Annotated in this window: 57 protein-coding genes and 1 tRNA gene (1 of these 58 cut by a window edge); 13 read left to right on the forward strand and 45 right to left on the reverse strand. The window is 43.3% G+C overall.

Going from position 1 to position 57,671, the window contains the following annotated elements; genetic code table 11:
• The 21 genes from A3KS_RS23955 to A3KS_RS0117895 all read right to left on the reverse strand — a co-directional run.
• On the reverse strand, positions 1-538 hold a 538-nt coding region (locus A3KS_RS23955; protein ID WP_207637766.1), incomplete at its 3' end, for a hypothetical protein.
• Positions 539-680: 142 nt separating this feature from the next.
• Positions 681-1,229 carry a BMC domain-containing protein gene (locus A3KS_RS0117795; protein ID WP_026396043.1) on the reverse strand — a complete coding sequence of 183 codons (549 nt, stop codon included), beginning with the start codon at positions 1,227-1,229 and terminating at the stop codon, positions 681-683.
• Positions 1,230-1,290: 61 nt separating this feature from the next.
• Positions 1,291-2,247: a DUF7973 family transport facilitator gene (locus A3KS_RS0117800; RefSeq protein ID WP_026396044.1), complete on the reverse strand. Its 957-nt coding sequence runs from the start codon at positions 2,245-2,247 to the stop codon at positions 1,291-1,293.
• Positions 2,248-2,270: 23 nt separating this feature from the next.
• Complete coding sequence (locus tag A3KS_RS0117805; RefSeq protein ID WP_026396045.1) at positions 2,271-3,596, reverse strand: 4Fe-4S dicluster domain-containing protein; 1,326 nt, start codon at positions 3,594-3,596, stop codon at positions 2,271-2,273.
• Between the two features lie 14 nt (positions 3,597-3,610).
• A complete protein-coding gene (locus tag A3KS_RS0117810; protein WP_026396046.1) occupies positions 3,611-5,020 on the reverse strand; it encodes an aldehyde dehydrogenase family protein in 1,410 nt (469 codons plus the stop codon).
• Positions 5,021-5,056: 36 nt separating this feature from the next.
• Positions 5,057-5,467, reverse strand: a complete 411-nt coding sequence (locus A3KS_RS0117815; RefSeq protein WP_026396047.1) for a GlcG/HbpS family heme-binding protein — start codon at positions 5,465-5,467, stop codon at positions 5,057-5,059.
• A gap of 27 nt (positions 5,468-5,494) precedes the next feature.
• Positions 5,495-6,505, reverse strand: coding sequence for a cob(I)yrinic acid a,c-diamide adenosyltransferase (locus A3KS_RS0117820; RefSeq protein WP_026396048.1), 1,011 nt, complete (start codon positions 6,503-6,505; stop codon positions 5,495-5,497).
• 12 nt (positions 6,506-6,517) lie between these two features.
• The gene (locus A3KS_RS0117825) at positions 6,518-6,796 is read right to left on the reverse strand and encodes a EutN/CcmL family microcompartment protein (RefSeq protein WP_026396049.1); all 279 of its coding nucleotides are present in this window, start codon (positions 6,794-6,796) and stop codon (positions 6,518-6,520) included.
• 16 nt (positions 6,797-6,812) lie between these two features.
• Positions 6,813-7,643, reverse strand: coding sequence for a flavoprotein (locus tag A3KS_RS0117830; RefSeq protein ID WP_035356719.1), 831 nt, complete (start codon positions 7,641-7,643; stop codon positions 6,813-6,815).
• A gap of 33 nt (positions 7,644-7,676) precedes the next feature.
• Positions 7,677-8,501, reverse strand: a complete 825-nt coding sequence (gene eutJ / locus A3KS_RS0117835) for an ethanolamine utilization protein EutJ (protein ID WP_026396051.1) — start codon at positions 8,499-8,501, stop codon at positions 7,677-7,679.
• 4 nt (positions 8,502-8,505) lie between these two features.
• On the reverse strand, positions 8,506-9,159 hold the full coding sequence (pduL, locus tag A3KS_RS0117840; RefSeq protein ID WP_026396052.1) for a phosphate propanoyltransferase: 654 nt from the start codon (positions 9,157-9,159) through the stop codon (positions 8,506-8,508).
• 59 nt (positions 9,160-9,218) lie between these two features.
• On the reverse strand, positions 9,219-9,593 hold the full coding sequence (locus A3KS_RS24170) for a BMC domain-containing protein (RefSeq protein ID WP_035356721.1): 375 nt from the start codon (positions 9,591-9,593) through the stop codon (positions 9,219-9,221).
• 12 nt (positions 9,594-9,605) lie between these two features.
• On the reverse strand, positions 9,606-9,980 hold the full coding sequence (locus tag A3KS_RS0117850) for a glycerol dehydratase reactivase beta/small subunit family protein (RefSeq protein ID WP_026396053.1): 375 nt from the start codon (positions 9,978-9,980) through the stop codon (positions 9,606-9,608).
• A 1-nt stretch (position 9,981) separates the two neighbouring features.
• Positions 9,982-11,796: a diol dehydratase reactivase subunit alpha gene (locus tag A3KS_RS0117855; protein WP_026396054.1), complete on the reverse strand. Its 1,815-nt coding sequence runs from the start codon at positions 11,794-11,796 to the stop codon at positions 9,982-9,984.
• Positions 11,797-11,832: 36 nt separating this feature from the next.
• Entirely contained in the window at positions 11,833-12,336 is a 504-nt protein-coding gene (locus tag A3KS_RS0117860; protein WP_026396055.1) for a diol dehydratase small subunit, read from the reverse strand.
• A 15-nt stretch (positions 12,337-12,351) separates the two neighbouring features.
• Positions 12,352-12,999: a propanediol/glycerol family dehydratase medium subunit gene (locus A3KS_RS0117865; RefSeq protein ID WP_026396056.1), complete on the reverse strand. Its 648-nt coding sequence runs from the start codon at positions 12,997-12,999 to the stop codon at positions 12,352-12,354.
• Between the two features lie 16 nt (positions 13,000-13,015).
• Positions 13,016-14,677, reverse strand: coding sequence for a propanediol/glycerol family dehydratase large subunit (locus A3KS_RS0117870; protein WP_026396057.1), 1,662 nt, complete (start codon positions 14,675-14,677; stop codon positions 13,016-13,018).
• A 44-nt stretch (positions 14,678-14,721) separates the two neighbouring features.
• On the reverse strand, positions 14,722-15,507 hold the full coding sequence (gene pduB / locus A3KS_RS0117875; protein WP_026396058.1) for a propanediol utilization microcompartment protein PduB: 786 nt from the start codon (positions 15,505-15,507) through the stop codon (positions 14,722-14,724).
• Between the two features lie 29 nt (positions 15,508-15,536).
• Entirely contained in the window at positions 15,537-15,812 is a 276-nt protein-coding gene (gene pduA, locus A3KS_RS0117880; RefSeq protein ID WP_014356948.1) for a propanediol utilization microcompartment protein PduA, read from the reverse strand.
• A gap of 293 nt (positions 15,813-16,105) precedes the next feature.
• Positions 16,106-17,224 (reverse strand): response regulator transcription factor, encoded by a 1,119-nt coding sequence (locus tag A3KS_RS0117890; RefSeq protein WP_026396059.1) that lies wholly within the window; start codon positions 17,222-17,224, stop codon positions 16,106-16,108.
• Between the two features lie 2 nt (positions 17,225-17,226).
• Positions 17,227-18,480, reverse strand: a complete 1,254-nt coding sequence (locus A3KS_RS0117895) for a sensor histidine kinase (protein WP_026396060.1) — start codon at positions 18,478-18,480, stop codon at positions 17,227-17,229.
• A gap of 401 nt (positions 18,481-18,881) precedes the next feature.
• Here A3KS_RS0117895 and A3KS_RS0117900 point away from each other — a divergent pair.
• Positions 18,882-18,957, forward strand: a tRNA-Ala gene (locus A3KS_RS0117900).
• Positions 18,958-19,088: 131 nt separating this feature from the next.
• On the opposite strand, the gene A3KS_RS0117905 is transcribed toward A3KS_RS0117900, so the two are convergent.
• Entirely contained in the window at positions 19,089-20,474 is a 1,386-nt protein-coding gene (locus A3KS_RS0117905; RefSeq protein WP_026396061.1) for a tyrosine-type recombinase/integrase, read from the reverse strand.
• Between the two features lie 21 nt (positions 20,475-20,495).
• A complete protein-coding gene (locus A3KS_RS22920; RefSeq protein WP_051355983.1) occupies positions 20,496-20,894 on the reverse strand; it encodes a helix-turn-helix domain-containing protein in 399 nt (132 codons plus the stop codon).
• Between the two features lie 178 nt (positions 20,895-21,072).
• On the opposite strand from A3KS_RS22920, the gene A3KS_RS0117915 reads away from it, so the two are divergent.
• From A3KS_RS0117915 to A3KS_RS22930, 7 genes are all read left to right on the forward strand, one after another.
• Positions 21,073-21,288, forward strand: a complete 216-nt coding sequence (locus A3KS_RS0117915; RefSeq protein WP_035356723.1) for a helix-turn-helix transcriptional regulator — start codon at positions 21,073-21,075, stop codon at positions 21,286-21,288.
• Complete coding sequence (locus A3KS_RS21915) at positions 21,285-21,572, forward strand: helix-turn-helix domain-containing protein (RefSeq protein WP_051355984.1); 288 nt, start codon at positions 21,285-21,287, stop codon at positions 21,570-21,572. The genes A3KS_RS0117915 and A3KS_RS21915 overlap by 4 nt, the downstream gene beginning before the upstream one ends.
• On the forward strand, positions 21,569-24,004 hold the full coding sequence (locus tag A3KS_RS0117925; RefSeq protein ID WP_026396063.1) for a virulence-associated E family protein: 2,436 nt from the start codon (positions 21,569-21,571) through the stop codon (positions 24,002-24,004). Before A3KS_RS21915 ends, A3KS_RS0117925 begins: the two co-directional genes overlap by 4 nt.
• A gap of 295 nt (positions 24,005-24,299) precedes the next feature.
• A complete protein-coding gene (locus A3KS_RS0117930) occupies positions 24,300-24,560 on the forward strand; it encodes a hypothetical protein (RefSeq protein ID WP_026396064.1) in 261 nt (86 codons plus the stop codon).
• The gene (locus A3KS_RS22925; RefSeq protein WP_026396065.1) at positions 24,553-25,182 is read left to right on the forward strand and encodes a hypothetical protein; all 630 of its coding nucleotides are present in this window, start codon (positions 24,553-24,555) and stop codon (positions 25,180-25,182) included. Before A3KS_RS0117930 ends, A3KS_RS22925 begins: the two co-directional genes overlap by 8 nt.
• 41 nt (positions 25,183-25,223) lie before the next feature.
• Positions 25,224-25,640, forward strand: coding sequence for a hypothetical protein (locus A3KS_RS0117940; RefSeq protein ID WP_026396066.1), 417 nt, complete (start codon positions 25,224-25,226; stop codon positions 25,638-25,640).
• A 774-nt stretch (positions 25,641-26,414) separates the two neighbouring features.
• Positions 26,415-27,221, forward strand: a complete 807-nt coding sequence (locus tag A3KS_RS22930; RefSeq protein ID WP_026396067.1) for a sigma-70 family RNA polymerase sigma factor — start codon at positions 26,415-26,417, stop codon at positions 27,219-27,221.
• Positions 27,222-28,269: 1,048 nt separating this feature from the next.
• On the opposite strand, the gene A3KS_RS23670 is transcribed toward A3KS_RS22930, so the two are convergent.
• The 4 genes from A3KS_RS23670 to A3KS_RS0117965 form a co-directional block, all read right to left on the reverse strand.
• Entirely contained in the window at positions 28,270-28,437 is a 168-nt protein-coding gene (locus tag A3KS_RS23670) for a hypothetical protein (protein WP_156913358.1), read from the reverse strand.
• Between the two features lie 4 nt (positions 28,438-28,441).
• Positions 28,442-28,837: a type II toxin-antitoxin system HicB family antitoxin gene (locus A3KS_RS0117955; RefSeq protein WP_026396068.1), complete on the reverse strand. Its 396-nt coding sequence runs from the start codon at positions 28,835-28,837 to the stop codon at positions 28,442-28,444.
• A 44-nt stretch (positions 28,838-28,881) separates the two neighbouring features.
• Positions 28,882-29,055, reverse strand: a complete 174-nt coding sequence (locus A3KS_RS21930) for a type II toxin-antitoxin system HicA family toxin (RefSeq protein ID WP_035356725.1) — start codon at positions 29,053-29,055, stop codon at positions 28,882-28,884.
• A 256-nt stretch (positions 29,056-29,311) separates the two neighbouring features.
• Complete coding sequence (locus tag A3KS_RS0117965; RefSeq protein WP_026396069.1) at positions 29,312-29,524, reverse strand: helix-turn-helix domain-containing protein; 213 nt, start codon at positions 29,522-29,524, stop codon at positions 29,312-29,314.
• 159 nt (positions 29,525-29,683) lie between these two features.
• On the opposite strand from A3KS_RS0117965, the gene A3KS_RS21935 reads away from it, so the two are divergent.
• From A3KS_RS21935 to A3KS_RS22935, 4 genes are all read left to right on the forward strand, one after another.
• Positions 29,684-30,097 (forward strand): hypothetical protein, encoded by a 414-nt coding sequence (locus A3KS_RS21935; RefSeq protein ID WP_051355985.1) that lies wholly within the window; start codon positions 29,684-29,686, stop codon positions 30,095-30,097.
• Positions 30,098-30,147: 50 nt separating this feature from the next.
• The gene (locus A3KS_RS0117975; protein WP_026396070.1) at positions 30,148-30,417 is read left to right on the forward strand and encodes a hypothetical protein; all 270 of its coding nucleotides are present in this window, start codon (positions 30,148-30,150) and stop codon (positions 30,415-30,417) included.
• Entirely contained in the window at positions 30,414-30,683 is a 270-nt protein-coding gene (locus A3KS_RS0117980; RefSeq protein WP_026396071.1) for a hypothetical protein, read from the forward strand. Before A3KS_RS0117975 ends, A3KS_RS0117980 begins: the two co-directional genes overlap by 4 nt.
• Before the next feature lie 911 nt (positions 30,684-31,594).
• Positions 31,595-32,758 (forward strand): GGDEF domain-containing protein, encoded by a 1,164-nt coding sequence (locus A3KS_RS22935; RefSeq protein WP_026396072.1) that lies wholly within the window; start codon positions 31,595-31,597, stop codon positions 32,756-32,758.
• Between the two features lie 29 nt (positions 32,759-32,787).
• Here A3KS_RS22935 and A3KS_RS0117995 read toward each other — a convergent pair whose 3' ends face one another.
• The 9 genes from A3KS_RS0117995 to A3KS_RS0118035 form a co-directional block, all read right to left on the reverse strand.
• Positions 32,788-33,264, reverse strand: a complete 477-nt coding sequence (locus tag A3KS_RS0117995) for a DNA-deoxyinosine glycosylase (protein ID WP_026396073.1) — start codon at positions 33,262-33,264, stop codon at positions 32,788-32,790.
• 110 nt (positions 33,265-33,374) lie between these two features.
• On the reverse strand, positions 33,375-35,042 hold the full coding sequence (locus tag A3KS_RS0118000; RefSeq protein ID WP_051355986.1) for a metallophosphoesterase: 1,668 nt from the start codon (positions 35,040-35,042) through the stop codon (positions 33,375-33,377).
• A 123-nt stretch (positions 35,043-35,165) separates the two neighbouring features.
• Positions 35,166-36,083: an ATP-grasp domain-containing protein gene (locus tag A3KS_RS0118005; RefSeq protein ID WP_026396075.1), complete on the reverse strand. Its 918-nt coding sequence runs from the start codon at positions 36,081-36,083 to the stop codon at positions 35,166-35,168.
• Positions 36,077-37,000, reverse strand: a complete 924-nt coding sequence (locus A3KS_RS0118010; protein WP_026396076.1) for an ATP-grasp domain-containing protein — start codon at positions 36,998-37,000, stop codon at positions 36,077-36,079. The genes A3KS_RS0118005 and A3KS_RS0118010 overlap by 7 nt, the downstream gene beginning before the upstream one ends.
• 16 nt (positions 37,001-37,016) lie before the next feature.
• Positions 37,017-38,789, reverse strand: coding sequence for an ABC transporter ATP-binding protein (locus tag A3KS_RS0118015; RefSeq protein ID WP_026396077.1), 1,773 nt, complete (start codon positions 38,787-38,789; stop codon positions 37,017-37,019).
• Positions 38,786-40,525 carry an ABC transporter ATP-binding protein gene (locus A3KS_RS0118020; protein WP_026396078.1) on the reverse strand — a complete coding sequence of 580 codons (1,740 nt, stop codon included), beginning with the start codon at positions 40,523-40,525 and terminating at the stop codon, positions 38,786-38,788. The genes A3KS_RS0118015 and A3KS_RS0118020 overlap by 4 nt, the downstream gene beginning before the upstream one ends.
• 3 nt (positions 40,526-40,528) lie before the next feature.
• On the reverse strand, positions 40,529-42,205 hold the full coding sequence (locus tag A3KS_RS0118025) for a GH3 auxin-responsive promoter family protein (RefSeq protein ID WP_026396079.1): 1,677 nt from the start codon (positions 42,203-42,205) through the stop codon (positions 40,529-40,531).
• Positions 42,202-43,923 carry a GH3 auxin-responsive promoter family protein gene (locus A3KS_RS0118030; RefSeq protein ID WP_026396080.1) on the reverse strand — a complete coding sequence of 574 codons (1,722 nt, stop codon included), beginning with the start codon at positions 43,921-43,923 and terminating at the stop codon, positions 42,202-42,204. The genes A3KS_RS0118025 and A3KS_RS0118030 overlap by 4 nt, the downstream gene beginning before the upstream one ends.
• Before the next feature lie 10 nt (positions 43,924-43,933).
• Entirely contained in the window at positions 43,934-44,236 is a 303-nt protein-coding gene (locus A3KS_RS0118035) for an STAS domain-containing protein (protein WP_026396081.1), read from the reverse strand.
• Positions 44,237-44,858: 622 nt separating this feature from the next.
• On the opposite strand from A3KS_RS0118035, the gene A3KS_RS22940 reads away from it, so the two are divergent.
• A complete protein-coding gene (locus A3KS_RS22940; protein WP_169727720.1) occupies positions 44,859-47,108 on the forward strand; it encodes an Ig-like domain-containing protein in 2,250 nt (749 codons plus the stop codon).
• A gap of 295 nt (positions 47,109-47,403) precedes the next feature.
• Here the strand turns inward: A3KS_RS22940 and A3KS_RS0118045 are convergent, their stop codons facing one another.
• The 9 genes from A3KS_RS0118045 to A3KS_RS0118085 all read right to left on the reverse strand — a co-directional run.
• The gene (locus A3KS_RS0118045) at positions 47,404-50,832 is read right to left on the reverse strand and encodes a pyruvate carboxylase (RefSeq protein ID WP_026396082.1); all 3,429 of its coding nucleotides are present in this window, start codon (positions 50,830-50,832) and stop codon (positions 47,404-47,406) included.
• Positions 50,833-51,019: 187 nt separating this feature from the next.
• The gene (locus tag A3KS_RS0118050) at positions 51,020-51,349 is read right to left on the reverse strand and encodes a hypothetical protein (protein ID WP_026396083.1); all 330 of its coding nucleotides are present in this window, start codon (positions 51,347-51,349) and stop codon (positions 51,020-51,022) included.
• A 2-nt stretch (positions 51,350-51,351) separates the two neighbouring features.
• Positions 51,352-51,648 (reverse strand): chorismate mutase, encoded by a 297-nt coding sequence (locus A3KS_RS0118055; RefSeq protein ID WP_026396084.1) that lies wholly within the window; start codon positions 51,646-51,648, stop codon positions 51,352-51,354.
• A gap of 11 nt (positions 51,649-51,659) precedes the next feature.
• Positions 51,660-52,739 (reverse strand): chorismate synthase, encoded by a 1,080-nt coding sequence (aroC, locus tag A3KS_RS0118060; RefSeq protein WP_026396085.1) that lies wholly within the window; start codon positions 52,737-52,739, stop codon positions 51,660-51,662.
• Positions 52,717-54,018: a 3-phosphoshikimate 1-carboxyvinyltransferase gene (gene aroA / locus A3KS_RS0118065; protein ID WP_026396086.1), complete on the reverse strand. Its 1,302-nt coding sequence runs from the start codon at positions 54,016-54,018 to the stop codon at positions 52,717-52,719. The genes aroC and aroA overlap by 23 nt, the downstream gene beginning before the upstream one ends.
• A 20-nt stretch (positions 54,019-54,038) precedes the next feature.
• Complete coding sequence (aroB, locus tag A3KS_RS0118070; RefSeq protein ID WP_026396087.1) at positions 54,039-55,106, reverse strand: 3-dehydroquinate synthase; 1,068 nt, start codon at positions 55,104-55,106, stop codon at positions 54,039-54,041.
• Between the two features lie 426 nt (positions 55,107-55,532).
• The gene (locus A3KS_RS0118075) at positions 55,533-56,465 is read right to left on the reverse strand and encodes an ABC transporter permease (RefSeq protein WP_026396088.1); all 933 of its coding nucleotides are present in this window, start codon (positions 56,463-56,465) and stop codon (positions 55,533-55,535) included.
• Entirely contained in the window at positions 56,466-57,530 is a 1,065-nt protein-coding gene (locus A3KS_RS0118080; RefSeq protein WP_026396089.1) for an ABC transporter permease, read from the reverse strand. It lies immediately after the preceding gene.
• A protein-coding gene (locus A3KS_RS0118085; RefSeq protein WP_026396090.1) for an ABC transporter ATP-binding protein crosses the window boundary here: on the reverse strand, positions 57,515-57,671 show its 3' end. The gene runs 1,382 nt beyond the window's last position; only the last 157 of its 1,539 coding nucleotides appear in the window; its start codon lies beyond the right edge, outside the window; it ends in the stop codon at positions 57,515-57,517. Before A3KS_RS0118085 ends, A3KS_RS0118080 begins: the two co-directional genes overlap by 16 nt.

Raw genomic sequence — 57,671 nt, forward strand, 5'->3', positions numbered from 1 at the left:
CTTCTGCTTCTGCCTTCGCTTTAGCTTCTGCTTCTGCCTTCGCTTTAGCTTCTGCTTCTGCCTTCACTTTAGCTTCTGCTTCTGCCTTCGCTTTAGCTTCTGTTTCTGCCTTCGCTTTGGCTTCTGCTTCTGCCTTCGCTTTGGCTTCTGCTTCTGCCTTCGCTTTGGCTTCTGCTTCTGCCTTCGCTTTAGCTTCTGCTTCTTGCTTCGCTTTGGCTTCTGCTTCCTTCTTAGCTTTCGCGTCGGCCTTCGCTTTCGCTTCGGATGCTTTCTTAGCCTTTGCCTGCTCTTCAGCTTTTAACTTAGCTTCCGTATCTATTTGATCCGCTTTTGCTTCGTTCATTTCCTGGGGATTATTGTCATTCAAATCCTCGGCGTTTTCCTCTTTACCCGTGATCACTCTGCCAACCTTTTTTATAAAATCATCCAATTTTCCCACTTCTTCATTCCCCACTTCACTTGAATTAGATGTATCCAAACTACTTTGAATAGCTGTGTCTTTTATTAATTGTGATTTAGGTTTACTTTTTCGAGCCATGACAATCTCCTTTTTAATGACGTATTATCGTTCTATTTTTTATAAATGGCCTTGGAGCACTTATAAAAAATAGAATTTTGATGTATAAAAAACAAATGACCGAAGCCATTTGTCTTTTATACATTTTAATTTTAATCTTATGTTAAAATAGAATTTTTGCAATATCCTTATGCGGAGATGCGATAACCGAATAACTCGTAATGAGATTCGATTCTGCCATCTCTGTCTGTGCCGTTTGAATGGCCATTTTAACAGAAGAAATTTCACCAGTGATCAATACAAAGCCTTTACCACCCAAGCCTCTAGCAATTCGAATTTCAAGGAGTTCTACGTTTGATGCTTTCGCACAAATATCTCCGATCAAAATTGAAGAGATTGCATTAATCGTTTCAACAATACCTAGCGATTTCACATCGCCTATTTCACCAGCACCTAACATGGCTGGTAAAACATCGGGGTGAATATTCGGTATAACGTGAGACTCTAACATATGGATACCACCCACATGTGCCCCATTCTTTATTGACGCCTCGACGGCTCCCACATCTCCAGCGATAATACTAACGTATTTTCCAGGACATAAAGGTGATGCCATCAGCAGCTCAACATTTGCGGATTTCAGCATTTCATCAGTGGATTCTATACCAACTGGAATGCTCTTAAATTCCATAAAACCAACTGCTTTTTTCAAAATACCACTTCTTTCTATACTGTGAATGTTTAATTTTTTACCAAATTACTTAGCGTTATGTTTAAACGAGAATTAGTCCGCCTAAAATAACAAAGTTGATTGTTTGTGTAATAAAGATTGTTACGGCTGGAGGGTCGATGTGGGTATCGCAATGACTGTTAAGAGTTTTTGCAGCCCATTCGCCTACGAAAGCTGTAAACATACCTGTGATTGCTGCACCAATGATAGCAGCAAAAGGATTTAATGTAGCTGAGAATACGATCACTGCAGTTGAACCTGCAGGAAGGACAATGTGATGCCATCCTTCAAAGTATACTCCACACATGATCAGGATCAGAGAAATTGCAGCAATAGAGAAACCAATAACAGGTGTCATTGAGAATAAATAAGCTGCTTCGGCAACGCCATCAACTAATCCTAATGTTCCTAATGTAGCTGCAACGCCACCGATAAGGATACCAATGCTGGCACCGTAAGTAAGAACAAATCCTAAACGGCTTCCTGTTGAGATCCATTCGCGTTTTTCGCCTGCTGGTGTTTTTCCTGTCAGACCAGTTTTACCAAATACTAAACGTACAATAATACCAGAAAGCATTACAGTGAAAGCAACGGTGTCAGTCCAACCCGCAGCGCCTTCTCCAAGAATACCATTAAAGAGAATTGGTCCAACCAGTGGTCCAACGATATATTGAATCAGGAAACCAACCATACCGAAGATACCACCAACGATCAATACCATAGGATCGCCAAATTTAACAAGTGGAGTTACGATATCTTGACCATTTTCAATATGATTTCTTGTCATTGCAAACGCAGCACCGGCTACAGCACCAGCGAAGGCAACATGTGGACCAAACCAGGAACCAAAACTAATAATACCAATTGCTGGAGCACCAAAATCTCCACCCATGATTGCCGCTAAAACGGTTAAACCGGTGAAAACAAAGGCTGTGATCCCGCCCATAAATGTGGCTAAGACGCCACCGCCAAATGCGGCGATTAACATTGTAAAGTCCATAATTATCCCCCTTAAAATATGATTTAGGACTCGATAGTGATTTTTTCACTATCCGCGGCTGAAATCCTACCGCTAATACTAGCAAAAACTTTTGAGCTCAGTTTACCCTCAGGGATATCCCCAATAAGTTGTCCTCGCTCCACATGATCCCCAACGTTTACAACTGCAACTGCAGGAGCACCTATATGTTGTGACAATAATAGGTTGACTTTAGAAAACGCTTTATCCGTTTCAACCATCGGGGCCGGAAGATCATACTTCGTCAGTCCCAATCGTGATACTAAACGGTACACGTTAAACTGTTTGCCTTCTCTGAAGGGTACGGCTGATGTTGGTACATTGTGATGAGGATTTTTTATCCCTTTGCTTCCAAGTTCTCGCTTGAGCATGGTATTGAACTTCCAAGGTTGTAGGTCCATTACACATGCATATTGACATAAGCCACATTCACAGCATAGAAAAGCGTTTGTAGCTTGAGTGGACGTGTCGCAGGTTGAACCATAGGCGGCGATCCGCATTAATTTATGGGGTTCCAGGTTATGACCCAAAGCGTATCTCGGACATAGCTCAGTACAATAGTTACATTGCATACAAGCCATCCCTGCCATTTTCATGGTTTCCTTGATGGACTTCGTTTTAGAAATAATCAATGGATGATTCTTTGCTAATACGATCAGTCCTTTGGTTGTTTTTGTAATCGTTGACTCTAAATCGACGATTTTTCCCATCATTGGTCCGCCGTTGATCACGACAAAATCCTCGATGGTTGTTCCTCCGGCTAATTCCAAAGCTTCGCGAACGGTAATACCCAAAGGTACCTTTGTTGTAAGCTTATTCTTAACCTCACCTGTTAGTGTCAAATATGTATCCATAACAGGTTTATTGTCTACCATTATATCATAAATGTTCAAAAGTGTCTCCACATTTATAACTAATGTACCAACATTTAACGGAATTCCGGCTTCAGGTACAATCCGTCCCGTTGTTTCATAAACAAGAACCTGTTCATCTCCGGCCGGATAGAAATTCTTAAGTAAATGCATTCTAATCTTAGGAAATGCCGCTAATTCTTTGTTTAAGGCTTCAATAGCAGGTGTATATTTCTTTTTGAGGCCAATAATGCCTTCCTTTGCTTGTGTTTGATCCATAACAGCCTGAAGAGCTGTTAACATTTTAACAGCCTCCAGTGCCATTAGCTGTTGATCAACGCGCAATAGTGGTTCGCATTCTGCACCGTTGACAACTACGGTATCAACCGTGCAATTTAATTTGACCTGGGTTGGAAACCCTGCCCCGCCAGCACCAACGATGCCGGCGTTTTGTACCAATTCTACTAAATTTGCGCTCATGAACAACACCTCTATTATTTAATCGTAAATCCTCCTACTAATACACATCTTCTTTTACGAGTAAATGTCTTAGCAGATGTCAGGCCTTCACCGGTCGGACCGGCAATGGTAAAGGTTGTATACCCTTCCCCGCCAACACCGATACCAGCATATGAAGGACCATTTTTGACAAAAATAGTGGTTTGCACTCTTTTTGCCATTTCAGTTAAGTTATTGATATTTGTTGAATGCATGATCGCGGTATGTCGGTTACCATGCTCCAGGGCTACAGCCAGATCAATTCCTTCAGCGATATTTTTTACTCGGACAATTGGAAGGATTGGCATCATCAACTCTTCAACGGCAAAGATATGATCTTTGCTGGTTTCCATAATGATTACCCGAATGGAGTCATCAACATCAATGCCAATTCCTTTGAGAATTACTTTTGCACTTCTACCCACATAATCGCGGCTTAGACGACCACCAGGAATAACAAGTTCTTCTAATTCAGCAATTTTCTTGGCATCTTTGAGTTCATAAGCACCGTTTTTCTTCATGTTGAAGATCAGATAATCCGCAACTTGTTCGACAACAACAACTTCTTTCTCTGCGATACAAGGTAAGTTATTGTCAAAACAACAGCCATCAATAATGTCTTTTCCAGCTTTTTCAATATCAGCAGTTTCATCGACCAATGCTGGGGGATTTCCCGCTCCGGCACCGATGGCTTTTTTACCACTTTGTAAAACTGTTTTAACAACCCCAGGACCACCAGTTGCACATAATAAAGTAATTTTGGGACTGGCAAACATCGTGTTTGCACTGTCAATCGTTGGCTCTGCCGTTGTAACAATCAGGTTTTCCGGGCCGCCAGCTTCTAAAATTGCTTTGTTGAGTAGCTTAACTGTTAAAGCGCTGGTGTTTTTAGCACTTGGATGGGGCGCAAATACGACTGTATTTCCTGCTGCCAGCATTCCAATAGAATTACAGATAACAGTTTCACTGGGATTGGTTGAAGGCGATACCGAACCAATTACACCAAATGGCGATTGTTCAATTAAAGTTAAACCATCATCACCGGTGAATGCTTCAGCCACGAGATCTTCAACTCCTGGCGTTTTAACGGTCGCCAATTCATGTTTTAAGAGTTTATGTTCATAATTTCCCATGCCTGTTTCTTCAACAGCCATTTGGCAGATCATTTCCATATTCTCTTTTTTGAGCATTTCAGCTCGCATAGCAGCAATCAATTTACTTCTGTACGCTAAAGACTCTCTCATAAACGTTTTTTGAGCGGTAAAGGCGGCATCAATGGCATTTTCCATATCATTGAAAACACCCAGCTCACCATCTTTTAGAGGCTTTCCGCCTGCATCTGCACAATCAATTTCTGCCATTACTTTTTTTACAATATATTCTATACCTGTGGTATCTATATTCATACGAGGTACCTCCTGGATCGTGTTAATTTTTTTGTCTTATTTTAGAGCGTCTAGTCCAGCTTGAGCAACAGTCATGTCTTCTGCAACACTACCACCACTTACTCCGATACCGCCGATGATTTTATCCCCTTCAAAAATAGGGAAGCCACCGCCAAATACAACCATTCTTCCCTTATCGCAGCTTGCGATTCCGAAAAGTTGTCCTGATTCTTTGGCAAGATCAGCTGCCTGATCGGTACCCATTTTAAGAGCAACTGCAGTATAAGCCTTATTCGTTGCAATATCCATACTAGCTAATAAAGAATCTTCCATCCGGTTAAATAATACGGTGTTTCCGCTGGCGTCGCAAATTACAATAACCATCGGTACATCGATTTCGATTGCTTTTGCAGCAGCCGCTTCTGCCATTTTCTTTGCCATATCTAATAATTTTCCAGTAGTCGTCATTTTTCTTCCTCCTGATTAATTAGTATTTTATAAAACAGCTAAAGCACTCTTCGCAATAATCATATCTTCATCCACACTTCCGCCGCTGACGCCAATTCCACCAATTATTTCACCATTATGTTTTAATGGATAACCCCCTCCAAAAACGACCATGCGACCATTATTGGTCCATTGCAGGCCATAAAGTGAGCCATCTTCTTTTACCACATTGGCGACTTTATCAGTGGACATTTTCAATGCATTGGCAGTATATGCCTTATTCACTGAAATATCGATACTGACCATCAACGCATCTTCCATGCGTTCAAAGTAGGCTAGATTCCCGCCTGAGTCGACAACCGAAAAAACAATTGGAACATTGATTTCTTCTGCTTTGACTCTGGCTGCGGCAGCCATTTTTTTTGCTAAAGTGAGTAAAGAATAGTCCTTTTCACAAGCTTCTCCATCAACAATGCCCGCTTGCGCAGTTTCTAACAGATTCAGCTTTTCTTTTACGCGGTCAACAATTTCTTTAACGACACCATTAAACTCTACTGTCCGCGCCAAAACAAAAAGGGTATCAGACAATCGATTAACGAATTTTACTAATTCTGGTCGACTTTCTTCATTTTCGCGATTATATTTTACAATCAATCGCTCCCCTCGTCTTACAACTGTACGCGCAACATGGAGTGCTGCTGATGCCGGACTGGCACCTGGGATAATGAATGCCTTCTGGGGACCAATAATTGCTAAATACTGTTCCATCGTACATTCCATATAGTCCACATCGGCCTGGGAAATTCTGTCTGCCAGCATTGCTTTGCCTTTATCATCACTGGCAAGTTCTGCACCTAAAACAAAAATCCGTTTCTGTAAATAGTGTAATATCTCTTTAATATCTTTATCTTCGCAAAGTGAATACGCTAAACCAATGGCCGAATTTGCTTCGTCCATGGTTCCATATGCATCAACACGGATATTATCCTTCGGTGTCCGACTGGATCCAAAAAGACCAGTCTCACCTTTGTCCCCTCCTCGGGTATACACATTTGGCATTATATCACCTCACTAAACAATTTGGATTTCATCAATGATACCGACAATGGTCATATCAATTGGTGCCATTTTATCACCATAAACATACCGGGCATTACTGCCGGATGTAACAATGACTGTTTCACCAATCCCTGCTCCCACTGAGTCCACGGCAATTGCTGTAGAAGAACTTGAATATTTCTCAAATTCGCCGTATTCATCAATTTTTTTAATGATCAACAGTTTACATCCCACAAGATTAGGATCTTTTTGGGTTGATACTACGTTTCCGACTACTTTTGCTAACTGCATATATTCACCACCCTTATTAAATCCTGATAATCTGGAGCCCAAATTCCTTTGCGGCATCCGCAGCATAGCCTGTTAAAATTGATCCAGCTGGTATCTTAATTACATTTGATCCCCGGGCTTTTAAAATATCGACCCGTGAGATAACATTCTTATCAATCACGCACTCACTATTTTTGACTGCTAAGATCTGCTTAACCACTGGTTCTTTTTCGACTGGCGTCGCTGTCTTTTCAACGATTAAATCATTAGCTTCTGTGGGGGTTCCACCAACACAAGTAGCATATAAGTCTTTGCCACTTACTAATTTCATACCAAAATCTCGCAGTGTTTCAATGTTGTTGTTCAACATTTCCCGATATTTCGGCGACGATTTTCCCATCCCCAGTGATGCTCGTTGGGGATCATCCGGATCACAGGCATTAACTGCTGCAACCACCGGTGTACCGGCCATAAATCCGTGATTGACCAGGGACAACAAGACTGTGTCTGTTATACCCACAGCCAGTTTGGCTGCTGTATTCACGCTCATGGTGGCAATCACAAACATGTCTGCCGATCCGTACAGCTCTTTTTGGCTTTTGATGTTGCCACTGTGATAAATCACGTCAAGATTCAATTCTTTTTGAATAGCAGCAGGATTTAACACCTTCATGCCATCATCAGAAAGAACAACTTTTAATTGCCAACCATCTTTTTGTAATTTCAACAGTGAATCCATCGACTCTTTAAAACCAATCGTAGCTCCTGTAAAGAAAACAACTGCTTTTTTAGGTTGATTTTTTATTCGCCTGACAACCTCGTCAACGATTTTTTGGATAAGTATATCCAACAATCCATTTTCGAGCATTTTCTCCATGTCCAAATTCTATCACCACATTTCTTACCTTTGACAATTAAAGGCGATCCCTAAGGGTGTTACCAATAATGGTTCTACTGGTTTAATGGTTTTGATGCCTGTTTCGTCTTCAAATATTTTTTCAAAATCGTCAAAGACACAAGCCCCACCAACCACATAAATAACATCAACGTCGTACCCGACAACAAAGCGATTGACGATGGACGCCATCTTCTGTACGACGGGTTTGATAATTGGAAATATCTTTTTCTGTGATTCGTTCTTTTTAAGTTCCTCTGCTTCTTCAAAGCTTATATGATGAAAACCTGCCAGTACCAGACTCATGTGCGTCCCTCCGGTCGCTTCATCGGCTGTGAAAATAACTTCACCATCTTTGAGAATACTGATTCCGGTAGTTCCGCCCCCAACATCGACCACCGCGCCATTTTGAATACCAAGAACGGTTGCTGCTGCGGTGGGTTCATCAACGACATTTGTTACCACAAAGTCGGCTGAGTCAACCACGTTGGAGATAATCTTTGTATTCCCCGCCAAGATACCGGGAGGAATGGCTGTGGCCGCCTTGGCATATGTTAAGTCAACGCCCAGGATTCCCTCAACCTCACCTTTAAGTTTTCGTACGATTTGACTCGCTCCGAGATAGTCTACGACAATTCCATCGCGAACAACAGACGCGCCTTGAGTAGCTCCAGCAATGGGACGATTGTTTTCATCCACCACTGCGATGACAATATTTGCAGTACCGAGATCCACACCAACTTTCAGCTCACCAGTGTAAGCATTGGCCTTTTTCCCGCGAATTAATTCTGCAAATTCCAATATTGCGTCGTTACCAGATTTCCAATCCATCATTTCACCTGTTTGGGATTATTTTTAGATAATCATCATTATTAAGTCCTGCCGCATTCGCTTCGTCCGTATCCAAATGCATTTCATAATCAAATTTGTCGGATACCCGGGCTAACACATTACAGAAAATAGTTTTTCGAACGCCGCTGGTTTCAACACAAACCCAGTCTTTATCTTTAATTCCCAGTTTTTCAGCTACATCAGTTGGCATGTGAATATGTCTCAATGCGACAATCACGCCTTGATTAAGGGTAACCGAACCACATGGTCCTTCAAGGGTAATTCCGGGGGTGCCATCAAGTTTCCCTGATTCACAAACTGGGGCTTTAATCCCCAGGGTTCTGGCATCTGTTAAAGATATTTCGATTTGACTTTCCGGTCTGGCTGGTCCTAAAATTCGAACCTTGTCAAAACTTCCTTTGGGTCCAATCACTTTAACCGATTCTTTTGCTGCATATTGTCCTGGCTGTTTCAAGTCTTTCATGTTGGTCAGTTCATAACCTTTGCCAAAAAGTGTTTCAATATCTTCCTGGGAAAGATGGATATGTTTATTGGAGATGCCCAAAACAACGCGATTTGGACTATCTTTTTCGCTGATCAATTTCTTAACGGTATTGATTACGATTTGTTCAATAACTTTTTTTTCGTCTGCATTCATTTTAACACCTTTTCTTCAAAAGATCATTTCTGTCCGAATCATTCAGCAGCTCTCAGAAATTATTCCTCTGTGATTTCTACTGCTGTTTCTTCATTTTCTTCTGTAGTGACAACTTCAGCTTTTGGTTCGACGGTTGGTGTATAACCCACTGTTTGATTGTTATAAATTAATTTTTCAATTCCTTCACTGGGTCTGGCGATCACTTTGGTTCCCCAAACGCCTCGGCCTTTAGCACAAGCCGCCGTAGCCGCTTCAACCGCCGCCTTAACTGCGCCAATATCGCCCGCCACTTTGATGGTCGACATACCGTCGCCTTTACACGCTTCATAGCCAATCAGTCTGACATTTGCTGACTTGACTGCCGCATCGGCAGCTTCAATCGCTGTGGCCAACCCAATAGCTTCTATTAGGCCAATGGCCTCTCCTCTATTCAAATTAACCCCTCCTTACGACAGCTCCGTATTATCTAGATTCTTAAATGGCATTCTTTTTACCAGTCGTGCGGCATTGCTTCCGATTGCGCGTAGCGTTGCCTCGTCGCTGTATGATGGAATTTTAAAAATTGGATGGTCCTCTTTTAATTTAATATAATGGAGTACCACTTCATTTTCAGTAATTCCGATTCCAACGCCAAGATGGGATAGTTCCGCCCCTCTGAAAGCAAGCTCCACCGGATTGGTTTCATCCAGCTCTTCGATGGAAAAAGGTACGCCTTCTTCTTCGATTCCATGTAATACTTCGTCAACGACCTTTTGATATGTAATATTTTTGCCATGAACAACTTTAATTTCTGGTTTTGGAGCATCGAAATCCATCCGCATCTTATTCACCTTCTTCGTAAGCAAGTACGAGACCGGTGGCTACTGCGTTACGTGGACCCTCAACCCCTCTAATATTCGCCCGTCCTGAAACGATACTGTACTTGGATAGGGCATCTGTTACTAATTGAGGAATCTCAAAATCTAGGGCTGATCCTCCAACTAAGGTAACAAATTCAATATCCCTGACGTTTCCGGTAGGGCTGACTCGTTCTAATGAACGAATGGCATTTACAACAAATACTTTTGTTTTCGCTTCTCGACGTACTGCTCGAATACGTTCCAGTGAGTAGTTACCCGGCATGGGCATCATTCCATTCGGTGTCAAAATGACAACCCGTGCAAAAGTTCTGGGATCAAGTGGCTTGTCAAAAAATTGAACGGTTCCATCTTCATGACGAATATGGAATAAACTTTCAACCTTTGCCAGCGGATATTTTTTAATATCTTCCGCCAGAGCCATGTTGTCATACCCTAACTCCGATGCGATGAGCAGCGTAACCATATTTCCGGCACCTGCTAAATGGATGGACTTGATTTCACCTGCCCTGTTAATAATTGCTGCATCTGTCGATCCTGCACCCATATCGATAATTGCTAAAGGCATATTGCTTCCCGGTGTTGTTAATGCGCCACGGATGGCCATATCGGCTTCCACTCCGCCCACTTCAACTTTTACACCCAGTTCAGCTTCCAATTCGTGGGCAATCATATTCATCTGTAATTTATCGGCCTTTACCATGGCCGCAATGCCAACGGCATTTTCCATGGAAAACTCTTCCGCGACCCCACCTTTGACAGTTTGTGGTACGAAAGTATCGACGGCTAATAAATCCTGAATTTTAATTGCACTTGGTAGTTGATCTGTCAGGTTCGACATGACTTGTCTGACCTTTTCAAGCATTCCACCGGCATTGGTGCCAGCTTCTCCTCTGATATCTTCTACAGGAGCTACGGAACGTATTGCATCCATAATTTTTTCAGCACCATCATCGACATTAACCTGAGCTTTTTTGTTAGCGCCCTGAATAATGATTTGGCCAGCCGGGATTTTTCTTTCTTTGACATCCCCTGCCGGCGTTTTGATAACAACTGCTGAACGATTTCCGATGAGCGCTCGTGATACAGGTACGACCTGCTTGGTCTCGTCGGATGTTAAATCAAATACGGTTGCAATACCGTATGGGTTTGATAGCTGTTCGACTACCGAACCTGGCGCGGCAACCTCAATGGCAGCACGCATGTTTCTTGGCACCTTTTCAATTAGTGAAACTTCATCAACAATCGGAATTTTTTTGACAAGTCGGTTATTAATTAAAACGCCATCATCACGTTGGACAATGGCACCATTAATAAATATGCCGTTATTAACAGCATGGTTAATAATACGAGAGGAATCTTCAAAATCCACTTCTCTTGGGATAACAACGATAACTGACTCGCCCTTATCACAATTACTAACTTCTCTTATGTCTACGGTCACTCCCACACCGATCCCCAATCCCCCTGGTGTAGAGGGATTGTGACCGATCATGGTTGATTCCGTAATAATTGTTTCCGTAATTGTTTCCATTGCTACATCCCCAATAACGGGAGCAGCTTCATTGATCCGGATTAAATCAACATTTTCTACGGTTAAACCAGCTTTTTCAAGGGCTTGTTTGAGAGAGGCGAAAACTCCATGAATATTTTGACGTGTTCCCTTCATCCCAGTGGTATCAACAATACCACTACAGAGAAATTCAGGCTTTCCGTCGACATATCGGGCAAGAGCTGTTTCAGTACTTGCATTTCCAATATCTATTCCTGCAATAATCATATGTTAGTCCTCCCAACATTTCCTATTCTGCTAATTCTATAAGAATTCTTTTGATCTTTTTCGGTTGTAATATACTTCAGCAGCTTCTGCTACTAAAGAAGCAGAAATTGGAGCATTATACTGGTTTTTAAGTTCAGAAGCAATCGCCAATAATTCGTCTTTAGTTGATTTGTATGGACGAAGGGCATTGTAGATTTCTAATAAACGAGCATCTGGAACAGCAATCAGTTCAGCAGCTCTTCTTAGGTTTCTGGCAAATGCATCACGTTTTACAGATTCAGCAACTTGAGCTTGCAGTTCAAGGGTTTCTGGTCTGATACGTAAGTCTTCTGGTGTTAATTGGCCAGCTAATAATTTATCTAAGGTTAATTCTTTGTAAGCTTTTCCGGTAGCAGAGAAGATCAGTTCTGGTCTTTTATCTCCGATTGGATAATCAGCTTTCGTAACGGTTCCGCAAGCTGCTGGAGCTGGAGCTGCAGCGGTACTCATAGAACTCATAACTTGTTTAACGATTTGTTCCAACATTTGTTCTTGTGTCATTCTGGTCACCTCCACTTATACAAACGAAACTTGTTGTTCGACGGCTTTTTTACCGGCTTCAACATGTTCAGTTTCTTTAATATGTAATAAGGCTGCCTTTGCCTGGTAAGCTGGACGAGCCATTTGGTCGTTTCTTACTGGAACGGGTGCTGGGCTTTCGCCTTTAGCATATTTAGCAGCGTTTTTCCCAATCATTCGATATGTTTCTAAATCGATCAATGGTGCTTGAGAAAATAATTCTAAGTTACTTAACTGTGGTAAATCTTTTTGGTGAATTAATGAAGTACCTTTTGACTGTAAGCCAATACCGATACCAGATCCAGACAATTTAGCAGCAGTATGACCGCATACAGCAACGTCAGAACTTCTGTAAATTTTGATAACTCGGGCTTTTAAGCCTTCTTCTTCGATACCAGCGATAATTTCTTTAAGAACTTTATCGTGAGGAATTCCAGTGATTGTGACAGTTTGAGATTCTGCAAAAGCAGGAGCTAAACCGATCAGAACTTCATCACTTGCCATTCCTTGTTTTGCTTCTCCGATTGGAGAAAGTTTAACAGCGCCGGCAGCAGTAGCAGCTGGTGCAGAAGCTGGCGCAGCGCCAGTCATTTCTTTTAAGACATCTTCAATAATGCTTTTTAACATTTGTTCGTTTATAGCCATTTTTTTACACCCCTTCCTATATGCTTGCTGGGTCAACAGCCCATGGAATATCTTGGATTTGTGCCCATCTTTCATCACTGATTACATAACCAGTTTTTACTCCATGATAGGTATTTGGATAGTTAACTGCTGAAATACATTCCCATGTAGAGCTTAATTTAGAAGCAGTGTGTAAGTAGTCACCAGCACATTTCTGTAACTGAATGTTAAAGATCGATTCAGCAACATCTCTCATGCCGCCTCGGTCTAAAGCTTTAATAAAGTCAACTGCTGTTGCGCCACGACCCATTAAATCTTCAACAGATTTTAAGTCAGCAACAACATCACGGTCAGGCATATCTTGTGATCCACGAGCATAAGTAGCAGCTTCAACTTCAGCATCGGTGATTTCAGTCAAGCCTAATTCTCTGAATAAGATCTGCATTGCGCGAGCGCCTTTAGCACGAGCAGCAACAACTGTATCTTCATCAGCAGGTTGTAAACCGGCATCGATTTTTAAGTCACGTTGGATTACATTCCAATCATCATAATCATCTGCATCCCAGTTAGAGCCTGCAAACATATTATCATAGTTAGGTGTAGCAGAGTAACCAGAACAGATGTAATCAGTTCCTGGTACCATTTGCATTAATGAACGAGCAACTCGTCGTAAGTCAGAGTGAGTAAAGGTCTGGTCATTAGAAGAAGCACACTCTAAATCGAGGCATGCTGCTAATAAGTTTTCAGCCAATACTTCTCGGATACCGCCTGGTACACCAGCTGGAACACCGATACAAGAAACTGAACCATTCTGGCTTCCTTGTACGCCGGCACCCTTAGTGATGTATAAGCATCGAGCTTCAAGATAAAGCATTGATTTGCCTTCTGCATAACCCATTTGTACTTCTGATCCAGAACCAGATGTAAAACGCATTTTCAAACCACGGGAAGCGTAGCTTGATGCTAAGAAAGCTTTAGAGTATGGAGTATCATCACCATCCATGAAAACTGGTTCTGTACCATATACAGAAATAGTTTCAGCATAAGCGGTGTAACCTTTCATACCAAGGTCAAGTTCGGTAGCTTCTTCAACAGCACATTGTGTTAAGATACCAGGACGACCAACATTTGCACCAACCATGATGGCAAGAGCATTAAATGGTGCGTAACGGCCGATACCTACTGTTGTTTCCATTTCATCAAATCCACGGATAGCAGCTTCTGCAGCATCAGCAGCGATTTGAACCATGTTATCTTTTACGTTAGTAACATGACATTGGTTAGAAGGCATTAAACGAGCTCGCATTTTACTTTGAGCCATCATCATTTCTAATACGGTCATGTGACCAAGTACTTCTGTTATTTTAGCAGGAGTGATCGAGGTAGTAATATCTACAACGATATCTCTTGGTACATTAATATCAACAAGCATATTAGCAATTTTCAAAGAATCCATTGCCATATATTCTTGGGCTTTTTCTAAACGAATTGCGTAGTTCGCGATGAAAGTATCAAGCATATCAAATTCAGCTCGTTTTTTTCCATCAAGTTCTACAACTACACCATTTTCAACAACCAGGCTTGGTGTTGGATCCTGAGGGCTGTTCATTGCAATTAGACCAACTTCTGGCCATTCTTTAACGAAACCATCCTTTTTGACTGGACGAGCTGCTAAAGCTTCAAATCGTTTTGACTTCATAGTCATTATTCCTCCTTCTTTCTTAGAAAACTAACAACAGCTACTTAAATATAAGGAGTTGTTACAGGTGGGCAAGGACCGCCAAGAGCTTCTAAAGCTTGTTTACCAACTTCTCTAGCAGCGTATACGGCTTGACGAACTGCACCAGCGTCTCCAGAAATGAAGATCATTGATTCATTCGAGTATTTGGTTCCGCCATTATCTGGTGAAGCATAACCACAAAGTTCTACGTTAGCAGCTTTTAAAGCAGCATCTGACATTAATACGCCGATACCAGCTGGAGCACCAACAATGATTGCGAAAGCTTTCCCGATTGGAGCACCTAAAGTCATATTACAAGCGAAGCTTGCGCGGGCAGTGTATTGGAATTCCAAGTGACCTGCAGCATTTGCATATACATCTCCGAAGGTTCTGTTTAAGTCATTAAGAGCAACTTCAACAGCACGTTTAGCATCAGATACATCTTCAGCACCAAAGATAATTAAAGAACCATGACCTGCGCCACCTTCAGTATCTCTTGCTAACTCACAAGAAACAACTTCGCAATTAGTAGCTTTTACAGCTTCATCAGCAGCGAAAATCTGAGGACCAGCACCAGTTCTAGCGGAAAGAATACCGATAGATCTGTATTTAGGATCAATTTTCATAGCTTCATGTAAAGTTCTGTCCACGTTTGCAATAACGAAACCAATTGTGTTACCAACTGCTGTTCCTACAAATTCGGTCAATCCGCATACACCTGTTGCAGCGGCAACTGAGCCAGTTTCTTCAACTTCACTCATTTTTTTCATAACTTCTTCCATCAACTTGTTCATTAAATCATCTTTCATTAATTTACACCTCCGTAATTATTAAAATATTATAGACTTGGTAAAATTTTCTCCACATCACCGTGTGGTCTTGGGATTACGTGTACTGAAACAACTTGTCCAACTTTGTCAGCTGCTGCAGCACCTGCATCAACTGCAGCTTTAACTGCTCCAACATCACCACGAACCATTACAGTTACTAATCCAGAACCGATTTTTTCGTAGCCCATTAATGATACATTTGCTGATTTAACCATCGCATCTGCTGCTTCAATAGCGGCAACCAGACCTTTAGTTTCAATCATGCCTAAAGCTTCGTTTGTCATAAGCTCTATCCTCCTTAATTTCAAGATTTTGTTACTGAACTACCTATATTTTAATTCAAAGGCTATGATAATTACTTGTGCTATTCTTATAAAATTATTGTAACTTTCTTTGAATCACCTTGAAAACCTTTTACTACCGCGGTTTTTTGTCTCTGTACACAAAAACATAGTGGAATATTTTGTCTAATCCCTGTACTTTAAAGTCGCATTTGTTTATTACTCCATATAAAAAGAACAGGTCCACCATCAGGTTTTCCTGTTCCATTATTTTACTCTTTTATTTGATTTTTGTATCAGGATACTTCCCGATGTTTTTCAGAATACTTTTCTTCTTTTGAATGGGCATTTCCTAATTGTTCCTCTTCCTCAAGAGCGATACCACGCCGCTCTTTCCGATACTCGGTCGGGGTCATTCCAGTACTCTTTTTAAATACCTTGCTGAAATAATTCGGTTCATGGTAAGAAAGATCCAAAGCAATATTGATAATCGGAACATCGGTATTGGCCAGCATATCCTTGGCAATTTCAATTTTACGTTCCGTCAGGTAGGTTACAAAATTGACACCGGTTTCCTTTTTGAAGATCTTACTTAGATAGTAAGAACTCATATTGGCATATTCCCCAACCTGATCAAGGGAGATATCCTTATAGCAGTTTCGGTCAATATAATTCAAAATATCTTCGATATTGTTCTTTCGGGTTTCTTTATTGTCAAGCATCCGGTCAAAGACCTTGTCAATAGTTTTCATGATTTCTATCTTTAAATCATAGCGATTTTTATAGCCGTTGACAAACTGCATGTTATTGCTTGAACAAAGCGGACTATTCAGCTCATAACCACACATGTCCTGAGTAACAATATTGAGTTCTTCCATGAAGTGCTTAATTTCTGCCTGAACCGACATAATATCATAGGTATGGTAATCATAAATCATATCCAGATAACTGATCAGGGCTGTTCTGGCATCACTGTATTTTTTCTGGATAATGGCAAAAATAACTTCATTCATCTTTTCATCGAATCGTTCTTTAGCATTATTCTTCAATGAAGCAATGCTTTGATTGATTGAATCCATAAGTTGTTGGGGGCGGATCGGTTTCAAGAGAAAATCATCAACTCGCGCTTTGATGGCCTGATGGGCAAAATCAAATTCATTAAATGCCGTGATTAAAATGACCTTCTTTTCATGATCTTCTTTTTTGATCATCTTTAAAACATCAATGCCATTAATTTCCGGTATATTGATGTCCAATAGGATAATATCGGGATTTAACCGACGGATTTCTTCAATAGCCACCAGTCCCGAAGATGCTTCGCCCACAACTTCAATGTTTTCGCCATGTTGACTAAGAATGAGTTTAATCGCTTCAATCTCTAAGTGTTCGTCTTCAACAATAAACAGTTTATACATGATTATAATCCCCTCCCAGCTAGAGACTTACGAGGTATTTTTATAGTGATTTCAGTGCCCTTTTCAAGCTCACTTTTTATTTCAACCCCATAATCAACGCCGTAGTAATACATAAGCCGCTTGTTTGCGTTATTAATTCCAATTCCCGTATTCTTTTCTCGGCCATCTGCTTCGTAGGTCCCATCCAGAATTTTATGGATACGATCATCCGGAATCCCCTTGCCATCATCAACAATCTTGAGAATCGCAATTTCTTTAAGAATGTCCGCTGTTATGCGAACCGCACCACCCTTGGCATTTGGTTCAATCGCATGGATAATGGCGTTCTCCACAAAGGGTTGAATGGTCATAAACGGACATAAGATATCTTCTGCCATCTCATCCACTTCCACCGAATAATTCAGTCGATTTCCCAGGCGCATTTTTTGAATCGATAAATAATTCTGTACATGTTCCATTTCTTCTTTTAGCGTCACCACATTGTTCTTTTCTTTTTTAAGGGTATAGCGCATCATATCCGAAAATGCATAAATCATTTCCTGGGTTTTATCCGCCCCTTCCAGCAAGGCCAAGCGGCCAATCGTGTTTAAAACATTAAACAGGAAATGCGGATTAATCTGAGCCTGCAAAGCTTTTAAATCTGCTTCTTTTAATGAAGCCTCAACCTCACTTCGCAGTTTAACCTCTTCCATCAATTCCAGGTTTTTATTGTGCAGTTCCTCCTGGATAATGTGAATCATCTGTTTTTCCACCAGATAATTGGCAATCGTATAGAGCAGATCTGCTGCTGCTCTGACCTGAGTTAATGTTGTTTTTAGCGTTTTGTCATACAAATCCGTAATTTCAGGGTTTTTCGAAAAATCCGTCAATTCATGGCTGGTACCAAAAGGCAGGCGTTTCATTTCTTCTTCATCGATTTTTACCTGTCCGGCCATAATGGCACCCAGGTAATTTCCCTTTACCATGATTGGAACCGCAAGGTCTACCAGTCCCCCATGACAAATGTAAATCGATGGTTTTCCGGATCGTGCCGATTCAATGCCGCCATGGGCATCGGACTGAAAACAGCAATCCCGATTGTTGCTTTCTTTCCTGACACAGGTACAGTATTCCGAAAAATTACTGTATTCCGTAATTGGATTGCCTTTGTAATCAACCGTAACCGCGGCAAGTCCGGTGGCATCTGAAAAAGAATCCTGGATTCTTTGCAGTACCTCTACGTCAATAATGTCAGTAATCTTTAGTAAGACTCTCATAAAACAACCCCTTTAGACAATAATCCCATAATTTTCATTTTACATCGATTTCCATTGAGTAATATTATAACACAAACAGGAAATTTTTGGCATTTTTTTTACTGTTTTAGAATATTTTGCTTTGCATCAGTATTATATTGCTTCGTATTTTTATATTTATTGGTATTTTAGACAAATCAGATATTTTCTTGACTCCAGGTATTTAACCGATTCCGTATTTTATAGGTTGCAAGCAATAAATCTATTTTTTCTTGTTCCTGATCATTCAATCAGTACTTTTCCCCTCATGTTATCCCCAAAAATAAATAAATCTATTTTTTCTCATCTTTTTTTAAAAAAACACTTGCAAATGAAAGGCCCCTCCATTATACTATAAAAGTGTCCTGAAAGCAGTATCATCTGGGGGTGTGGCGAAGTTGGGATCGCGTCTGACTGGCAGTCAGAAGGCCAGGGGTTCGAGTCCCCTCATCTCCACCAATTAAAAACGCATAAGAGAGCCGTTGAGGTTCTCTTTTTTTATGCCTGAGGGTTGGGAGAGGTCAAAAAACCCCTAGTCTGGCGACTATTTGGCGACTATTCTTAAAATAATTAAAGCCCAATAACAAAAGTTACTGAGCTTTACGGGCTTTTGTGACCAGAATATGATCAAGGGAATCACTGGCCTTTGCATCGGCCGAATTAATCACATGGGCATATATATTGCCAGTTGTGGATAAATTAGAATGTCCCAGCCGTGAGGATACCGTTTTGAGATCCACGCCGCTGGCAATGAGTATAGAGGCGTTTGTGTGCCGCAGCGAATGCAGATGCACTGGCTTTAGCCCATGCCGGTCTGTGAATTTCTTCAAATAACCACCGATGGTGTCCAGGCTCATGGGTTCCCCGCTCCACCGGGTAAAGATAAAATCCTGATCTTGCCACCGATCACCCACCTTAAGGCGCTCTTCCAGTTGCCATACCTTATAGGCCTTAAACAGATCAAAAACGAAATCAGGCAGCTTAATGCTTCTTCTTGATTTAAAGGTTTTAGTTTCCCCTTCAAACAGCCCCACACCGGCAATGTATTTTAAAGCCCTCTTCACAGTGATGATCTTATCATCGAAATCAATGTCCGACCATTTTAGGCCGCCGATCTCCCCACGCCGTAAACCACTGAATATTAGAAGGTTAAGAGCCAGTTTATATTTTATAGGTTCCTCTTCCAGTAGCTCCAGAAATGCCAGGGCTTCCTTATCATCCATATAGGCCGGTTCTTTGCGGTCTGATTTTGGTAACTCTACCCGTTTTTCTATGGGGTTAAAGGGTATCACACCCCACTTAACAGCAGTATTCATGATGTTATTCAATAATTTGTGGTAGTGCAGCACTGTTTCATTTGAGACTTCCCTTTGTGGGTTGGTAGACAGGAAGAGGGTATCAAAATCTTTGCCAATGGCATCAGCCACCTTACAGGCTATTTCATGGGTTGTGTTACCGCCTTTTTTTAATCGTCGCAGAGCATCGTCATTGATCCCAGCTTTATCTGAAATGTCCTTTTGTTTCATACTGGCCACGGTTGCCAGATATTCCGGCGTTACCGTGAATTTTCCCCCACCCCTTACACCGGTACTACCTTTGATCTTTGCATAAAAGTCTTGGATGTGTTTAGGTGTGATCTGGCCCATTTTAATATGTCCCAGCTCTTCAATTATTTTAAGCGATTCATTTTGATAGCCCCTGACCGTTACCGGGGAGAGGTTCTTATTGCCCACATAGTTTTTAAACCAGATTTCAATAAAATCAATGAGCTTAATGTTACTATCCATGACATAGCCCAGATTGCATTTTTCTTCAAACTCATGGGCGATCTTATCCAGTTCTTTTTTCAATTTGGCCGGGCTTAAATCCTCTGGAGGGTTATAGGTCATGTAATATCTGATTTTCTTATTATTGACATCATAACCGCCAGAAACAGTAATCTTATAAGAGTTGCCTCTTTTTTGTATGTTGGCCATGGGGTTACCTCCTTTACAAAGTCAACTTTCCCTTATCACTTTTATTTTAGATATGAATGTTTCGGCCTCATCAACATAATCAAGTAATGCTTCTTCATAAAGCTCTAATTTCCGTTCTTGACTTATCCGTGTTTCACCCTTTTTAGAAAATGTGATGTGAATATCGTCAAATTCAAACGGCATTATTATCGAATAATCATTTAATATTTTGTGAAAACTATCTCTAAATGAACATTCTATTAAAAATTCCGGTTTGACGCCCAGCTTTAAGGCCAAAAGGATTAGTTTGTTTGGCGGGGGCGTTATTTCACCGCTTTCATAGCTTTGGTACGTTCTTGAGTTTATTTCAAGACTTTCAGAAATTTGTTTTTGAGTTATACCTTTTTCTACTCTTGCTTTTTTAATTACATCTCCAAGCATCGTATCACCTCGTATTCTTTTCTTAACTTTATCACGGAAACACTATAACAGTCAATAACAAAATGAATAACATAAACCGTATTGACACCCTTTATAATTCGTGTTATATTAAAAATACGAATTGTATAATGCGTATTCACGTTTTTTAAACAACTTTAATATGGGAGGTATTTAGATTATGAAAAAGGATGAGCAAATCTTAATCGATGCAAAGACGGCTCAAACGTATTTAGGTGTCGGAAGAACAATGTTTTATGAGCTTGCAAAAGAAGAGGATTTTCCAACAGTCAAAATAGGAAATAGATTATTTTTTGTGAAAGACAAATTGCAAGATTGGGCCGTTAATCGCATTGGTTGTAATAGCACCCAATCAAGAAAAGAGGTGAAAAAATGAACATCCCAAAAATGCGAACAGTTCCAGAGGCATCGGCCGAATTAAAGGCCCTGGATGAACACACAGCATTAACCCAATGTGCCATAAGACGGCTGGTATTGGATGGCAAAATCAAGAGCGTAAAAGCTGGTCGTAAACACCTGATTAATTTTGATGATCTATTGGCGTATCTGCTTAACCCCTTCCATGAAGAAACACCGGAAGAGGAAGCCCCAGCCGCCGTTACCCATATCAGCACCGATCGGATGACAGAATATAAAAAAAACATAGGGTTAATTAAATGATCAATGATAAGAAGCTAAAGATATCCACAGCAGGAAGCAGAAAAGCAACAACATGGATCACCCAGGAGCTCTATTGGTCTGAATTTGTGGAGAAAATCAGAAACCCGGTCAAAAGCGCGGAAACCCTGCAACAATATCTTGGTTATAGCAAAGGGGTCCAGGATGATCTTAAAGATGTTGGGGGCTTTGTTGGCGGCCAATTGGCCAACAATCGGCGCAAGAATGAAAATGTTATCGGTCGTGATCTGATCACGTTGGATATGGATAACATCCCCTCTGAAGGCACCACCGGCATTTTGCAATGTCTTGGATCACAAACCTTTGCTTACGCCGTGTATTCGACCAGGAAGCATGAGCCAGTCAAGCCAAGGCTTAGGATCATAATACCTCTTGATCAGACTTGTTCGGCTGATGAATATGAGCCAATAGCCCGAAAGCTGGCCAGTATTCTAGGAATAGCATTTTGTGACCCAACAACTTTTGAAGCGTCCAGGTTGATGTACTGGCCGTCATGCTGCTCTGACAGTCAATATGTGTTCAATTTTGCGGATAAGCCGTTTGTCAATAAAGATGGTGTCCTTGGTTTGTATGCCGATTGGAAAGATGTATCTCAGTGGCCAGTGGTTCCCAGTGAAACAAAACTCCGGGAAGGAAAAGCGAAAAAACAGGAAGATCCGACCACTAAAAAAGGTGTTGTGGGTGCTTTTTGCAAAGTATATAACGTGGAAACAGCGATAGCAACCTTTTTACCTGATATGTACACGCAAACAGATTTTGCGGACCGTTACACATTTACTGAAGGTTCTACCACAGGCGGGGCGATCATCTACGAGGGCGGAAATTTCATTTTCTCACATCATGCAACGGACCCATGCAGCGGGAAGCTGGTTAACGCCTTTGATCTGGTTAGGCTGCATAAGTTCGGGGATCTCGACAACGAGGCGGCCCCCGGGACACCAACAAATAGATTACCAAGTTTTACGGCGATGCGACAATTTGCAGCAGCTGATCAAGCGGTAGTCGAGTTATTAAACCGGGAACGATATGAACAGGCGCAACAAGATTTTTCAGAGGTAAACATTGGCGTCACCGCTGATGATGCTGATATTGATGAATTTTCTAAAAGACTTCAGGTTGATTCATACGGTAACCGTGCTAAAACAATCGATAATGTACTTGTTGTTCTAGGATTTGACCCCCGGGTAAAAGATCGATTTTTCTTTGATGAATTGGATAACTGTGTGGTTATTACTGATTATATGCCCTGGGATGATAAAGAGACCTGCATAAAACCACCGCGTCGATGGGATGATGATTCCGGGCTTAGATGGTATCTTGAAAAATATTATGGGATTAAAGGCGGGAACTTCATTGATCATGGTTTTGAAATGGCTTGCTTAAAGAATCGAAAAAATAAGATTAAGGACTATTTAACCAGTTTACAGTGGGACGGCGTAAAACGACTGGACACGCTTCTTATTGATTATTTCGGGGCCGAGGACAATATTTACACCCGGGCAGTTATACGAAAAAGTCTGGCGGCGGCAGTAGCCAGAACGATGTACCCCGGTACAAAATTTGATTGTATGCTTGTTCTGGGTGGCCCCCAGGGGATTGGTAAGAGCACCTTCTTTCAAAAGCTTGGTAAAGGTGATTGGTATTCAGACAACTTACAGACCTTTGAAGGTAAAGAAGCTTGTGAATCAATTCAGGGATTTTTGCTGGTGGAGATCGGTGAGTTATCAGCACTGAATAGGTCCGAAATCAATGCCGTTAAGCTGTTCTTAAGCCGTACGGAAGACATTTATCGGGAGCCCTACGGCCGCCGGACAAAAAAATATCCAAGGCGCTGTGTGCTCTTTGGGACAACCAACGACAGCGAATATTTAAAAGACCCGACCGGTAACCGGCGATTCTGGCCGGTGGATCTGGGAATAACCTCTTCAACAAAGAATGTGTTCAAGGATCTTGATGGTGAGGTTGATCAAATATGGGCAGAGGCTTATGTGGCCTGGCAGCTTGGGGAGTCTTTATATCTGTCTGGAGACGTTGAAGCGATGTCTAAGATGGCCCAGGAAGATCATAAGGAGAGCAATCCAAAAGAAGGTATGATCATTGAGTTTCTAAGCCGGAAGGTGCCGGTGAACTGGAATAAATTAAACCTAAATGAGCGACGAATGTTTTTGGCGAATGATCAAATGCAAAGCGGGTGTGAGTTGGTCGAAAGAGACCGTGTGTGCGCCGCAGAGCTTTACTGCGAATGTTTTGGTGGTGACCCCAAGTACATGAAACGACAGGATTCGATAGAGATTAACAGCATTTTGCGGGGAATTAACGGATTGGTTAAGTATAAAACACCACGTCGTTTTGGGGATGCCTATGGAAAGCAAAAAGGCTTCCACATTGAAAAGATGCCTACCTTGGAAGAATAAAGGGCGGCTACCGCTGACTACTAAAAAACAGACTTGGCCTACTATCAAAGTCGTCGCTAATTTGGTATAAAAAAGCCATCTATGCCTATTACCTACCTTGTCTACTATTATATATATAATATATAAATATAGAAAGAATAGAGAGAATAGAGAGAATAGGAGAGTAAAGCGCCGCCCCTAATCCCTCTAATGCCATTGCTATATAGGAGAGAAGGTTCCCGAGGTTCCTTCGTAGACAGAATGGAAAACAGTGATATTTAAGAAGAACCATTATAAAAAAAATATAGGAGTTAGAATGAGTCAGAATAAAGCAATTAATAATTTAGAAGAAGCCGAAAAAGAATTGTATTATTGGAACTGCCTAATCCGTAGTATGGAAGCAAAATTAGAACGGATTGAGCCACAAAGCTTTGAGTTTGAAGCATTGATGGAACAGCTTTTTACTGCCCGGGATTCTAGAAGAAAGGCCGCAAGTACGGTTTCACAACACCGATATTTTGAAGCCTGTAGAGATTTTTCAACATACTGTGAAAAAGCGGGTGACAACAATGTTTAAATTAATCAAAGGAACAAAGCGTCCACCGCTGGACTATGAAAGGATCTATCTTGACGGGATTATTAGATGTACCGCAGACGAGGACCTCTTAATGGAAAATGTCAGGAAAATGATCTTTTATACCGTGAAATATTTTACAGTTGTGGACATCGACAACTACACTCGTGATCAACTGGAAAGATTACATACACTCAGTTGTCAAATGACAGAGGTAATGGCGACCATCACCCCCGCCGATCTGATGACCATTTTTCCAATCAAAAAGACCTATGATGGTGAGCGTTATCAGATGAAGGACTACTTTTCCGCAATGGAAGCCGTCAATGCCCGTGGCCTACATGAACCATTTAAAACGGCCGACAATGCCCGGGCGCTGTTATGGGAGTATTGGAACATGGATATCATGCTTTATCAGGTTAAGCTTATGAGCGTTATCAGCGCCTTTAACCAATTTGAAACCGGGGAATCATTGCTTGAGCGATGGATCAGGGAAAAGGATATTGATTTACCGGTACACAGAAAATACACCGATCAGAATGGGAGATCTTTCATTCTTGATAAAAACGGCCGTTCTTCTCCCCTGGTAAAAAGCAACCCAAAACATTTAAAGCTGGTTCAGTAATATTTTCTTCAAAAACAAACAATCAACTTAAAGGTGATCACATGGATAAAAGAAGAGGCGCACCTCTGGGAAATAAAAACTCTGTTGGCCACGGTGCGCCGCCAGGCAATAAGAATGCTGCAGGGCATGGCGCACCCACTGGAAATAGTAACGCATTAAAAACGGGCGTTCATGAGCACATTGATCCTGAAACATTACCCTATGATGAAAAGTGCCTCTTCAATAATTTGATCAAGCTATACCAGGATCAGAAACCTGCAGAGGTCGTTTTCAAGTATATCCGGGCCATGTGCGTAAGGAAAGTAACCCGGATAAAACCGGATGGCAGCAAAACGGTTATACCGATCCCCTACAATACTATGCTGAAATACATGTTTAATAATCCGCTGGCTTATGCTCACATTGTTCTGTGGAAGAGATACCCGTGGGTGTTTATGGTACCAGATGAAGAGGGTTAAAATGTTGACATTTGTTAACCCGGTGAGGTTATATAGACACCTGAGATATAACTTAGCAAAACTCAACATCCTGCCATTTCTGAGGCCTTAAAAAAGAAACCATCTGGAGATTTTAGAGGCCCTAAAGGCCAGTTATCAATAACCGAGTCATTACGGGATCTGTGGGGGTTGATATGAGCCCGAAACTTTAGAAATGTTATAGGTAGTATCTGCTATTTCTACCGCCATAAAAAAGAGCTATCTATACTAAAAAATACTAAAGTTTTGCAAAAGTATCCGGCACTTTCGGCGCCCCTAAAAAGGGCAAAGACTTGTCAAAACTTGATATTTAAAATCAAATACTTGGTTTTACTTGGATTACTACATTTTACTGCTTTTGAATTAATGTTATCCTAACATTTCTAACACCCTAAAAAAGGGAAAAGAACCTAACAAAACTTAACATTTGAAATTATATAGTCAGATTTGTCAGTCCCTAAAAAGGGGCAAGGTATAGACAAGGTATCCTTCATTATCTGAGTCCCTAAAAAAGGCTTCTAAATGTTTAGAAATGTCAAGGTTGCACACTTTTGGTTTCAAGGTTGCGCCCTAATATTTGAAAAAGAACCCTCATAAAACCTCAAATCAGATGTTGGAAAATGTAAGTGCACTGATATATTCTCTACCAGTCCAAATAAAAAAACCGCCTAATACGACAATTAAGCGGTCATCTCCGTTGGACTCCAAAGAATACTGTTATTCAGATTATATCATAATCATTTTGGAGGTACAACCGTGACTAATGAAGAACTCGTAAAAGCCTATCAAGATGGCGATAAGGAAGCCATGAATGATATTGTGGTCAATAATAAAGGTCTGGTAAATATGGTCGTTAATTCTTATTACAACAGTCTTGAATCATCCTTCCTTGACCGGGATGATCTTGAACAGATCGGATATATGGGATTAATGGAAGCGGCGAAGCATTTCGACCCTTTCATGGGGTTTAAATTCTCATCTTATGCCAGCAAGGCGATCATGGGTTATATTTCCAGAGGTTTGAGGGTTTCTACCCCTTGGGAGAAAAGAAGCGACACCAGCGGGGCTATGGCACGGGTGATCAGTGCTGACAGCTACTTACCCGGATCGGAAAGCATGACCTATATGGAAACGATTGAGGACCCAGACGCTCAGAACGATTTCCACAACATGATATGTGCCATGGATCAGGAAATACTTCACAGAGATCTGTTTGAGGTGTTGAATCGTGTTTTCAATCTTGATGACAGGCCCCGAAACGCCATTATTTTAAAGTACGGCCTGACAGGTCGACCGCATACATTTAAAGAGATTGGTGATGCTTATGGTACAGATGCCAGTTGTGCCAATCAATGGGTAAGAGCTGGGATCAGGCGTATAAGAAGCTCAAGTGCCGGTCACGCATTGAAACGGAAATACCTGGTCGAGTATAACCTGTCAACGGGGCGGGAAAGATTATCAAGGCTTGAATATAAAGACCCGGCTTATTATGTATGGGAAAGAATGCAGATGGAAAAGATGCTGGTCGTTAATCCTAATAACGGCTACATCACTATTCGATAGGGTCGTATACCCCCCACCTGCTTCTATGTGTTAATGGACCGCCATTCATTGGCTTGGGTTTCCTCTTCCGACTATGCGAACTTTGCGAAAGTTTTTTGCCATCAAATCAAGCGGTCACTTTATCTGAAAAATCAGATAAAGTCTTTTTTCCAATGTTTAAAAAAATTGTATGACAAAAATGTGAAACCAACTATCCGGAAAATCTGACAGTTCAAACTTTCGTTCAAAAATGAGCGAAAGTACCAGGGGCGATTAGGGACCGAAAAAACGGAAACCAATACTTAATTCCACAATTGGAATAAACACCAGCGTAAAATTGCGCCAATCTGGTAGTCGAAAATTCGACCGCCAAATGTCACAGCTGAATTTTCCGCTGTACCGGGTGTGCTTAAAATTGAGTAGTTACACCAGGACACGGATATTTTACCGACTCCACGGCTTGCCCTTAAAGTTCAGGGGTATCAGGGCGGAATTTTTGGTTATGATATGCACACACTGTTATTGCCACAAAATAACCCTCTGACAGCCTCTTACAGCCGTTTTTATATGGTGGTGCTTATGTTTGTACCTATGGAGTTATTGCCGGTAGGTAGCTAAACACGATGTACCCCGGATTAAGGCACACCAATTATAAAAAATGGTCTGGTACAGGTTATACCGTACCTGAAGATGTCCGCAATTTTACGGAGAGGTATCCGTAAGTTGGGGATACCCTCTTTTCAAGGTCTTACTAAGTTGGAAACCCCTTCGGGGGCCGGGGATCTGGCACCGACACGAATGACGGTAGCAAGTTACCAGCAAGTTAAATTAATCCCTCATATCTCGTTCCGCAATTTTGAGGAGCGAAACCGGATGTCAAAATCATTGACAGCTGAATTGTCAAGATTATTGACTTTACAGGCTTAGGCCGGATGTGCAGATCATGCATATCTGAAAAGTGCATAGTGTGCATTTTAGAACAGCACCCCACGGTGGACAATTTTGTCCGTCGTTTTGGGCTCAAATTTGAGCAAATAAAAAAGCCTAGGCGCTGGCCCGGGCTTATGTGTTAATCGGTTGTTTTTATGAGTTCCCCGTCTTCATCTACTTCATTAAATCCACCACCGTAATAATAACCTTTACTCTCAATGAAATCTATGAACTCGTCCCAAAACTGATAAATATCGACATTGTCATTTACTTCTACGATACCGGAAATCTTCATGTATCGGCTCATTGGCTTATCTGTTGGAAACGTGCAGCTTTTCCATAAGGGCATCCTGTAACACCCTGGAGAAATTGACGTTGCTCTTTTCGGCTTCAACATTCAGCCAATATGGAATCGTGCAATTTTTTCTGACTGCCCGGTCATCCAGCTTTTTCCGGTATGCTGTAAAATCCACATCAACCAGCGTAATGATATCATCATCAAACTCTTTTTCTGCTTTTACCGTTCCGGGTTTTGGTAACGGTTTTCCGTCATCCTCAAATGTAATACCCATCAGTTCAATGGCATCTCTGGCCATGAACATGGCATCGGCAACATCTTCACCTTGTGTGTTGATCTCAAAATCAGGAATGGTAACAAAATATCCATCATCTGTTTTTGAGATAACAACGGGATATGCAATTCTCATCGTTCTACCTCCTTGATAATCGGTTGCGGGACTGACAAGGGCTTTTATTTCAGCCCCCGCCGTTTAATGATCAACTTTGCTAGCCGTTCATTGATATCTGGATGTCTCGGCACTGGTTCATCATTGGTGCCATTGGTATAGATGTCATGATCCGCACCATGCCGCTTTAAATACCATCCGTTCTTTTCGAGAAGCTTAATTAAAATTCGTCGTTTCATCTGTCCCCTCCACTAATTATATTATACGCATTCAATGCGCATTTGTCAAGAGGTTTAATTGATGCTGCTTAATTAATTTCATGGGTTTATGACATTTACGACATTTACGACACGATCCAGAAAGTAAAAAAGAAGAGGTCTTTGTTGTTTGTTCCTCTTCTTACTGGCCCATAAAGATGTGCCGAATTTTCGACCGACCTATTGGGGCTCTGGTTCCTCTTCCAGGTATTCCATGATATCGCCCGGCTGGCATTGGTTAAAGCTTTTCCCCTGTATCCTCCATAATTAATTCAATATTCACCGTGCAACCCAAAGCCTTGGCGATATCTTTGAGCTCGTCTTCTTTGAAGTTATCACGTTTAAACTTCCCACTTATATTTTGTGGTGATTGCCCTATTTTTTCAGCAAGATCATTAAGTGACATATTTCTTTTCAGCATTGCGATTTTTATCTTTTCGGTCATACCCATTTAAAACACCTCCTTTCATTTAATATTATACTATAAAGTGAATTTAATCAATATTTATTTATATATTTAATTTTAAAGTTAAATAACTCTTGACATTTTTAACTTTTAAGTTTATAATTTAATTATAGAGTTAATGAAACATTGAAGGGAGCCACCACCATGTATAACCTATCAGAAATCGTCAGAGCCGCCAACAAACTGGCCACCACCGGATTAACCAAAAGCCAGGCATTCAAAAGAGCCTGGGAACTGGCTAAAGGTAAAACCCTTGTTGTTAAAGGCGTCACCCAGGGGAAGCGTCAAAAAGCCATTGACCACATGAAACATTATGATCCATCCGAAATCACCATCAGTCTTGAAAGAAACACCACCGCATACTTTGAAGCCGATGCCGTTGAAGTAGTCGCCACGATCCACGGCAATTCCTACTGTGTTGGATATCTGGCCTCTTCGGTTGCTGAATGGTTATCAAAGGTCATGGACTTTGGAACGGCCCTTAGAGGGGCATTGAAACAAATCGTCGGCGGTAATGGTTTTTATTATGGGTTGCGGATCAACGCAAAGATTGCATAAGAAGAGGTTTAACCACCTCTTCCAGAATAATTTCTTAAGGAGAAAGTAAAATGAAAGTAACTTTAACCTGGGATCAGTACAGACAGCTTGAATCAACGGTAACAGATATAACCCTGAAGTTGGAACGGGCGGCGTGTGTGATTCAAGATCTGACAGAAAACTATTTTGGTAGAACAGTCACCCGTGATGATTTATGGAAACTGGAAGCCGGTTTTCATGAACATCGGACTAAAGCGGATATTGTTTTTGATTATATCGCCGATTCACAAAAGCTTGTTGATCAGGCAGAGAAGCTATTAACCGGCGGTGACGTGCTATGAGTGAAGTTAAAGTAGTGATGAGTGACTTAGATCGACAGGATCTTATTGGTCATTTGAAAGATGATGTTGAAAAAGTCGTGTTATTGGGTAGTGATATCACCTGTGAATATCTGCCGATGTGCGGTGATCCCAGGGATTTGCCGGATAATGAAAAAACCAAATTTATGAGAGATCTTCTCTGGCAATACCACCGATATTCGATAACCATGGAATTACTCATGGAGCAGGTCTTTAAAATCAGAGATAAGGTCGATCAGCTCCAATAAAAAAGGACTCGTCAAAATTGAGGAGTCCACCCAGGCGGCGAGGGTCTACCAAACCTGCTGGCACAGGTTCTTTGCCGCCTGATATATAAATTTACATATACCGGGACGCATGATATCCAGGCCACCTCCCCAGGTGGTCTTTCTTTATGCCCCTAGGAGCTGATTTTGGACAATAACAGGGGGTTTAGCTTGTATGATTATGTGTGGAGAATTGACGCCGTTAAAATGGGCTTTAAAGGGCTAAAAGCAATAAAGCCCTGAGTTAAAATATTAATTTCAAATTATCTGTAATAGTTATACCTATAAATGGCTTTACAGAGGGAATATAAAACCCATATGTTGGCGACTGTTTGGCGACTATTTTAAATTTTAGTGTATTTTTTAGTTGTTATTCATGATCATTTATTAAAAGGTAAAACGCTAATATCGCATATTATCGGCATTTATTGAGTTAATGAAAGTTCATTGATTTTCACTTGTCTTACTGGCAGTCAGAAGGCCAGGGGTTCGAGTCCCCTCATCTCCACCAATTAAAAACGCATAAGAGAGCCGTTGAGGTTCTCTTTTTTTTATGCCTGAGGGTTGGTTGGGAGAGGTCAAAAACCCCTAGTCTGGTGCTTATTTGATGTTTATTTTTAAAAAAACTAAAGCCCAATAACAAAAGTTACTGAGCTTTACGGGCTTTTGTTACCAGGACATGGTCAGTCTTTTGATTCTCTAAGAACTTATGAGAAATATTTTGGCGAACTTCAAGTTATTCACTTTATATACCTGATCTTTCCGTTCATAATTCGTATTTATTTCCATTGTGAGTGTAAAATATTCAGTCATTGCACATATTTCATTTCTAATCATCAACGATTTCTGCTAAAATGAACATTAAAAAGATGTTGTTCACATGAAGGAGTCCAATGAAATCTCTGCATTCGGTTATTCAATCACTCAATCCCTATTCTGCTTATGATAAAGCGCAAACCGCAATCTTGCGAAAAACCCTGATGTGCGATAATATCAAGCGTTTAAAGATTATTGGGGTGATCGGCTCAGCGGTTAATCTGCTTTTACTTGTGTTATATTTTTTGAAAGATGGCTTTGAAGGACTAACCACCATCGAGGCCACATTACGAATCGCCTGGATTCTGGCCAGTATTATTTACATCTCCGGGGTTGGTAGCCCTCATTTTCCCGACACTGTGAAGAAAAGACAGTTTATTTTTTTCTATGGTGCCACTGGCCTCTGTCTGCTCTTTGCCAGTTTGATTACGGCCGTGTTATCCGTGGAACAGGGTTCCACCTTTCTCTATCTCATTAATGTATTGCTAATCGGCAGTTTTTTATACCTCTCACTACTGGAAATGATAGGTATTATCGCCCCTAGTTTTCTGGTTCTTGTCATTTCCATTATTTTTGCCCCCAGTTCGATCCTGATGACACAGGGTAATTTTATCAATGTGATTGCCAGCACGGCTTTCGCCGTTGTGATTGCCCAGACAATATTAATATCAAAATTAAAGCAGCTCTCCAGTACCCAGACAATCCTTGATCAGAAAAAAGAACTGGAATATCTCATCGATCTGGATGGACTGACCCGGATTCCCAACCGTCGCAAGCTGGAAAGCTATTATCTGAATCATCCTGATGCCCCATTCGCGCTGCTGATGGTCGATATTGATTATTTTAAGAACTATAATGACACCTACGGCCATTTACAGGGGGATCAATGTCTGATCCAGGTTGCCCAGTGTCTGCCGCACTATCCATTTGAAGGACTGACTACCCGGTACGGTGGCGAGGAATTTGTCACTATTGTCATACGCGACGATCTGACTGATACCGCAACCCTGGTTGAGGACATTCGCGCATCAATCGAAGCTATGCAAATCAGGCATGACGCCTCTGCTTTTGGGGTTGTCACTGTCAGCATCGGCTATGTTATCCACGCAACTGACCACCCCCCTTTAGAAAAGAACAGCGATCCCGTCGACAGCCTTGAAAGTTTCATCTTAAAGGCTGATCAGGCCTTGTATCAGGCCAAGGAAAACGGCCGCAACCAAATAAAACTTTATCAGGAATAAACTGCCTGTAATGAGCCCACCAGTCAGATTTATAAACGTATTTCTTCGCCCCAGTGTGCTACCAGTTTTTCCAACGAACAGCTGGCATTGGCAGGACTGGTAGATGGCAATTTTATGATTTCCTTGTTGGTTTCCTGATAACAATAGCGATTATACAATTCATATGCCTTACCGCCATTGGCATAAATGGTTTTGATAGCGGACTTATTCAATAATGCCCGGATATCATTCGGCACCACATTTTTAATGGAACTGTCGCTTGAGCCATTGATATCACAGGAATAGATAACATCCCAGACCGCGATATGATTTTCTGACAGCATCGTCTTTTGTTCTTCAATAGTACCAGGAGTTGGCCAGCCTGCCAGGGCACTGATGACTTTCCAGAATCTATTTTGAGGATGCTGATAGTAAAAACCGCTTGCTCTGGATTTTACCGACGGGAATGTCCCCAGGATCAGAATTTTTGATTTCTCATCATATACTGGTTCAAATGTATGGATCATCGACGTTTTTTCTCCCTTCGTTTCTCATCTAATATCATAAAGATTTAATCTTAAAACACCCGTGAATTTTGCCTCAGCAAGATTCACGGGTGTTTTGATTTTTCAGCTCCTTAAATCCGAATTGCCTGAGCCTCCGTCCATTGGGTAATGGTCTGATCCGGTGAATATTGATACAGATTAACGGTTTCAATGGCCGCACCAGCTTTGGGAGGGGTGATCACCACAAAGGTTCGGGTGGGGTAACCCTGGGCATTGTCAATCCAGGTTCCACTGTTGGCGTAAATGGTTTTTTGACTGTCGCGATTGGTCATGGCAATGACATCCGCCACATGGGTATGACCAAAAATAACAATCCGTTTGGAAACATCCAGATCAAAAAACTGCGTTTGCGCCTGACAATCGGTAAAAGCCGGCACTGCCGCCCGGGTGATCGCTTCGCTGACGGGGATTTTAACGGTTACGCCGTTGATGGTCTGACGCTCCTCCCAGGTATCCTGGATATTGTGGTATAGGGTCGCACTGATGAGACCGGTTTCTTTGTCTTGTTGAGGGATACAGTCATTAATGGAATAATTCTCGGTAAATCCATCAATATTGGTTTTTAAAACCTTGTCATCAAAGCTTTCCTTGACCGGCAATACCGATAAAATGGCTTTCCAGGTTTGATAATATAAATAGGCGTTAAATTGACTGGGGTCTTCTTTGTTGGGTATCATTTCCGGGAAGACATTATCCGACTGGGGGTGTCCCTCAATCACGCAGGTGGTGGCAATGCGGGTAAAGAAATAACCCGGTGGTAAAATAGTGGTCTCATCGTTGGTGATCGCCCGGTTTGAAATCGGATCGGGGGTACAGAAAAAATTGTACTTGTGGCCATGCTCAATGACAATTTCTGAATTGGGACCAGTGACATAGGTGCCCAGCCCCTGCAGTTCTGCTCTGGCCTGACTGATGCCCGGAAAAATCCGGGCCACATCGGCCTCAGTCAGCAATAAATCATGGTTCCCGGGAACATAGGTTACCTTGATTTCCCCAGCTTTGATAATGGCATTAAAGCCGTCGATGATGGCCTGATTATTGGCCGCCACCTGATCAAAGAACGCTGCTTTGGAATCCGGCATCTGATAATCCATCGGCAAAAACCATTCATCCAGCAAGTCGCCACCGATGACCAGTTCTTTGACATTGGGTGACTTTTTGACCTGAGCCAGGAAGTCAACCAGTGCCTGTTTGTTTTTTTCCAGCTCGGCAAAAGCCGAATCGACGCCCAGATGAAAATCGCTGGCTACAATAATTTGGGTTCGTTCTTCGTTCAATTCCGGGTTGCCAGATAAATCAAAGTCAATATTCGTGGCAAAATAGCCGACATAGTCACACCCCAGCGATGCTTTGTTTTTTGAGGATAAGGTGCTTTTGATGATAAGTTTGTATTCTTGCCCCTGGGCAAATCGGGTGATGTCCTTGTTATTGATACGGATGGATTTTGGATCATTGAGATCAATTTTTACCGCACAGGCTTCTTCGACCGGATCTCCGGCGCTATCAATGCGATACAGCTTCACCGCCTCAGTGATGGTAGCCGGCTCCAGCTCCTCACTGAATTTAAGCACAATAGTTTGAATCTTGTCATTTACTGGCGGGTTATCCAGCTCATCAGACATTAATACATTAGACTCGATGGTCATCTCTTTTGAGCCATCCTGGATTGATGTATAGGCTCCCAGAATCGAACTGGCCATCTTTAAACAGGCAAGGCTGAAATATTTCGTGGTTTTCATAATCATAACTCCTCGATAATTTATTTTAGGACGCGATCTTCGACAATACTGCCAATCTTATCATTTTAAAAAACAGTCAGAACTAACCCAGGGGTGCACTGACTGTTTCCAGTTATTTCCACATTATTTTTGCTTTCGTTTCTGAGCCTCTGCCATAATATTTTTTAGCGTCAGCAACAGCGGATTGCTCTGGCTGTTACTGAGGGCATCCTTGGAATAGGTCAATCCGGTCATCGAATTGGCTTCGCAGATATAATAAGTGTCGTTTTCGCCAAACAGAAAATCGATACTGCCAAAGTAGATATCCAGCACCGCGGCAGCTTGTTCGGCAATTTCCACCACCGCATCCGGTGGCGTAATAAACTGTAGATCGCCGCCCTGAGAAAGGTTGGATTTAAAGTTGTCGCCATTGTCGCGGATATAAGCGGTTGAAAATTTTCCACCGCTTAGCATAATCCGCATATCCCGGCCTTTCGAGGCGGCGATACACTCCTGAATCAGGATATGGTCATCAAAATTCATGGCGGCATAAATATCCAGAATATTCTCCAGTTCTTTTTCGGTTTTGATCTGGACCACGCCTTTGCCCTTACTGCCGTGCATCACCTTGACCACACAGGGCAGCCCCAGTTCACTGGCAATAAAAGAAGGTTTTGTTTTTGGGGTCATCAGCACCGTTTTAGGGAATAAAAAGCCCTGCTTGGCGGCTCCCAGTTTTTGAAAGGTCAACAGTTTGTCGGCAGTGTTGTTCAGACTTTCAGAACTATTGACACAAAGCACATCCAGGGATTCCAGCATTTTGACAACGGCCTTGCTATGATAGTTGTTACCGCCGAAAAAGGCTGACAGCGAAAAGTCCGGCACCTCTACCGCTTCACCACCGATAAAACAATGCTGGCTGTCGCCCGGTTCACACATCACCTGGACCTCACTGACGTCCACGGTTCGGATGTTGACACCCATCTTTTCAATCAGCGCAATAATCGTCTGGATCGACGGTTCTGCCAGAGTTTCATGATTAACTAATAGCCAGCCTAGCATGTTTGGCCACCTTCTCTCAATCGTTTTTTCCAGAGCGGTTCCGGTCGGTCCTTGACCTGTTTCATTAAATCCGCAAACATCACTTTGATGTCAAAGGCCACTCCCGGCATCGCATTGGCTTCACATAAATAGAAGGTATCATTTTCACCAAACAGAAAATCGACGCTGCCCATATTGATTTTAAGCAGCTGGGCCACCTTTTCAGCGGCCTCAATCACCGATGCCGGTGGGGTATATTCGACGATATGACCGCCCTTGGCCAGATTGGAACGAAAGCTCTTTTCATTCTGACGGATAAATGATTTGACAAACTTTCCATTGGCCAGAATCATCCGCAGATCGCGACCAGAAGATGCTTTGATACACTCCTGAATAATAATTTCATCGCCGATTTCACTGGCGGTACTCATACTGATCAGGTTATCCAGTTCTTTTTCATTATTAACCAGCACCACCCCCTTACCTTTGCTACCATGCATGACCTTCATCACCACGGGGTAGTCAAACAGTTTGCTGACAAAGGATGCTTCGGTATACTCGGTGACGAGCAGGGTTTTAGGAAAGCAAACCGCTTCAATCGACTCGGCCACCAACTGAAAGGTCAACAGCTTGTCGTCCACATTTTTGATGGCATCATATGAATTGATGCACAACACGCCCAATGATTCCAGCATTCGCAGCGCCGCCGAGGTATGGTAGTTTTTTTCCGTAAAGAAGGCTGCCACCACATAATCCGGCACCTCCATAATTTCGTCGCCCACATAAAGTTTTCCGTCAAAGTCATGGTCACAGACCACATGGATCTGCAGCGGATCAACCACCATCAGATCGACATGGAGCTCTTCCACCACCTTCATAATTTTCACAATCGAAGGATCTTCCATTTTTCCGGGATTTCTTAATAACCAACCTTTCATTTTAACCTCCTGAATTTTAATTATCTGATGCACTTAAATATAAATTGGCGTATAAACCACCCAGCTTCATCAGCTCGGCGTGACTGCCGACCTCTTTAATGTCACCTTCCATCATAAAAATAATCTTATCGGCATTTTTAATGGTAAAGAGCCGATGGGCAATAATAAAGGTGGTTCGTCCTTTCATCATCGCCTCCATCGCCTGGGTGATCAAAATTTCGGTTCGGGTATCCACCGACGAGGTTGCCTCATCCAGTATTAATACCTTGGGATCGGCAATAATCGTTCGGGCAATGGCCAGAAGCTGACATTCCCCCTCGGACAGGGTGGTAAAATCGCCACCGATCCGGGTCTCATAGCCCAGGGGCAGTTTTTTGATAAATTCGTCGCACTGGGCTTTTTTGGCCGCCGCGATAACATCTTCCCGGGTTGCCCCGCTTTTGCCATAAGCAATATTTTCTTCAATGGTGCCATCAAAAAGCCAGGTATCCTGAAGCACCATGCCAAAGGCAGATCTCAAGTTGTGTCGGGTCAGCTCTTTGACATCCAAGCCTTCCAGTAAGATATTGCCGTGATTGATTTCATAAAAGCGCATCAGCAGATTGACCAGGGTTGTCTTGCCAGCGCCACTGGGTCCTACCACTGCCAGGATTTCTCCCGGTTCGGCTTTTAGGGACACATCATGGAATAAGGTCCGTTCGGGAATATAGCCGAACTCAACGTTATTAAATTCAATGCTGCCTTTAGCATTGGCAACATCCAGAACTGCGGTACCGACATCTGCCTGTTCCTCTTCCCGATCCAGAAATTCAAAAATTCGTTCCGCTGCTGCCGCACCGGACTGGATAAAGTTCAAATTATTGGAAATCAGGGCGGTGGGGCTGGCAATATTATTGGCATAGATCAGAAATGCCTGAATTCCCCCGATGGTCAGGGTCCCGGTAATGACAAAAATCCCCCCCACCACACAGATGCCGATATAGGCCAGGTTATTGATCAACTTCATCAGCGGTGCACTGAGTCCCGAATAAAACCGCGAACTTAGATAAGATTTAAAAAACCGCTGATTGATATCATCAAATTTTTGTGCTGATTTTGCTTCATGATTAAAAGACTTCACAATTAAGTGGCCATCATAGACTTCTTCAATCAGTCCATTTAAGGCCCCCAGTTCCTGTTGCTGTCTTCTGAACAGCACCTGGGTCTTTTTGGTAATCAGTTTCATCACGAAATAAGACAACGGAATGGCAATAAAGAAGATCAGGCTCAATTGAACATTTAACACCAGCATCATCACAATAATCCCGATAATACTGGTGGCCTGAACCAGGATCTGGGTCAGATTGCTTTCCAGCGCTCCGGAAAGGGTGGTGGCATCATTGGTGACCCGGGAAAGGAGATCGCCGCGTTCACTCTGATCCAACACATTCAGCGTCAATTTATTCAGTTTTTCCTGAATATCTGCCCGCAGTCGCTTAATCGCCAGTTGCGACAGATAGGTGGTGCGCATGGTGGCGTAATAGGCAAACCCGGCGCTTAAGATATAAAGCGCAGCCAGGATAATCAGTTGCTGTCCAATATAGGAAATATCAATATCCGTATTTTTTGAAATACTGTCGGCAATACTATCGGTCACATCCTTGGTCACAACCGGCGCAAAAATCGCAAAAATGGTACTGGCAATCAAAGCCAGGGCCACAAAAAAGATAACATGTTTTTTATCCTTTAAATAATGACTCAGCCGCTTACCGATGGCACCAAAGCTGTATTTTCTTTTTTTTGCTTTCACAGTGATTCCTCCTTCCCATCGCTATAGGATTGGGATTTCAGAATTTCCTGATAAACCCGGCAATCTTCGATCAATTCCTCGTGTTTACCCTGGCCGACAATGGCACCATTGTCGAGCACTAGAATGCGATCGGCATGTTTAATGGTGCTGATCCGCTGGGCGACAATTAACACCGTTTTATCCCCAAATTTTTCGCGAATGGCTTTTCGAACCAGCGAGTCAGTTTTAAAATCCAAGGCTGAAAAGCAATCGTCAAAGATCGTGATCGGCGCTTTTTTGACCGCCGCTCGAGCGATCGAAAGACGCTGACGCTGGCCCCCAGAAAGATCCTTACCGCCCTGGGAAATGGTGCTACTAAGTTGCCCTTCCCGTTCATTGACAAAGTCAAGAGCCTGGGCAATCGCCAGGGCTTCAGTTACTTCTGCTTCAGTCGCCTGATCATTCCCGACCCGGATATTTTCCAGTACCGTGCCGCTGAATAACACCGATTCCTGGGGCACGTAGGCGATGATACTTCTTAAATCATGCTGGGTGCAATCCCGGATGTCAATGCCATCAATGACAACGGCACCAGCACTAACCTCATAAAGTCGCAAAATCAAATTGACCAGGGTTGTTTTCCCGGAGCCGGTGGCACCAACAATGGCGGTGATTTTTCCCGGCTCGGCAACAAAATTCAAGCGGTCCAGAACATTGATTTCGGCACCAGTATAACCAAAAGAGACATCTTTAAACTCAATTCGTCCGGTAATGTTTTCCAGAGTAGCAGGGTTTTCCTGATCCTGAATCGAGAATTCACAGTCCAGCACCTCTTTAACCCGGGCAGCCGAAACCGCCGCCTGGGGATAGGCCATTAATAAGGCCGAAACCAGGCCCAGGGCTGACATAAACATCAATACATATTGGATAAAGACCATCAGACCGCCCAGGCTGACGATTTGCTGTTGAACTTCTTCGGCCCCTAACCACAGAATAATCACCATCGTCAGATTCATCATCAACTGCATCAACGGCGCAAAAAAAGCTACTGCATAGTTTGCTTTGACGGCGGCTTGCATGCCTTCCTGGTTGGCCTTGCCAAATTTCTCGGTTTCATAATCCTGCCGGTTAAAAGCCCGGATCGCCCGTACCCCAGTGAGTTTTTCTTTCATCAGCAGGTTCAGCCGATCGACTTTTTGCTGCATCACCTTAAATAAGGGCATACTTCTGGCAGTGGTCAAGCCGATGATAATCGTCGTAATCAGAAAAGACCCCAACAACAACAACGTCAGGGTGACGTTTTCGCGAAACGCCATCACCAAAGCGCCAACTCCCGTGATCGGAACCAGTAGCAGTGACCGTAAGCCATTGATGACCACAATCTGCATCTGAGTGGCATCGGTGGTGGAGCGGGTCAGTAGGGTAGCTGCCCCAAATTGATTAAAATCAGTCTGAGAAAAATCTTTTACTTTGTCAAAGACATCGGCCCGGATCCGACTGGTAAAGGAAGCGGTGACATAGGCCGAATAGTAACTCGAAGCTACCATACAGACTGCCGCCACTAGCGAAACCCCCAGCATCATCGCGCCACTTTTTAGGATATAGGGGGTATCTCCCTGGGCGACCCCATTTTCAATAATATCCCCCATCATCGTGGGCAGATAAAGCTGGGCTGCTGCCTGGCTGAGGACAAATACAAATACCAGAATCATCTGGAGCCGGTAATCTTTTAAGTACCGGATAAGTAAACTGACCATCGGCTACTCCTTATCCACTAAGGCAAAGAAAAAGTTCTCTTTGACCAGCGTGTCAATCACCCGGACCGGTTTTAGCTGATTCGCGGAAATCCCCCGCATGATCATCAGATCACGATAGAGGGCATAGGTTTCTTCCTGAACAAAGGAAATCTCCGAGGGACTCAAAACGCCACTTTTTACCTTGGAGCCAATCGATGGATTAGCCTTGCCCAACTTTTCTTCCATAATTAGGCGATACGCATCATACCGTTCTTTGGGCAACGGTTTTTCTAATTCAATAAAGATCACATAACGACCCGGCGATACAGCCACATCGGCATAGACCGAATAATCCACCAGCTCGCAGTCGGTGGCTTTGGCAAATTCCTTAACCGCCCAGGAAATGCATTCTTCGGTGGTCTTTTCACCAGCGATGCTAACCATCTGATTGAGCCGGTAGACAAATTTGATCTTGGGACAGTTTTTATACCAACCGACCACCCGCACCACATCTTTGATCCGATAGCGGTAAAAGCCCGAGGTGTTGGTTAACACAATTTCATAATCCTTGCCGGTTTCCAGCTGTTCCATGGTCAGGGTTTCTTCCGAGTCTTCCTGATCAGCCGGAATAAACTCATAAAAGGCCGAGTCCGGAATCAGCACGAATTCCTGGGTTTCCATTTCATTGCAGATCGCCATGATTGACTCAGATGCTGCATAAATACTGAAGTAAATGGGAATGTCCCCCAGATAATGACGCATTTTATCAGTATAAACTGAAAACCCCCCACTGCCGATGGCATGAACAAAAGCCAGCTCGGGCCAGATTCGGGGAATGATCGGCGTCTCAAAACCTTTTTCAAATTCTTTTCTTAACTCTGCCGCCCGTTTGGGGTTCGGCTTAATCTGGGTCAGCAATTGGGCTTTAACGTTATCGGGTATTTTTATATCCGGATCGATGGTGCCTTTTTCGATATCATTCACAAGCAATTCCCAGTTTGTTTCCATGTATTTCATCAAGTCAGAAATACCGGTCATAAAGGCTGACACAATATAGGACAGATTTCGATCCATCAGCGCAAAGCGAAGGTGTGCATACTTGGTATCCATTATTTCGGTCGGAAAAACAATTTCCTTGGGCGAGGTGAACATCAGAAACAAAAGGTTTTTGATACTATAAACACCCCGCCCGGAAATAGACCCGGCAAACAAACCATTGGGCAGCGTTTCAAATTTGACTTCCATCAGATTTAGGCCGCGACCCCGTTTCCACTTTTTCCCCAGTGCCCGAGCAATGATGGCAAAACTGAACTGGGTGGCATACTCCCGATAAAGTTTAACGGTTTGCTCCGAAACCGGGATCTTCTTGGGATTATCCACACTTCCCGAGGTTAGCGCATAATGAACAATGGGATCCTTGGTCAGCAGATCTGTTTCACCAGCTATCATCCGTTCGATATAGGGGGCATAGTCATCATAAATCGAAAAGGGAACCATTTTTTTATAATCTTCAATGGTGGTAATCTGATCAAAATGGTAACGCTTTCCATATTCAGTATCGGCATTTTTTTTCAGCATGTCCAGCATCAGCTGTTTATTGATTTCTGGGGCATTTTCTGTTAAATAATCAAAATTTTCTATTTTTTTGTAACCCTTCTTAATATTAAGGGAATAGACCATCTGGGGGATTAATTTTATCATTTTTCGCCTTCCTTTGCCCAATGAATAATATTGCTTTTGTCCGGGTATTCTTTTACAATGGTCGGGAGCTTCGTCTGGTTAACATTTTTCCCCGGCATAATGGCTCGGGTGAACAGTGAGTCCCGGTAGCCGTCCTTCATCACCAGCACCTCCGGTGCTGCCAATATATTATCATTGCGTAATTTTTGATAATTCCGATTATCAACCATCAGATTTTTGTCCAGTGCCGTTTTGAACAACTCACTATCAAGTGTTGCTGAACAAGGTTCCAGTATAAATACCAGTTTTCGCTGATTGGCATCCAATAAAATCTGGAAAAAGCGAATTTCCTGGTTTTGTTGGGCGGACACCCTTTGAATGGATCCTTCAATCTCATAGATCATCAACTTCAAATTCTCGATGTCAAGGCGTTCAGATTCTTTACACACAAAAACGACTCTGGGAACCTGATTATTGATATCTGAGACATAGACAATATCCTTCATATTATAGCGATACAGTCCGGAATAGGAGGTGATAATCAGCTCGTAATAGCCTCCTTTTATTAATTCATGGGCCAGAACCGTTTCATTGTTTTTAGCTCCCACTGGCAAAAATTCAAAAAAATAACCAAAAAGAGCGAGCAATCCGGCTGGATCCTGGGCTTTATCTGGTATATTGAACTTTCCTTCACTGGCACCGTAGCCCCATTCTAAAAACTTCACCGTCTGAGGTAGATTTTTTTTAATATCAGCGACAATTTTTGCCGCACTGGCAGACATCCAACAGGACACAACCGAAAACTCCGGCCAGATCTCCGCCACATCGAGGCTTTTATTTTTCGCCAGAATTATTTTTAATTCTGCTGCCCGATCCGGGTTTGGCTGTAATTTTGACACCAGTTTTTCCCGTAGCACTTCATTTAAACTGATCTTTTTAGATATCTCACCGGTGCTGATATCTTCCAGCAAATCGGCCGCAGAGGCATTCATTTTTTTCAGCAAGATATTAAAGTGGGCAATATTACTGCAGACCACCCCAACCAGATTTTTTTCTTCCAATGCGTAACGAATCGTTAAATAATCGGTTGCTTCGTTACTCAGGTCTTTAGCCATCATCATTTCTGGTGGCAGCACCATTTTTTTCAGCATCTCGACCGGCATATCTTTAGCCGCCTGACCAGAAGCTGAGCCAATCGGGATGCCTCCTTCTGTCTTTCCATATTCTGAAGGATTGGCAATCGCCAGCACTTTTTTTCCCGGAACCATAACTTCCGGCGCCAGCATTAACAACAGGATCGCCCGAATCTGAGAAACCAGACCCTTGACCAGTTCGCCGTTTCTACTTTCCGGCAGCAGCTTGGGAACCCCGGTGGAGCCGCTGGTGGCAATAAAACTGGCGGCCGGTCCGTCAAAAAAGATATCCGCAGTCCCGCCTTTTAATCGGTCAATTTCTGCCTCCACCTGGGAATAGTCTGAAAAAGGCACCTTTTTTCTAAACGCATCGACAGTATCTATCTCAGCAAAACCAAATTTCTTACCAAACTCAGTATTTTGAGCAGATTTTAAAATATCCTGAAGCACACGCAGTTGTGTGACCTCAGGAGTATTTTCTGTTATGTAAAAGCTTTTGATTAATTTTTCATTGGGCATGTCCTTTAATAATTCAGGAATACTCTTGCCATCGTTGCCCGCAAAGATGGCACTGGAAAGCTCCTCCGGGATTCTATCTTTTTCCATTTTATCACCCTTATTCGATGGTTAAAATATCTGAAAACCCTGTCATATCAAACACTTCCTGGATCTCTGGTTTGACATTTTTAATCACCAGACTGCCATTGAGTGCTTTGGATTTCTTTTGAATCAGGAGTAAAACTCTTAATCCGGCACTGCTGACAAAATCCAGTCTATCAAAATCCAGGATCATGTTAAATCCTTCTTTGCTGTAATATGCTTCCATTTCTTTTTGAAATTCGGGAGAGGTGTTGGTGTCCATCCGACCTTCCAGTTCAACCACAAATATTTCGCCGTCTTGTTTTACATCAATTTTCATTTTAGTACCCTTTCTTTCTTTCGGATTAAAAAACGTAATCGTTAATTTTCATTCAGATCTGCATGAAATCCGCGAGCGTGCTGAATTTCAGCAGCGAAAACAAAAATAAGTCAACCATGTCATCGTCATACCATGCCCAGCTACTTTTTTTGTTATTTTTAATAGATAAAAGATTTCTTGCTTTGAATTTTAATTGATCATACCACAATAATTTGCCATGCGCAATTATAAAAGCGTTCAAAATGTAAACTTGTATTTAAATACAAAGTTGCTGCATGATCAAAAACTGTTTGTCGACTGTCTTAATAGGAAGACTTATGATGAGCTTGTCCGCCTTCTTGAGCCACGTAAATATTTTCGATACTTACTTTTCTTTTTATTTACAAATCAAATTTTCTTTTTACATCTTCGTTACAATCTATTTACATTAAGAATAATTTATGTTAGAATTACTACACTTAGAACAAATCTGAGTACCTATAATCACGATAAAAAAAATAAAATATACAAAAAGGGAAGGAATGTCATGAAAAAGAACTCTATTATTTCCATTATTATTATCCTACTTATCCTCCTTACCGCCATTTTGTTTGTTCGCGGCTGCAGTCAAGAAGGCAGTCAAATGAAAAATTATACCGTGGCGGGTACCTACACCGAAACAGCAACCTATCAAAGCGGGGAGATCCGGGTTTCCGGTGTCAACATTGAAAATGCTACCTTTACCGGTAACCTGACCGTTGTTGACGCGGTTGTCGACGGCGATATCCGGTTAACCAACTCCGCTGTTCAAGGAGAATTACTGGTAAAAGGAGGTGGCACCATTTATCTTGATGGCGGTTCCTACCAGAATATTACCCTTGAGAAGCAAGGAGTGAAAATTGTTTTGCTTGGCGAAGCAACGGTTGAAACCCTCACCACCAGAGTCGCGGCCAACATCGTGGTTGACAATCAAAGTAAGGTTAAAACCCTGAATGTCGACAAAGCGGCCAGCCGAACGGCCATCACGACCCAGGAAAATGGCACCATTGAAAACATCCAATCCCGTGGAGTCAGCGACATCGTCCTGAACACCCCGGCCAAACTGATTGGCTTTGGTACCAATGCCGGTGGCTCAACCCTTGTGACCAATGCAGTGGTTGAAAAAATTGTGGCTGAATCTAAAATAGCTCTCACTCTTAACGCCAATGTTGGATCCGTCTTGTTAACTGCGACTGGCGAAGGAACCAGCATCATCCTCGCCAACAATGCCGTCATCGCATCTCTGGCTACTGAAACCCGGGTCGAAATTACCGGTGAAGGCAGTGTCACCAGCGCTACCACCAACGATGTCTTGAACATTACCGGTACCATTACTCCGGATGTGATTTATATTACCACCAAACCAGTTGTCAGTGATCCCAATGGCGGTTTGATGGTCTCGACCAATACCAGCCGACCAACTGAAATCAATGCTGGGAGCAGCAGCTCCTGGTATTCAGAATCCAGCAGTTCCGGTTCAATTATTAATTCAAAATATGATGTGCCACCACTTAGCCCAGTGGATCCTGTTAATCCGCCATCACCACCATCACCGCCAACCCCACCTAGCCCACCGATTAATATTTCGGTAGAGGCGATTCAGGTAACACCGGTTGAAGCGGATGTGATTATGGGCAATACCTTAAAACTAAACACCGTTATTTTCCCGGCCAATGCCACCAATCAAACGATCATCTGGGAATCTTCCAATAACAATGTTGCCACGGTTACCAATGGGGTAGTCACACCAGTTGCCAATGGCGAGACAACAATCACCGCCCGGACTCAGGACGGCAATAAAACGGATACCAGCAAAATTACGGTTAAAACAAATATTGGTGCGGTCACCATGATCAATACCATCAACGCCGTTAATAACGGCATTTCCGAAACGATTGCTTACGACAGCAGCTACGCCTTGCCAGTTGTGGTGATTGTTCAAGGTCATGGCAGTGAAATCTTCCCCTGTTCCGTTAATTGGACCCCCAATACGGTCGATACCAAAAAGGTCGGTGAAACAACCTATACTGGAACCCTGGTGATGCCGGCTGGCTATGTCAACCTGAATAATATCCAGGCCACCATTGCTCTCACCGTTTTGGCCCAACCGGTGATAACCGCCAGTTCCGAGCTGTCATCCCAGCGTCTTTATTTAAATGAAGATCCGGCTCCCGTCTTTGTAGAGGCCAATGTAACTGAGGATAAAACCTTAACCTATCAATGGTCTTTCCGGACTGGTGATGTGGAAACTCCCCTACCGGAGGTAACCGGCCCAATTTATGACCCACCAGTCTCAACAACCCCGGGTACCGTCTATTATAGCTGCTTGATCTCTTCGGAAAATGCTGAGCCCGTAACCGTGTTAGCCGGTACTGTTGTAACCAGCGCTGAACCGGTTGTTTTACCGGAATCATCCAATCCCGTTGCCCCTACTGATGAAGTCAGCCCGGCTGATCCCATCACTTCAACCGATTTGTCGGAAATGCCAACCATCAATGCACAACCGACCAGCATTTCACAACTGACCGGGGTGGCTCTGGCTACCAGTTTGGCTCAGGCCACCCGGACTGCCCAAGCTGCTCTTGGTACCCCTAAAGCGGATGCTACCACAGCTTCTTTCACAGTGGATGCCAGTATCAGTGACGGCGGTGAACTCTCCTACCAGTGGTTCGAAAGCACCGATGCTGTTAATGCCGATGGCAAGCCAATTGACGGCGCCACCGATAAAACCTTTGAAGCCGATGTTTCTGGTCCCGCTGGTACCACCTACTACTATGTCGAAATCACCAATACCAAAGCGGGCTGCCTGCCGGTAACCGCCGTCAGTGTCCCGGTTTCGCTCACCGTCGTCTAACCAATTAAGAAAAATAAAAAAAGAAGTGGTCACCTTTATTAGATGATCACTTCTTTTAATTTTGGATCAAGTAGTACCGACAATTGTTACATCATGATGTACGCATCAGAGCGGACACGGCAGTGCCTGTCCGATTCTGCGCGCAGGCAACGAGCCAATCATAAGCTTGCTTGTAGTTGGCGACTGCCCGCGACCAATGCGAAAGGAGCAAAGCGGATTTCGCATGGTGCGGCGAACAACAGATTAACAATTGGTCGGTACGGCAGTTGAGAGCTAATCTAAAAGCTGCTAAAGCTTATTCCATTTCGACGATCAGCTCGCCGGATTGGACACTTTGTCCGTCAGATACGTAAATCCGTTTGACCTTGCCATCTTCACTGGCAACCATTTCGGTTTCCATTTTCATGGCTTCAACAATAACCAGGGCCTGATTTTTTTTCACTTCTTCCCCTTCATTAACCAGTACTTTCAGAACGGTTCCGGGAATACCTGATCCGATCTGCTTGGGATTTTTGGGGTCAGCCTTCAACATCGTAACCTTCTGCTTAGCTGAGAGACTGCGTTTATCTTCAACATGGATCTCCCGACGGAAACCATCAACTTCGAACATCAGTGGACACATGCCCTCATCGTTGGGCAATCCGATGCTGACCAATTTGATGATAAAGCGTTTTCCCTTGGAGACTTCCACGTCAATAACTTCTCCAACCTTGAGACCATAGAAGAAGGCATGGCTTTCCATCCGCATGAAATCGCCGTATTCCTGAATAAATTCAACATACTCTTTCATAACCTTAGGATATAGGGCAACACTTAAGGCTTCCCGATCACTCAGTTCACAACCGAATTCTTCTTTAAAATCTTTTTTAATTTTATCAAAATCTTCATCCGGCAACAATATCCCCGGACGAACGGTGATCGGTTCGATCCCCTTTAAGACAATTTTTTGAAGTTCAGGATCAAATCCGCCTTCCGGTTGGCCAATCATTCCCTTGTAGAAATCGACCACCGAGTCCGGATAAGATAATTCTTTTCCTTTAGTTTTTATATTATCCACAGTCAAATCATTTTGAACCATAAAGATGGCCAGATCGCCAACTGTTTTTGATGACGGCGTTACTTTAACAATATCACCCAGCATCAGGTTGGCTTCCATGTATTTCTCTTTGACTTCTCTAAATTTATGTCCTAAACCAAAGCTTTCCACCTGGGCTCGCAGATTTGAATATTGTCCGCCTGGTATTTCCAGCTTGTAAATCTCAGTCGATCCGGATTTCATTTCTGATTCAAATTTACTATAAACCTGACGGGTGGTACCCCAATAATCCGATAGAATCTGTAATTCATCTTCATTTAAACCAGTGTCCCGGGGGGTATTCTTAAGCGCGGCTACAATCGAATTAAGGGCCGGTTGCGAGGTTAATCCGCTGATGCCGTTCAATGCTGCATCGGCAATATCAGCCCCAGCCATTTGACCGAAGAGCACGGTTGCAACCCCATTACCGGTGGTATCATGGGTATGCAGATGGATTGGCATACTGACTTCCTGTTTTAAGGCTTCAATCAGCTTATAGGCGGCTCCCGGTTTTAATAAACCAGACATATCTTTGATCGCCAGAATATGAGCTCCGGTTTTTTCGATTTCCCGGGCCATTCTCAGGTAGTAATCCAGATTATATTTAGTTCGCGATGTGTCTAAAATATCGCCGGTATAACAGATGCTGACTTCGGCAATCTTATCAGTTTTTAATACCTCATCAATAGAAATCTTCATCCCTTCCATCCAGTTCAGAGAGTCAAATATACGGAAAATGTCAATCCCGCTTTTGGCCGCTTCCTGAACGAAGGCCCGAATCACGTTATCCGGATAGTTTTTGTAACCGACGGCATTGGCGCCCCGTAGCAGCATCTGGAATAAAATATTGGGCACCCGTTTGCGCAGCTCATCCAGTCGTCGCCAGGGCGATTCTTTTAAGAACCGGTAGGAAACATCAAAGGTTGCTCCCCCCCACATTTCAAGGGCAAAGAGATCCGGTGCCAGCGCTGCTGTTTCCCGGGCAATCTTAATCATATCGCGACTTCTGACCCGGGTGGCTGAGATCGATTGATGGGCATCCCGGAAGGTTGTATCAACCAGCAGTAGTTTCTCCTGATCTTTGATCCATTTTACCAGACCGTCAGGTCCCCGTTCGTCCAATATCTGTTTGCTGCCCCGGAATTCGGTATCCACTGGAATAGTAGGGATATAGGGTTCATCAAAATCCGGTTTGTTTCCAAATGTTTCATTAACAATGATGTTGCCAAAATACTTGAGGACGTTGGAGGCTTCACTTTTCTGATCTTCGATTTCGAACAGTTCGGGGTGATCATCAATGAATTTGGTGTCACATTTTCCGCCAATAAAGGTAGGATGCTGAAGCACATTGATAAGAAAATCCTTATTGGTCTGGACGCCTTCAATTTTCATTTCTTTCAGAGCACGCAGCGCTTTACGGCGAGCATCTTCAAAATTTCTGGAAAAAGAAGTACTTTTGACCAACAGGCTGTCATAGTAGGGTGTAATTTCGGCACCGGTAAACCCATTGCCGCCATCAAGACGAATCCCAAAGCCGCTACCGGTTCGATAAACATCCAACCGTCCGGTGTCTGGCATAAAATGGTTTTTGGGGTCTTCGGTGGTGATTCGACACTGGATCGCCGATCCTCGGGTTTCAACCGACTCTTGACTGGGGATCCCGATTTCGACCGAATCTAACGGTAAGCCCTGGGCAATCAAAATCTGGGACTGAACCAGATCGATGCCGGTAACCAGCTCGGTGACGGTGTGCTCCACCTGAATTCGGGGGTTCATTTCAATAAAATAGTGATCGCCCTTTTTATCAACCAAAAACTCGATCGTTCCGGCATTCCGGTAATTGACTTCTTTAGCCAGTTTGATGGCATCTTTACAGATCGCCTGGCGCTGTTCGTCATTAATGCTTAAAGATGGCGTAAATTCGACAATTTTCTGGTGACGTCGCTGGATCGAGCAGTCCCGCTCAAAGAGATGAACGACATTGCCATGGTTGTCTCCCAGAATCTGTACTTCAATATGTTTGGGCTCTTCCAGATATTTTTCGACAAAAATAGTGCCATCGCCAAAGGCTTTCGTTGCTTCACTGGTTGCTGAATGGAATTCTTTTAAAAGATCCTTTTCTTCCCGGACAATTCGCATGCCCCGGCCACCGCCGCCAGCGGCTGCTTTTAAAATAATCGGATAGCCGGCTTTTTGGGCAAACTCCAGGGCTTCAGAATCCGAAGTGATCGGTTTTTCAACTCCGGGAATGGTGGGGACATTGACACTCTTGGCAACAATTTTCGACTGGATCTTATCGCCCATTTTCTCCATCATTTCGTGGGTTGGTCCGATAAAGACAATCCCTTCTTCTTCACAGCGTTTTGCAAAAAGTGGGTTTTCGGCAAGAAAACCATAACCGGGATGAATGGCGTCAACCTCTTTTTTCTTGGCCAGAGTAATGATCTTGTCCATATCCAGATAGGCTTCCACCGGACCACTGGTGCCGGTGATCAGATAAGACTCGTCGGCCTTGGTTCTAAAAAGAGACAGCTTATCTTCTTGTGCATAAATTGCCACGGTATGAATCCCCAGCTCCTGACAAGCCCGGATTATCCGGATGGCAATTTCTCCGCGATTTGCGATTAGTACTTTATTAAACTTCTTCATCTTTCCTTCTACTTTCTCGTATGCATTTTTATGCATCCTAATTCTCATCTGCAAAAAATTAATTGTAGCTATTATATAAAATTGTACGGAATTATTAAAGCTATTTTTTCAGGAATATTAAATTATTTTTTTCTGCCGCTGATTCGGATTCAATTCAGCTTGATTTTACTCTTAAATCGATTTTTCGTCACTTCTGCTTAATGTTTTCTTTAGTTAACTTTTCAGTTGTAATGCGGCTACGATATTTCATGACCACAGCAACACCGGTCTTTTTTGCCCCCCGGACAATTTTTTTGGGGGCGCGTTTACGAGGGGCCGACTTGAATCGAGTTTCATCTATTTCTTTTTCTCTGGCTTTTTCGATCCGTTCATTTTCCAGACGTTGAAACCCATACCGTCTTTCGGTCTCATCTTCCATTTTCTGATTGTCGGAATAGAGGGTCCCGGAGAGCCGTCTGACGATAAAATAGCCCGGAATCACGATAACCAGCACAATAATAAGCATTCCGATATCCATATCTATTTGCCTCTTTCGCCCATTTCTTTTTTGTCAATCCAGTCTTTCTGATACTCCTTACTGGAGACCAGAATCTCCTGTAGAAAGCGTTCATACTCTTTGGTATAGTTCTTATTTTGCAGCTGGATCAGGTTCTTCTGCAACATTTTTTCTTCCCGGTTTTGATCGAATATATTACCGTTATTACTGAATTTATATTCAGCAACAGCCTGGATACAATCCATTCGCTGCTCAAATAGAACCCGCATCTGAGCATCAATCTCATCTATTTTATTCCTGATTTCATCTAATGATTTCAATCGCGACCTCCTTAAAGTAAAAAATCTGCCATACAGATGGCGATGGCGGCTTCGACCACAGGAAAGGCTCTGACGACGATACAGGGATCATGACGACCCTGTATCGTCAGGGTCGCATCTTTTCTTTCGCTCAGATTAATGGTCTGTTGTTCTTTGCCAATGGAAGGCGTCGGTTTAAAGGCCACCTGAAAAACAATGGGCATCCCGTTGGAAATACCACCGTTGATACCGCCATTATAATTAGTAGCTGTTTCAATCTGCCCGTCATTCATTCTCAGGGCATCGTTGGCTTGGGAACCGCGCAGGCTGACCACTTCAAAACCAGCCCCAAAGGTCACACCTTTTACTGCCGGTATCGAAAACAACAAAGCGGATAAGCGGCTTTCAATGGATTCGAAAAAAGGATTGCCAACTCCCGGTTCCAGACCGGTGATAAAACCTTCGACCAAACCGCCGATTGAGTCTTCATCTGCCACTGCCGCAATGATGGCCTGTTTCATGGCATCTTCAAGATTGGCATGATAAAGAGGAAAGGCGGGATTTTCAAAGCCCTTGATCAAAGTTTTATAAACCCGCCAATCACGAATCGGTTCATCTTTGACATCACCAATCGAGACAATCCGACTGCCAATTCCCAGCTCTGGTCTGATCGCGGTCAGGATCTCTTTGGCGATGGCTCCGGCAAAAACCAGCGGTGCCGTCAGCCGGCCGGAAAAGTGGCCACCGCCCCGGTAGTCCTGAAAGCCGCCATATCGGGCGTTGGCGGCATAGTCAGCATGGCCCGGTCGCATCAGATCTTTGGTTTTGGCATAATCGCCGGAACGGGTATTTTCATTGCGAATCAGCCCAGCTAGCGGTGCGCCGGTGGTTTTGCCATTGAAAATGCCACTGAGGACTTCAATTTGATCCCCTTCTTTGCGGGGCGTCGCCAGGGGATTTCCCCGGGCAGCCCGGCGGTTCAGTTCATGCTGAACCCGTTCCAGATCGATGTCGATTCCTGATGGGAGTCCATCAATGACCGCGCCAATGCCATGGCCATGGGATTCACCAAAAATCGACACTTTAAATTTATTTCCCCATGTCGAGCCCAATCCACTCACCTCCCATTGCTGTGAAATCTTCCCAAAAATGCGGGTAAGATTTATTGACGGCTTCAGCACCGTCCAGGATAACCTTGCCGTCGGCACAAATCGATGCGATCGCCACAGCCATCGCAATCCGATGATCATTATGGCTCTCGACATGACCTCCAGTGAAGCCATCAACCCCATGAATCACCAGTCCATCGGCGGTTTCTTCAATATTACCGCCCAGTTTGTTGAGTACATCGGCAGTGGCCATCAACCGGTCGGATTCTTTAAAGCGCAGCCGCTCACCATTGACAATCGTGGTAACACCTTTACTCAGACTGCCAACCACTCCTAAAATCGGAACCAGATCCGGGCACTGGGATACATCAATGACGGTTCCCTGAGTTTGCGATTTCTTGACAATCAGTCTGTCTGCTTGAACACTGATCTCGCCACCCATTTCTTTTAATATGTCAACAATGACCTTATCACCTTGGTGCGACGCATTGTTTAAATCTCGACAGTCCATCATTTCACCGATGGTACCTGCGACCAGCCAGAATGCTCCCTGGGAAAAATCGCCTTCGACCCGATAGTTGCCAGGAGTGTAGGCCTGATTGCCCGTGATCAGAAAACGTTGATCATTGTCATTGACGATCTCAATCCCAAAATGCTTTAAAACGTCCAGGGTGATGTCAATATAGGGTTTAGACTCCAGCTTTGAAGTCAGTTCAATCACCGAATCTCCGGCAAGCAGTGGCAAGGCAAACATCAGCCCGGTAATAAACTGGGAACTGACGCCGCCATCAATCTTATAGACGCCAGGAGTCAGAGAGCCTTCCATCACCAGGGGTAAATCCTGGTTTTTTTCTAAATGTTCATATTTAATTGCTTTTTCGGCAAATATTTCATAATACGGCTTCATCGGGCGGGTAACCAGACGCCCTTTTCCGGTAATCACCGCCCGTTTCGGCTGGAGCAGCACAATCGGGACAATAAACCGCAGGGTTGATCCCGACTCATTGCACTGAATCGTCTCTGTCGCCAACGCCAGCGGATCACAGCCCTGAATAGTGAGCGTAAAACGCCCGTTTTGCTCTTCCTGATAAGCAATGCTGGCCCCCAATGCTGTCATCGCATCACAGGTCGCAATCATATCCAGGGACATCAGCACATTTGAAATCACGCTCTCGCCCTTAGCCAGCCCCGCCGAAATAATCGCCCGGTGACTCACACTCTTCGAAGGCGGTATTTCCAAACTGCCCGTTAATATCTTAGGTGTAATCTCTATCGTTCTCATTTTCTTCCTCTTAATTTCTATTATCTAAACAGTTCGATGGCCTGGGGTTTCTGGATCTTAACAATCTGAGCCTTGCCGATTTTTTCCAGGGCACAGATGTAAAGGGAGTCATTCTCAAATTTCTTGTCCGTAAACAGTATTTCCTGAACCTTGTCCAACGGCATTTTCGGCAACTCCGTGGGCAATCCGTAATTCTCCAGGATCTCGATAATATTGGTGTAGGTGTCCTTCTGGCTGATCCCCTCGGCGACGGTTTTTTTGGTGATCTGAGCCATGCCAATAGCCACCGCTTCACCATGCGAATATTTTTTAAATTTAAAATACGTTTCCACCACATGACCGATGGTGTGACCAAAATTCAAGATCCGCCGCAAGCCCTGCTCATGTTCGTCGGTTTGAACCACATCCCGCTTGATCTGACAGCATTTGGCAATGATATCTTCCATATCTTCGACCAGATCCTCATAATAAGCATAACCCATTAGCTTCACAAACAGCGGTGCACTACTAATACAGCCGTATTTGATAACCTCGGCCATGCCATCAACCATATAATGATCTTCCAGGGTTTCCAGGAATAAGGGATCAATGATGACAGCCTTGGGCTGATGGAAAGCCCCGACCAGATTCTTCCCATAATCCATATCAATTCCGACTTTTCCGCCCACACTGCTGTCAACCTGAGCCAATAGTGATGTCGGCACCTGGATCAGATCGATGCCGCGGAGATAGGTCGCGGCACAATAACCGCCCAAATCGCCAACCACACCGCCACCCAGGGTCAGAATGGCGTCACTGCGGGTAATATTGCACTTAATCAATTCGTTATAAATCTCCGCCGTTTGGGCCAAACACTTACTCCCCTCCCCCGGCGGAATGACAATGCTGTAAACCTTGGGACCAGCCTGGCGGACCTGACGTTCGACCTCGCTTAAATATTCTTTGGCCACATTTTTATCGGTGATAATGACCACCTTATGATACTGGGAAAAGAGCGCTTTCATTTGGGACAACCGCCCTTTAATACCTTTTTCAATAATAATGGGGTACTGATGTGTATTCTCTGTTTTGCAAATTAATTCCTTCATTTTCTCGGCTCCTTTAAAATCTTAACGTCTATTATATCATAGTTTTTTCAATTTAAAACCATAAAGCACTTTCCCACCCTTAAAATAGTTTGAGTATTGTCTACACCTGTCTTTCAAACAAAGACAGATTAATTTATAAAAGAACCGCCTTAAATAAGACGGTCTGAAGTTGTCGATAAACTACCGTACCGACCAATTGTTAATCTGTTGTTCGCCGCGCCATCCGAAATTCGCTTTGCTCCTTTCGCATTGGTCGCGGGCAGTCGCCAACTACAAGCAAGCTTGTGATTGGCTCGTTGCCTGCGCGCAGAATCGGACAGGCGCTGCCGTGTCCGCTCCGATGCGTACAACATGATGTAACAATTGTCGGTACTGGGTTATCTTTTTTGATAGTCTGGAACCGCATTAAATAAGACGGTCTAGTGTTTATCGGTCTTCCTTGAAATAGTTTTTACCCAGCCAGGCCGGTTCTTTTTTGTTGCTGCTCTTGCGCATCGAGGTAAAGATCAACACAAAGACCGTTGCCAAGTAAGGCAGGGCGGTAAACAGGTAAATAGAAACCGGCAGGGTGTATTGCTGGAGCCAGAAACTGGCAATATCCAGGGCCCCAAAGAAGTAAGCTCCCAGCAAAGCTTTGCCCGGATTCCACATCGCAAAGATAACCAATGCCACTGCAATCCAGCCCCGGCCGCTGACCACATTGACCGGATAAATACTGATATATACCAGTGATAAAAAAGCGCCACCAAGGCCACACAGAGCCCCGCACAGGGCGATGTTGAAATATTTATACTTATCGACCGGAATACCGCTGGCATCCGCCGCGACCGGATTTTCACCGACCATCCGGGTATTTAAGCCCCACTTGGTTTTGTAGAGGTAAATATAAATGGCAATCACCAGAAAATAGGAAAAATAGACATAGATGCTCTGGTTAAAAAAGATCTGACCAACGTAGGGGATGTCCCCCAATACTGGCAGCTTAATTGGTGCAAAAAAAGTCGTGATCGCCTCTGGTACTTTCTTGCCGACAAAGTTTTTACCAAAGAAAGCGGCGAAACCAACTCCAAAGATACTAAGCGTTAGGCCGGTAACAACCTGGTTGGCTTTTAAACTGATGGTCAGAAACCCATAAATCAGGGCTCCGGCGGCTCCGGCAATGGCGGCGCAGAATACTGCCGCATAGGGATTACCAAAGGTAAACCCGGCGATAAAACCAACTACCGCCCCCATCTGCATCATCCCTTCGACCCCCAGATTCAGGTGACCAACTTTCTCGGAAATAATTTCGCCCAGAGTCGCATAAAGTAAGCAGGTCCCGGCTTTAACTGCCGCTGCCAAGAAAAAAATAAATTCCATTTATGCAACCTCACTTTTCGTTTTATCAGAAACAAATCGATACTGCAAGACAAACTCACTGCCCAAAATAAAGAACAGAATAATCGCCTGGATCATTTCGGCTACCGAGCCGGGAATCTGGAACGCGGTTTGAATATAAGAAGCCCCCTGCAATAGTACCGCAAAGGCAAAGGAATTGACCACCACAAACGGCACCTTAAGCCCTGACAGCCAAGCTACGATGATGGCGGTAAAACCTAACCCACCGGTAATTTCAGTTGACAACGCACCGCTGACACCGGTCGTCTGCATCATCCCCACGATCCCGCATAAGCCGCCACTGACCAACGCGGCAATAATAATCGTTTTGGTAACATTGATCCCAATGTATCGGGCCGTATTTTCACTTTCCCCCAACACCGCAATTTCAAAGCCGATTTTTGATCGATTCATAAAATAATACATCGCCAGAACAATAATAACTGCCATCAGAATGCTTAAATTGAAACCGCCGGCACTGGGGAGCAAAGCGTTTTCGGGGAGATTGGCAATTTTCGGCATGCCGTTGGCAGCCGGGTCCTTCCAAAAATCATATTGCAATGCCGTTACCAACGTCAAAGCGATGTAGTTGAGCATCAGTGTAAACAAGGTTTCGTTTGTTCCGAAACGGGCCTTGAAAAATGCCGGGATCATCAGCCAGACTGCCCCAAATGCAAAAGAAACCACAATCATCAGTAATAACATCAGCGGCAGTGGCAAATCCGGCAGCAGCCGCACCACCAGAGTGGTTCCCACTGCCCCCATCAGAAACTGTCCCTCGGCACCGATATTCCAGAAACGCATTTTAAAAGCGACCATCACCCCCAAAGACAATACCAGCAAGGGTACCATTTTTTCGATGGTGGCAGCAAAGCGATATAACGAACCAAAACAGCCCTGAACAATCCCAATATACAATTCAATCGGATTAGCCCCGGCCACCAGCACAATAATCGATGCCACTGCTAACGCCGCCAATACGGCCGAAAGCCGAACAACTATTTTCTCCCGCGTTTTGGGGACATCTTTTTTTACGATATGGAGCATCCTGCTTCTCCTTCATTCATTACCCCGGACATCATCAATCCAATGGCTTCTTTGGTGGTTTTTCTGGGATCCACAATCCCCGTTACCCGACCTTCACACAAGACCATGATGCGGTCACAAAGACTCATTAATACATCCAGA

The organism is Acetobacterium malicum subsp. dehalogenans DSM 11527 (assembly GCF_000472665.1).
In the GTDB taxonomy this organism is placed as follows: domain Bacteria; phylum Bacillota; class Clostridia; order Eubacteriales; family Eubacteriaceae; genus Acetobacterium; species Acetobacterium malicum.

Coding starts and splice junctions, on each gene's coding strand:
- A3KS_RS0117800 (WP_026396044.1), bottom strand. CDS start 2,247: ATGGACTTTACAATGTTAATCGCCGCATTTGGCGGTGGCGTCTTAGCC.
- A3KS_RS0117805 (WP_026396045.1), bottom strand. CDS start 3,596: ATGAGCGCAAATTTAGTAGAATTGGTACAAAACGCCGGCATCGTTGGT.
- A3KS_RS0117810 (WP_026396046.1), bottom strand. CDS start 5,020: ATGAATATAGATACCACAGGTATAGAATATATTGTAAAAAAAGTAATG.
- A3KS_RS0117815 (WP_026396047.1), bottom strand. CDS start 5,467: ATGACGACTACTGGAAAATTATTAGATATGGCAAAGAAAATGGCAGAA.
- A3KS_RS0117820 (WP_026396048.1), bottom strand. CDS start 6,505: ATGCCAAATGTGTATACCCGAGGAGGGGACAAAGGTGAGACTGGTCTT.
- A3KS_RS0117825 (WP_026396049.1), bottom strand. CDS start 6,796: ATGCAGTTAGCAAAAGTAGTCGGAAACGTAGTATCAACCCAAAAAGAT.
- A3KS_RS0117830 (WP_035356719.1), bottom strand. CDS start 7,643: ATGCTCGAAAATGGATTGTTGGATATACTTATCCAAAAAATCGTTGAC.
- eutJ (WP_026396051.1), bottom strand. CDS start 8,501: ATGGATTGGAAATCTGGTAACGACGCAATATTGGAATTTGCAGAATTA.
- pduL (WP_026396052.1), bottom strand. CDS start 9,159: ATGAATGCAGACGAAAAAAAAGTTATTGAACAAATCGTAATCAATACC.
- A3KS_RS0117850 (WP_026396053.1), bottom strand. CDS start 9,980: ATGCGGATGGATTTCGATGCTCCAAAACCAGAAATTAAAGTTGTTCAT.
- A3KS_RS0117855 (WP_026396054.1), bottom strand. CDS start 11,796: ATGATTATTGCAGGAATAGATATTGGAAATGCAAGTACTGAAACAGCT.
- A3KS_RS0117860 (WP_026396055.1), bottom strand. CDS start 12,336: ATGACACAAGAACAAATGTTGGAACAAATCGTTAAACAAGTTATGAGT.
- A3KS_RS0117865 (WP_026396056.1), bottom strand. CDS start 12,999: ATGGCTATAAACGAACAAATGTTAAAAAGCATTATTGAAGATGTCTTA.
- A3KS_RS0117870 (WP_026396057.1), bottom strand. CDS start 14,677: ATGAAGTCAAAACGATTTGAAGCTTTAGCAGCTCGTCCAGTCAAAAAG.
- pduB (WP_026396058.1), bottom strand. CDS start 15,507: ATGAAAGATGATTTAATGAACAAGTTGATGGAAGAAGTTATGAAAAAA.
- pduA (WP_014356948.1), bottom strand. CDS start 15,812: ATGACAAACGAAGCTTTAGGCATGATTGAAACTAAAGGTCTGGTTGCC.
- A3KS_RS0117890 (WP_026396059.1), bottom strand. CDS start 17,224: ATGTATAAACTGTTTATTGTTGAAGACGAACACTTAGAGATTGAAGCG.
- A3KS_RS0117895 (WP_026396060.1), bottom strand. CDS start 18,480: ATGAGAGTCTTACTAAAGATTACTGACATTATTGACGTAGAGGTACTG.
- A3KS_RS0117905 (WP_026396061.1), bottom strand. CDS start 20,474: ATGGCCAACATACAAAAAAGAGGCAACTCTTATAAGATTACTGTTTCT.
- A3KS_RS22920 (WP_051355983.1), bottom strand. CDS start 20,894: ATGCTTGGAGATGTAATTAAAAAAGCAAGAGTAGAAAAAGGTATAACT.
- A3KS_RS0117915 (WP_035356723.1), top strand. CDS start 21,073: ATGAAAAAGGATGAGCAAATCTTAATCGATGCAAAGACGGCTCAAACG.
- A3KS_RS21915 (WP_051355984.1), top strand. CDS start 21,285: ATGAACATCCCAAAAATGCGAACAGTTCCAGAGGCATCGGCCGAATTA.
- A3KS_RS0117925 (WP_026396063.1), top strand. CDS start 21,569: ATGATCAATGATAAGAAGCTAAAGATATCCACAGCAGGAAGCAGAAAA.
- A3KS_RS0117930 (WP_026396064.1), top strand. CDS start 24,300: ATGAGTCAGAATAAAGCAATTAATAATTTAGAAGAAGCCGAAAAAGAA.
- A3KS_RS22925 (WP_026396065.1), top strand. CDS start 24,553: ATGTTTAAATTAATCAAAGGAACAAAGCGTCCACCGCTGGACTATGAA.
- A3KS_RS0117940 (WP_026396066.1), top strand. CDS start 25,224: ATGGATAAAAGAAGAGGCGCACCTCTGGGAAATAAAAACTCTGTTGGC.
- A3KS_RS23670 (WP_156913358.1), bottom strand. CDS start 28,437: ATGAGCCGATACATGAAGATTTCCGGTATCGTAGAAGTAAATGACAAT.
- A3KS_RS0117955 (WP_026396068.1), bottom strand. CDS start 28,837: ATGAGAATTGCATATCCCGTTGTTATCTCAAAAACAGATGATGGATAT.
- A3KS_RS21930 (WP_035356725.1), bottom strand. CDS start 29,055: ATGAAACGACGAATTTTAATTAAGCTTCTCGAAAAGAACGGATGGTAT.
- A3KS_RS0117965 (WP_026396069.1), bottom strand. CDS start 29,524: ATGGGTATGACCGAAAAGATAAAAATCGCAATGCTGAAAAGAAATATG.
- A3KS_RS21935 (WP_051355985.1), top strand. CDS start 29,684: ATGTATAACCTATCAGAAATCGTCAGAGCCGCCAACAAACTGGCCACC.
- A3KS_RS0117975 (WP_026396070.1), top strand. CDS start 30,148: ATGAAAGTAACTTTAACCTGGGATCAGTACAGACAGCTTGAATCAACG.
- A3KS_RS0117980 (WP_026396071.1), top strand. CDS start 30,414: ATGAGTGAAGTTAAAGTAGTGATGAGTGACTTAGATCGACAGGATCTT.
- A3KS_RS22935 (WP_026396072.1), top strand. CDS start 31,595: ATGAAATCTCTGCATTCGGTTATTCAATCACTCAATCCCTATTCTGCT.
- A3KS_RS0117995 (WP_026396073.1), bottom strand. CDS start 33,264: ATGATCCATACATTTGAACCAGTATATGATGAGAAATCAAAAATTCTG.
- A3KS_RS0118000 (WP_051355986.1), bottom strand. CDS start 35,042: ATGAAAACCACGAAATATTTCAGCCTTGCCTGTTTAAAGATGGCCAGT.
- A3KS_RS0118005 (WP_026396075.1), bottom strand. CDS start 36,083: ATGCTAGGCTGGCTATTAGTTAATCATGAAACTCTGGCAGAACCGTCG.
- A3KS_RS0118010 (WP_026396076.1), bottom strand. CDS start 37,000: ATGAAAGGTTGGTTATTAAGAAATCCCGGAAAAATGGAAGATCCTTCG.
- A3KS_RS0118020 (WP_026396078.1), bottom strand. CDS start 40,525: ATGGTCAGTTTACTTATCCGGTACTTAAAAGATTACCGGCTCCAGATG.
- A3KS_RS0118025 (WP_026396079.1), bottom strand. CDS start 42,205: ATGATAAAATTAATCCCCCAGATGGTCTATTCCCTTAATATTAAGAAG.
- A3KS_RS0118030 (WP_026396080.1), bottom strand. CDS start 43,923: ATGGAAAAAGATAGAATCCCGGAGGAGCTTTCCAGTGCCATCTTTGCG.
- A3KS_RS0118035 (WP_026396081.1), bottom strand. CDS start 44,236: ATGAAAATTGATGTAAAACAAGACGGCGAAATATTTGTGGTTGAACTG.
- A3KS_RS22940 (WP_169727720.1), top strand. CDS start 44,859: ATGAAAAATTATACCGTGGCGGGTACCTACACCGAAACAGCAACCTAT.
- A3KS_RS0118045 (WP_026396082.1), bottom strand. CDS start 50,832: ATGAAGAAGTTTAATAAAGTACTAATCGCAAATCGCGGAGAAATTGCC.
- A3KS_RS0118050 (WP_026396083.1), bottom strand. CDS start 51,349: ATGGATATCGGAATGCTTATTATTGTGCTGGTTATCGTGATTCCGGGC.
- aroA (WP_026396086.1), bottom strand. CDS start 54,018: ATGAGAACGATAGAGATTACACCTAAGATATTAACGGGCAGTTTGGAA.
- aroB (WP_026396087.1), bottom strand. CDS start 55,106: ATGAAGGAATTAATTTGCAAAACAGAGAATACACATCAGTACCCCATT.
- A3KS_RS0118075 (WP_026396088.1), bottom strand. CDS start 56,465: ATGGAATTTATTTTTTTCTTGGCAGCGGCAGTTAAAGCCGGGACCTGC.
- A3KS_RS0118080 (WP_026396089.1), bottom strand. CDS start 57,530: ATGCTCCATATCGTAAAAAAAGATGTCCCCAAAACGCGGGAGAAAATA.